Raw genomic sequence first — 56653 nt, forward strand, 5'->3', positions numbered from 1 at the left:
GGCGGCGCCGCCGGCCCCGGGTGAGCGGTGCGGGAACGCCACCGGCGGTACCCGTACCCGCGATCCGTGAAACCGCCCGCCGGGCGGGGCGGACCGGGCGTCGGGACCGGCTGGTATGAAGAAGCGATGACGAGCGACCCCGCCTCCGCCCGACCCGACCCCTGTGACGAGGTCGTGGACCTCTGCCGCGACCTGCTGCGCATCGACACCACCAACACCGGCGACAACGACACCAGCGTCGGGGAACGCCGCGCCGCGGAGTACGTCGCCGAGAAGCTCGCCGAGGTCGGCGTCGACGCGGAGCTGCACGAGTCCGCGCCGGGCCGGGCCAATCTGGTCGCCCGGATTCTCGGCACCGACCCGGGCCGGGACGCGCTGCTGGTGCACGGCCACCTCGACGTGGTGCCCGCCGACCCCGACGAGTGGTCGGTGCATCCGTTCTCCGGCGAGCTCCGTGACGGCTACCTGTGGGGCCGCGGCGCGATCGACATGAAGGACTTCGACGCCATGGTGCTCGCCGTGGTCCGCGGCTGGCAGCGCGCCGGGGTGCGTCCTTCGCGGGACATCGTGCTCGCCTTCACCGCCGACGAGGAGGCCGGCAGCGACTACGGCGCGCACTTCCTCGCCCAGCGGCACCGCCACCTCTTCGACGGCTGCACCGAGGCGATCGGCGAGGTCGGCGGCTTCTCCTACTCGGTTGACGAGCAGCGCCGGCTCTACCTCATCGAGACCGCCGAGAAGGGCATCGACTGGCTGCGCCTGCACGCCAAGGGCCGCCCCGGCCACAGCTCGATGGTGCACGACGACAACGCGGTCACCGCGCTCGCCGAGGCGGTCGCCCGGGTCGGCCGGCACCGCTTCCCGGTGGTCGTCACCGACACCGTGCGGGCGTTCCTCGAAGAGGTCTCCGACGTGCTCGGCATCGAGATCGACCCGGAGGACCCGGAGACCGCGATCGCCAAGCTCGGCCCGATCGCCAACATCATCGGCGCCACCATCCGCAACACCGCCAACCCGACCCGGCTGGCCGCCGGCTACAAGGACAACGTCATCCCCGGCCGGGCCACCGCCACCATCGACTGCCGCAGCCTGCCCGGCCAGTCGGAGCTGCTGGAGCGGCAGCTGCGCGAGCTGATCGGCCCGGACATCGCCATCGAGTACATCCAGCGCCAGCCGGCCCTGGAGACCACCTTCGACGGCGACCTGGTCGACGCCATGTCCGCCGCGCTGCGCGCCGAGGACCCGGGCGCCCGCCCGGTGCCGTACATGCTCTCCGGTGGCACCGACGCCAAGGCGTTCTCGCAGCTCGGCATCCGCTGCTTCGGCTTCGCGCCGCTGCGGCTGCCCGCCGACCTCAATTTCTCCGGGCTGTTCCATGGCATCGACGAGCGGGTTCCGGTGGACGGGCTACAGTTCGGCGTGCGGGTTCTCGACCGGTTTCTCCGCAGCTGCTAGCCGTGTCCGTCACGTCACCGTCGGCGCGGAATCTCCCCCCATCCGAAGGGACTGCCACACATGACCGACCAGCACGGTGAGCTGGACGCCGCCCTGGAGCGGGTGATCGACGCGGCGCGTGCCCACCTGGCCGCCGTCCGCGCCGCCCACGGCCGGATCGACGACGACAACGTCTGGCAGGCGTACGTCGCCCTGAACAATGCCTCGTTCGCCTACGACGAGCAGTTGCTCGACGCGTTCGGCGAGGTGACCCCGTGGGACGTGGAGTCGATCGACCCGAACGAGGCCGACGAGCGCTTCGGCGGCGTCGAGGGGGTCGAGGCCACCGACCCGCACCCGCGCGTCATCTCGGTCCGGCAGCGCCGGGACTACCGGGTGCCGAGCGTGTCCGCCCTGATCCGGGCGGCCGAGGCGGCCCGCCGCGAGGGCACCCCCGAGGAGGACGAGCCGGCCCCGGTCGAGGGGGTCGGCGAGGCCGTGCTGGAGCTGCTGCAGAGCGGTGACGGCTCGCTCAGCGCGCTGGACGTCCCCGAGCTGGAGCCGCTTGACGGCCTGGTCATGGTCAGCGAGGTCAGCAGCCCGGTCGACCTGGAGTCGTTCGACGACGACGACTCGCTCGGCCCGTTCCAGCCGGCCGCCGACGACCGTCTCGTGGGCCGCCTCGACGAGCACCCGTTCCTCGAGCTCGACGAGGAACACGACCACGCCCACTAGGCCACGCCGCCCCCGGGGCCTGACCGTCCGGTCCGGGCCCCGGGGGCGTACCGCGTCGGCCCGGTCCGGCCGTCCTCAGTACGACAGGCCCGGCTGCGGCTGGTTGACCCGGCGGCGGCGCAGCATCACCTGCCGCGTCCCGTCCCGGTACAGCCGCACCCGGGCCAGCTCCCATCCGGAGAACTCCGCCTGGATCGCCAGCTGCGCCGCGGCGGTCAACCGGTCGACATTCGCAGGCAACCGCAGCGGCGCGTATTCGTAGTCCATGCCCTCTATGCTGCCCAGCCCGGTGGTCCACCGCCACCCCCGGACGGTGACCCGGATCGCCGTCCGTCGGCCGGCATCCAGACGACGGGCCTCAGCCGTCCCGTTCCGGGTAGCCCACCGGCACCGCCGAGACGTCGTCGAGCGCGGTGACGATCTCCTCCGGCAGGGTCATCCGCTCCACCTGCAGCGCGCCGAGGAGCTGCCCCACGGTGCGGGCGCCGAGGATCGGCGCGGTGACCCCCGGCCGGTCCCGGATCCAGGCCAGCGCCACCTCCAGCGGCGACACGCCCAGCCCCCCGGCCGCGGTGGCGACCGCCTCCACGATGCTGGAGCAGCGCGGCTCCAGGTAGGTGGCGACGAAGCGCTCGAAGTGCGGCGACGCGGCCCGGGAGTCGGCTGGACGGCCGTGCCGGTACTTGCCGGTGAGCACCCCGCGCCCCAGCGGCGACCAGGGCAGCACGCCCAGCCCCAGCGCCGCGCAGGCGGGCAGCACCTCGCGCTCCACGCCCCGCTCCAGCAGCGAGTACTCCACCTGCGCGGCGACCACCGGGGCGCGCCCCGGCCAGGCGGCCTGCCAGGCGGCGGCCCGGGCGGTCTGCCAGCCGGAGAAGTTCGACACCCCCACATACCGGGCCTTGCCGGTGGACACGGCGTGGTCCAGGGCGGAGAGGGTCTCCTCCAGCGGGGTGTCCGGGTCGTATCCGTGCACCTGCCACAGGTCGACGTGGTCGGTGCCGAGCCGGCGCAGCGACGCCTCCAGGGTCCGCAGCAGGTGCCCGCGGGAGTTGTCCCGCCGGCGGCCGCTGCCCGGCCGCAGCCCCGCCTTGGTGGCGATGAGCAGCTCGTCCCGATCGACCAGGCTGCCCAGCAGCGAGCCGATCACCGACTCGGCGTCGCCGTCGGCGTACACGTCGGCGGTGTCGACGAGGTTGCCGCCCGCGTCGAGGTAGCTCTTCAGCTGGGCGGCCGCGTCGTCGGCGTCGGTGTCCCGTCCCCAGGTCATGGTGCCGAGCGCGAGCCGCGAAACCGCCAGCCCGCTTCGGCCGAGCGGTCGCTGTTGCATGGGTGAACCTTATTTCGAACCTCGCGTCACGGATATCCTCGCCCGGAGTCAAGTTCCTGCTCCACCCAGCCCGGCGAGCTGTGACGCGGTCGGGGGTGAGCCGGTGACCGGCTCGGCCACCGGCATTGCGTAACCTGATGCGACCTGTGGTGCGGACGGTGGGAGGACCAGTGCGACTCGGGCTCAGCCTCGGATACCAGACGGCGTGGAGCGCGCCGGCCGATCATCTGGCCCTGGCTCAGGAGGCCGACCGGCTCGGCTACTCGGTGGTGTGGGCGGCGGAGGCCTACGGCTCCGACTCGCCGAGCATGCTGGCGTGGATCGCCGGCCAGACCGAGCGGATCGACGTGGGCAGCGCGGTGATGCAGATCCCCGCCCGTACCCCGGCGATGACCGCGATGACCGCCGCCACCATCGACACGCTCTCCGGCGGCCGGTTCCGGCTCGGCCTGGGCGTCTCCGGCCCGCAGGTCTCCGAGGGCTGGCACGGCGTCCGCTTCGCCAAGCCCCTGGCCCGCACCCGGGAGTACGTCGACATCGTCAAGCTGGCGATCGCCCGCAAGGAGGTCGCGTACGACGGCGAGCACTACACGCTGCCGCTGCCGGACGGCCCGGGCAAGGCGCTCCGGTTGGGTTTCCACCCACCGCGCGAGCACATCCCGATCTACCTGGCCGCTGTCGGCCCGAAGAACCTGGAGCTGGCCGGCGAGATCGCGGACGGCTGGCTCGCCATCTTCTACGCGCCCGAGTTCGCCGAGGAGCAGCTCGCCGCGGTCCGCGCCGGCCGGGCCAGGATCGGCGAGGAGCTGAGCGGCTTCGACGTGGTGCCGTCCGTCCCGGTGGTGGTCGGCGACGACGTCGCCTCCTGCGCCGAGCTGGTCCGCTGGTACGCCGCCCTCTACGTCGGCGGCATGGGCAGCCGGGAGCAGAACTTCTACAACCAGCTCGCCATCCGGATGGGCTACGGCGACGCGGCCCGCGAGGTGCAGGACCTCTACCTCGCCAAGCGGCAGCGCGACGCGGCGGCCGCGGTGCCGACCGAGTTCATCGACCGCACCTCGCTGCTCGGTCCGAAGGAGCGCATCGCCGAGCGGATGCAGGAGTACGCGGAGGCCGGCGTCACCACCCTGTCGGTGACCCTCTTCGTCGCTGACCGGGAGAGCGGCGTGCAGACCCTGCGCACCGTCGCCGAGGCCCTCGAGCTGTCCGGAGTCGGCGAGTGACCTGGGTCGAGGCCATCGTCCTGGGCATCGTCCAGGGGCTCACGGAATTCCTGCCCGTCTCGTCCTCCGGGCACCTGCGGATCACCTCCGCGATCTTCTTCGGCCGGGATGCCGGCGCGTCGTTCACCGCGGTGACCCAGTTGGGCACCGAGGCGGCGGTGCTCATCTACTTCTTCAAGGACATCTGGCGGATCGTCCGTACCTGGGTGATCGGCATGTGGGACCGCTCGGTCCGGTCCAGCCTCGACTACCGGATGGGCTGGTACGTCATCGTCGGCACCATCCCGATCGGCGTCTTCGGCCTGCTGTTCAAGGACGCGATCCGCGACACGGCCCGGAACCTGTACCTGATCTCCTTCACGCTGATCTTCTTCGCGCTGGTGCTGGCCTTCGCCGAGTACTGGGGGCGGCAGACCCGCACCCTGGAGAACTTCCGGATGCGCGACGGCATCGTCATGGGCTTCGCCCAGGCGATGGCGCTCATCCCCGGCGTCTCCCGGTCCGGCGGCACGCTCACCTTCGGCCTGTTCCTGAACCTGACCCGGGAGACCGCGGCGCGGTACTCGTTCCTGCTGGCCATCCCCGCCGTGGTGCTGTCCGGCGTGTTCAGCCTCGGCGACGTCTTCGAGCCCGCCGAACCGGGCACTGCCGCACCCAGCGTGGCCCAGATGGTGGTCGCCACGGTGATCGCCTTCGCCATCGGCTACGCGGCCATCGCCTGGCTGCTGCGCTACGTCGCCCACCACACCCTGTACCTCTTCGTGCTGTACCGGGTGGCGCTCGGCACCCTCGTTCTGTGCCTACTCCTCACCGGGACGATCCAGGCCACGTAGCCCCTCTTCCTCGGCTGGCTCTCGCTTTTCGGGGGTCTGGGGGCGACCGTGCCCGGCTCCGGGCGGTCAGGCTTGATCCCTGCGCCGGTCACGGTCGCCCCCAGCCCCGTCGTGCGCCTTCGCCGCCCGTGCGTTGCGGTCTTCCTCTGGTACGTACCGCAGTGAGCTGCTGATCTTGGGCGGTGTTCTTCTGTTCTGCTGCTGACGGGAGCTGTCCAAGATCTGGAGACGCCAGCGTTCAGAGACACTGCTGGCCGGCACCCGTCTTGGGGTGCCGGCCAGCAGCTTGTACGCGTTTTCAGTTGGTCAGCTGATCAGGTGGGTCAGCTGTTCCAGTGCTGGGCGACGAGGTCGGCGGCCTGCTGTTCCCACTGGGCGTAGGCGTCCGGGTAGGCCGACACCTGCACGGTCTGGGCGGCCTTGGTCAGCGGCATGTCCTGCCAGCCGTCGATCTGCTTCAGACCCTTCAGGAACGCGGTGGTGGCGTACTCCGGGTTCGTGATCTGCTCCGGCGTGCCCCAACCACTGGAGGGGCGCTGCTGGAACAGGCCCAGCGAGTCGTGGTCATTGGCGTCGCCGAGGTGGCCCAGGTTCTCCAGCTTCGACTCCTGCAGACTCGTGGCGATCGAGATCACCGCGGCCCGCTCCGGCAGGCCCGCCTTCTTGGTGGCGGCGATGATCGCCTTCGCGTTCGCGGTCTGCTCGTCGTTCAGGGTGATCTTCGACTGGGCGCCCTGCACACCATGCGGCACCAGCTTGCCCATGTCCGGCTTGTCGGCCTGCACCGCCGCCACCGGGTTGGCGTGCACCGGCTCAGCAGCGTGGGCGGCGATCGGACCGGCGAACACACCACCGGTGAAAGCCAGACCAGCAACACCAAGAATGCTCTTACGCAGCATCGAGTTCATGACCAAAGCTCCATTCGGGGGTCGGCGCACACACCGCCCACGGGGGTGGGCAGGGCGCGCAAGCACCGTCAGGCGCTCAAAGGGGAAAGTCTTCGACCAGCGGCTCGCGGGGCGAGGGGTTCGCCTCTTCGCGGCGCCGGGACCATATCCAACGACCGGCGGCCCGCCAACATTCCGGGCCCGACCACCCCGGCACACGGGGCGGCTTCCTCGGTCGCGAGTCATGTGCAACGACCGCCGGCCTACCATCATTCCGACCTGGGCCGGCCAGCAAGCCTGCCTCGCGGGGCGCCTACCTCGGCCGTGCACCCGTGTTTCAACGACCCCCGGCCGCCCATCATTCCGGGCCCGGGATGCCGCCGACCACACCCACAAACCGGACATCGCCCACCACCACAGCCCGCCAAGTGGGCCCGAACCGCCCTTGATCCACTCCAGGTCGCGGAAACGGCGGTAACCGACACCCGCCTACACCGCCACATCCCCGACAGGGAGTCGATCACGGGCGGGCCAGGACGGGAGGCCACACTTTCGGCGAAACCGACGGCCGAGCCGGTACCCCCGCCGAGGCGCGGACCGTGTGCAGGTACGCACGCCGTACCCGGGGCGCGAACCACGCACGCCGGACAGCCGGACGGCGCAGGACCACGACGCGGGGTGTGGCCCGCCGTGACCGGCGTAGGGGTCAAGCCTGACCGCCCGGAGCCGGGCACGGCGGGCCACACCCCCAACCGCGACCAAAGCCGGCAGCGGCCCACGACGGGCGCGCGCGGCGGGCCACACCCGAACCGCAGCCGGAAGACAGACGCCGTACCGCCTAGGGTGGTCAGGGTGGCGACCCTTCTGCTTCTGCGACACGGCCGGACCACCGCGAACGCCGACGGCGGCCTGGCCGGCCGGCAGCCGGTCGAGCTGGACGAGACCGGTCGCGCCCAGGCCACGGCGGTCGGCGAGCGGCTGAAGGGGCTCCCCCTGGCGGCGGTGGTGACCAGCCCGCTGGTCCGCTGCCGGCAGACCCTGGAGCTGGCCCTGCCGCAGGCCGAGCCGGTGGTGGAGGAGGGGCTGATCGAGTGCGGCTACGGCAGCTGGGAGGGGCAGCCGCTGAAGAAGCTGGCGAAGGAGCCGCTCTGGCCGGTGGTCCAGCAGCACCCGAGCGCGGCCGTCTTCCCGGAGGGGGAGTCGATGTCGGCGATGTCGGCGCGGGCGGTCGCGGCGGTGCGTTCCTGGGACGCCCGGATCACCGCCGAGCACGGGCCGGAGGCGGTCTGGCTGGCCTGCAGCCACGGCGATGTGATCAAGGCGATCGTGGCCGACGCGCTCGGCGTACACCTGGATCTTTTCCAGCGGATCGTCGCGGACCCGGCGTCGGTGACGGCGATCCGCTACACGGCGCTGCGGCCGTTCCTGGTCCGGCTCAACGACACGGGCGGTGATCTGAGCGGGCTGGTGCCGCCGCCGCGGAAGCGCCGGCGGCGCGCGGCGCGGGCCACGGACTCGGACGCGGCGGTGGGCGGCGGCGCGGGGGCGGCCCCGTGAGCGCGAGGAGTGAACCGATGAGCCGGTCCGCCACGCCCGGGAACGGCCCCCGTGGGCGCCGGTGTTTCGCCCTGGGCGGATTCAGCGTCGGTGCGCTGCACGGCGGTTCCACCCGCCGGATAGGGTCGTGGGTATGACCCACCAGGTGCACGCCTTCGAGCCGCCGGAGCGGTTCGTCGCCGGAACCGTCGGCCCGCCGGGGGAACGTACGTTCTTCCTGCAGGCGCGCGGCGGTGGCCGGCTGGTCAGCGTCGCGCTGGAGAAGGTCCAGGTGTCCCTGCTCGCCGAGAAGCTGGAGGAGTTGCTCGCCGAGGCGCAGCGCCGGTTCGGCGTCCAGTTGCCGGAGGCGGCCCCCGTCGTCGGCGACAACGACCCGCTGGACACCCCGGTCGACGAGGAGTTCCGGGTCGGCACGCTGGGGCTGGCCTTCGACGTGGACAGCGCCACCGTGGTGATCGAGGCGATCGCCGCCGGTGAGACCGAGGTCGAGGTCGCGCTAGGCGAGGCCGACGACGACGAGGACGAGGACCCGGACGAGCCGGACGACGACCTCGACCGGCTGCGGGTGCGGTTGACCCCCGAGGCGACCCGCGCGTTCATCGAGCGGGCCCGTCGCGTGGTCAACGCCGGCCGTCCGCCCTGCCCGCTCTGCGGCCAACCCCTGGACCCCGCCGGGCATCTCTGCCCGCGGCACAACGGTTATCACCGGTGACCTCGTCGGAACTCCAGCCCCGACAGGACGGAGCCGCTGCGCTGCGGCTGCTCACCGATGGTGAGCTCACCCTGGAGGGGCGGCTGGTCGACGCCTCGAACACCACCCTGCGCGGGATCCTCACCCGCGACGGGGTGGCCGCGCGCTGCGTCTACAAGCCGGTCCGCGGCGAGCGTCCGCTCTGGGACTTCCCGGACGGGACGCTCGCCGGCCGGGAGGTGTCGGCCTATCTCGTCTCCCGGGCGAGCGGTTGGGATCTGGTGCCGCCCACCGTGCTGCGGGACGGACCGTTCGGCCCCGGCTCCTGCCAGCTCTGGATCGACGAGCCCGAGGACGCCGAGTCGCTCGTCGGTTTCGTTCCCGCCGACGCCCTGCCGCCACGCTGGTTCCTGGTCGCCGCGGCCCGGGACGACGACGGGGCCGCGTACGCCCTGGCGCACGCCGACGACCCGCGCCTGGCCCGCCTCGCCGTCCTCGACGCGGTGATCAACAACGCCGACCGCAAGGGCGGTCACGTCATCGTGGGCCCCGACGACCGGATCTACGGGGTCGACCACGGCGTCTGCTTCCACGTCGAGGAGAAGCTGCGTACGGTGCTGTGGGGCTGGGCGGGCCGGCAGCTGCCGCCGGACGCGGTGGAGATGCTGGACGGGCTGGCCGGGCAGCTCACCGGTACGCTCGGCGACGAGCTGGCCGAGCACCTCACCATCGGTGAGGTCGCCGAGTTGGCGGCCCGGGTGGACCGGCTGCGGGAGAGCGGGCGGTTCCCGTTGCCCCCGCAGGAGTGGCCGGCAATGCCCTGGCCGCCCATGTGAGCCGTTGTCGCGTTGATCACTTGAGGCGCGGCACCCGAGCGCCTGACGGATCGTTAGGCTGACGGTCATGGAGTCTTGGGTGGGACACGAGGTGCCACGGCTGCCGGGCAAGGGCCAGCCACTGGGGTTGTACGACTCGGCGCGGCAAGGTGTCCACTCCAGTGAGCCCGACGGGGTCGCCTCGATGTACGTCTGCGGCATCACCCCGTACGACGCCACCCACCTCGGGCACGCGGCCACCATGATCGCCTTCGACCTGGTGCAGCGGATGTGGCGGGACGCCGGCCTGTCCGTGCGGTACGTGCAGAACGTCACCGACATCGACGACCCGCTGCTGGAGCGGGCCGAGCGCGACGGCGAGGACTGGAAGGTCCTGGCCATGCGGGAGACCGCCCTGTTCCGGGAGGACATGGAGGCGCTGCGGATCATCCCGCCGGAGCACTACGTCGGCGCGGTCGAGTCGATCCCGGACATCGCCGAGAAGGTCCTGGTGCTGCTCAAGGACGGCGCGGCCTACCGGCTCGACGACGGCACCGGCGACGTCTACTTCGACCTCAGCGCGGCCCCCGAGTTCGGCTACGAGTCGAACCTCTCCCGGGAGCAGATGCTGGAGATCTTCCCGGAGCGTGGCGGCGACCCGGACCGGGCCGGTAAGCGGGACCCGCTGGACCCGCTGCTGTGGCGCGGGGCCCGGGAGGGCGAACCGTCCTGGCCGGGCGGCGAGCTCGGCGCCGGGCGCCCCGGCTGGCACATCGAGTGCACGGTGATCGCGCTGAACCTGCTCGGTGACCGGATCGCCGTGCAGGGCGGCGGCAACGACCTGCTCTTCCCGCATCACGAGTGCTCGGCGGCGCACGCCGAGCGGTTGACCGGCCAGGCGCCGTTCGCCGACCACTACGTGCACGCCGGCATGATCGGCCTAAACGGGGAGAAGATGTCGAAGTCCCAGGGCAACCTGGTCTTCGTGTCCCGGCTGCGGGCGGACCGGGTCGACCCGATGGCCGTCCGGCTGGCCCTGATGAGCGGGCACTACCGCACCGACCGTTCGTGGACCGACGAGCTGCTCGCCGCGGCGCAGGAGCGGCTGGCCCGCTGGCGGCGGGCCGCCGCCTTGCCGGCCGGGCCGGCTGGGGACGAGCTGCTGGCCGGGGTGCGCGCCCGCCTCGCCGACGACCTGGACACGCCCGGCGCCCTGGCCGTGGCGGACGCCTGGGCCGCGCAGGCCCTGGCCGGGGTCGCCGACGACGCAGCCGCCCCGAAGCTCTTCGCGGACACCGTCGACGCCCTCCTGGGTATCCGCCTCTAGGTGCACTGATCGGGGACGTTGGTCAATCGCGTGAAGTAGGCGGACCCGTGAAGGCGTAGCCCGCGGCCTGACGTTTCGCTTCGTCGTGATGGGTTGTTTCGGCGTCACGGAGGGCTTGGGTGGTGACCCGGGAGGCGAGCAGGAGCGCGGCGAGCACGAGTCCGAGGGCTGCGGCGATGAAGGGGGCGCGGATCCCCAGGCTGCGTCCGAGCAAGCCGCCGGCGAGGGCTCCGAGGGGGACGACACCCAGGACGATCAGGCGGTAGGCGGCGGTGACGCGGCCGAGGAGTTCGTCGGGGACTGCTGCTTGGCGCAGGGTGCTGACGACGATCTGGTTCAGCGAGGTGGCAATGGCGGCGCAGAACATGCCGGCAAGGGCGAGGGGTGTGTGGTGACCCAGGCCGAGGATGGCGTAGCTGGCGGCCGGGGTGAGGGCGGCGAGCCAGGTGGTGGGGCCGCCGCCGATGCGGGGCACGACGTGTCCGGCGAGTAGCGAGCCGACGATCGCACCGGCGGCGGGAACGGCGACGAACAGGCCGTAGCGCGACATGGGCATTTGGTACGGACCGGTGATCAGCAGAACGAGCACCCCGCCGGTGGCCGAGCTGAAGAAGTTGATTGCCGCCGAGATGAACGCGACTCGGCGCAGCAGGTCGTGGCGCCAGAAGTGGGCCCATCCGGAGCGGATGTCCTGGGTGATTGTGGTCGGGGTCGAGCGGCGGCCCTCCTGTTCCTCGCTGGTGGGGCGCAGCGCGGGCAGCAGCAGAGCTGCCAGGCCGGCGAGCGCGAACGCGGCCGCGCCGGTGTAGAAGGCCGCTGATGCTGCCAGCGCGAACAACGCCGCTCCGGCAGGCGGACCGATGAAGGTGTTGATGACGGACTGGGTCGCGAACAACCGGCCGTTGGCGCGCTCGAGCTGCTCGCGTGGCACGAGACGGGGTGGGATGGTCAGTGCGGCGTTGTCGACCATCGTCTCGGCGCAACCAGCCAGGAACACTGCGGCGTAGAGCAGTGCGACGTGGCGCCATCCGTTCGCCAAGGCCACGGCGAGCAGCGCGAACGCGGCCGCGCGCAGCCAGTTACCAGCGGTAAGTATCCGGCGTCTGTCCATCCGGTCGGCGATCGCGCCGGCGGGGAGGGTGGCGACCAGCCAAGGCAGGAACTGCACCACCGTCATGCCCGCCACCACGAGCGGGTCACGGGTCAGCGTGGCGACGAGCAGCGGTGCCGCGGCCTGCAGCAGCCCGTCGGCGAGGTTTGAGGAGGCTTGGGACGCCCACAGCGCAGTGAACGGTGTGCGTGGGGCGGCGGCAGGCACGATCAGTCTCCTGGTGGTTTCTCATGGGTGATTGGCCGATTGGGAATGAGCATGCCAGGAGGCTGTCTCACATGCAATAATGCTTTTGGCCATGAGAGGAGCTGGTGGTGAGGTTCGGTCACATCGCGGGCGACCGCATGCTCGACCTGGTGAACACCGTTGACTGGCGCCTCGGCGGGTGCGACCGCACCGAGAAGCTGAAGACCTTCTCCGACGTCGTCGACTGGTGCGTCGAGTCCGACCTGATCAGCGGAGACGAGGCCGTGGCCCTGCGCGACCTCGCCGGCCGGGACGACGTCTGGGCCGAGCGGGAACGACAACAGGTCATCGAAGCGCGCGAGAAGGTCTACGCAGCTCTCTTCGATGATGACCCCGAAGCCGCCGCAGACCTCGCGGGCATGTACCGGGCGGCGATCGCCGCAGCCGACCTGGTCCGCACGGGCGACCGCTGGCAATGGCGAGACCGGGAAATCGACCTCCGCCTGCCCAGCAATCGCATCGTCCGCGGGCTCGTGGCTCTCACCCAGCGCGACGACCTCGACCGCCTTCACCAGTGCGAAGACGCCAAGTGCGGCTGGGTTTACCTCGACACATCACCGCGGCGGAACCGCCGCTGGTGCAACACGAAGGACTGTGGCGACCGCAACCGCGCCCGCGCCTACTATGCCCGACAGAAGGCGAAGAGCCAGCCCTAGGCCTTCGCGTCCGCGTGGCGGACCCAGCCGCCACCGGCGGCCCCTCTTTCCCGCCGGAACGTGTGGCTGTTTCGCCGCGGACAACCACTCGTTCCGTGCATCTCCCAGCAGGACTGCGGGGGGCCGGCGGGCGGTCAGCCGAGGACGAGCCCAGGGTCCGGGTCGGGTTGCTCGGCCGGGGCCGGGATCTTGTACTCCTCGGTGAGGGTGGTCATCGGGCCGGGCCACGTCGCCTGTGCCACCTCGATCGGCTTGCGCCGCTCGTCGTAGGCGACGTGCAGCAGGTGCAGCACGGGGGTGTCCGGGCGGATCTGCAGGGTCTCCGCCTCCTCCCGGCTGGGCTGCCGGGCGCTGATCGTATCGGTCGCGGTGACGTACCTGCGGCCGGTGGCATCCTCGGCCTCCTGGTAGAGCGGGCGGCCGAACGCCTCGGCCCGCTCCAGCGAGGTGCCCGCGGTGTCGGTCGGCAGAAACCAGGAGGCACCCACCTCGACCGGCGACTCGTCGGTGCGGACCAGGTGCCGCCGGCAGAGCAGTTCGGTGCCGTCGGGCACCCCGAACGCGTCGGCCACCTCGGGCGGGGCGGGGGCCGGGCCGACCGAGACGAGCTGCTGCCGGTATCGGGCGGCGAGGTCGGTGTGGTAGCCGCGGAAGCCGCCGTACCGGCCGCGGGAGAGCCGGTTGAGCCGGCGCCGGGTGCCCCGGACGTACGTACCGGAGCCGGGTTTGGTGATCAGGATGCCCTCGACCCGCAGCTGGTCGACGGCGCGCTGCACCGTCTGTTTCGCGACGCCGAACATCTCGGCGATGGCCGGGATGGACGGCAGCCGCTCACCGGGCCCCCAGTCGCCGCGGCGGACCTGGGCCTTGAGCTGCGCGGCGATCTGCCGGTGCGGGAACTCGGCCGCTCCCGGGTTGATCTGCATGCCCGCCTCCTCATCACAGCTAGGTTCCTAGGTTGTCCTAGCGGAGGTGACCACGCCACCCCGGACACGCGGAAAAACCGGCCCCGGACGTGGTGTCCGGGGCCCGGCGGGCTTGATCAGGGAGCGGCTACCAGGAGCCGGCGGTCGGGCCGGCGGAGCCGCCGCGGCGGCGCAGGTACTTCTCGAACTCCTGGGCGATCTCGTCACCGGTGAGCGGGGTGATGCCGGCGTCGCCGACCCGTTCCTCCAACTCGCGGACGTACTCGCCCAGCTCCGCGTCCTGCTCGGCGGCGCTGCGCACCCGCTGCTCCCACTCGGCGGCCTCCTCGGCCAGGTCGGCCATCGGCACCGGCAGGTCGAGCACCTCCTCGACCCGGTGCAGCAGCGCGAGGGTGGCCTTGGGGCAGGGCGGGTTGTTGGCGTAGTGGGGGACGTGCACCCAGAACGACACCGCATCGACCTCGGCCCGGGTGCAGGCATCGTGCAGCACCCCGACGATGCCGGTCGGCCCGTCGTAGCGGGTGGGGGTCAACTGGTAGCGCTTGGCGGCGTCCGCGTCCGACGCGCTGCCGCTGATCGGCAGCGGCCGGGTGTACGGCACGTCGGCCAGCAGCGCGCCGAGCAGCACCACGCGCTCGACCTCCAGGCTGTGGCAGATCTCGAGGACCTGCTCGCAGAAGGTACGCCAGCGCATGCTCGGCTCGATGCCACGGACCAGCACCACGTCCCGCTCGGTGCCGGGCGGGCTGGCCACCATGAAGCGCGTGGTGGGCCACTCCACCCGGCGCGTCTCCCCGTCGGCCATGGTGATGGTCGGCCGGCTCACCTGGAAGTCGTAGAAGTCCTCCGGGTCCAGCTCGGCCACCTGCCGGGCCTGCCAGACCTGCTCCAGGTGCTCCACGGCGGCGGTCGAGGCGTCCGCGGCGTCGTTCCATCCCTCGAAGGCCGCGATGGCGACCGGGGACCGCAGCACGGGCAGTCCGTCGAACTCGGTCACGCCGCCACCTCACCCTGCTCGCCGGGAGCGGTGTCGGGCCGTCGCCCGGACGTCCGCCCGCCTGCGACAACTCCAGCTCGGCGCGTCTGACGCCGCGCCGCGACCTGGAGCCGTCGCACGGTCGCGTCCCTGTTGTCCTTCACGTCCGCCAGCCTACGTGTCGGCGCGGGTTGCGGCCCGTCGGCCGCGCCGGTCCGCCGGGGTGACCAACCCGGCCGAAGCGGATTAAAGGGACGGGTGATCCCGCTGACAGTATGTGGGAAGGCACGGTTGCGATATCCCCGTGCCGACATAGCGCACTAACCTGGCTCTGTGCGGACTTCGTTGCTCGATGTGCTGGCGGACCGGATCCTCATCGCCGACGGGGCGATGGGGACCATGCTCCAGGCGGCCGACCTGACCCTGGACGACTTCGACGGCCTCGAGGGCTGCAACGAAATCCTCAACGTCACCCGGCCGGACGTCGTCCGCGGCGTGCACGAGGCGTACCTGGCGGCCGGCGCGGACTGCGTCGAGACGAACACCTTCGGCGCCAACCTGCCGAACCTCGCCGAGTACGGCATCGCCGGCCGGATCCGGGAGCTGTCCGAGGCGGGGGCGCGGCTGGCCCGGGAGGCCGCCGACGCGTACGCGACGCCGGACCAGCCCCGCTTCGTGCTCGGCTCGATCGGCCCCGGCACCAAGCTGCCCACCCTCGGCCACGCCGCGTACGCGTCGCTGCGGGACGCGTACCAGGAAAACGCGGCCGGCCTGATCGTCGGCGGGGCGGACGCGCTCATCGTGGAGACCTGCCAGGACCTGCTCCAGGTCAAGGCCGCGGTGATCGGGTCGAAGCGGGCGATGGCCGAGCTCGGGCGACAGGTGCCGATCATCTGCCACGTCGCCGTCGAGACCACCGGCACGATGCTGCTGGGCAGCGAGATCGGGGCGGCGCTGACCGCGATCGAGCCGCTCGGGGTGGACCTGATCGGGCTCAACTGCTCGACCGGCCCGGCGGAGATGGGTGAGCACCTGCGCTACCTGTCCCAGCACTCGCGGATCCCGCTGTCGGTGATGCCGAACGCCGGTCTGCCCGTGCTGACCGCGGAGGGCGCGTACTTCCCGCTGACGCCGGTGGAGATGGCCGACGCCCTGGAGCAGTTCGTCGCCGAGTACGGCGTGTCCCTGGTCGGCGGCTGCTGCGGCAGCACCCCGGAGCACATCCGGGTGCTGGTGGAGCGGCTGCGCGGGAGACGGCCGGTGGCCCGGGAGCCGCGGCCGGAGGCGGGCGTCTCGTCCATCTACCACCACGTGCCGTTCGCCCAGGACGCCAGCGTCCTGATGGTGGGGGAGCGGACCAACGCCAACGGCTCCAAGGCGTTCCGGGAGGCGATGCTGGCCGGCGACTGGCAGGCATGCGTGGAGATCGCCCGCGGCCAGGCCCGGGACGGCTCGCACCTGCTGGACCTCTGCGTCGACTACGTCGGCCGGGACGGCACGCAGGACATGCGGGAGCTGGCCGGCCGGTTCGCCACCGCCTCCACGCTGCCGATCATGCTGGACTCCACCGAGCCCCCGGTGATCGAGGCCGGGCTGGAGATGCTCGGCGGGCGCTGCGTGGTCAACTCCGTCAACTTCGAGGACGGCGACGGCCCCGAGTCCCGCTACGCCCGGGTCATGCCGGTGGTCAAGGAGCACGGCGCCGCCGTCGTCGCCCTGCTCATCGACGAGGAGGGCCAGGCCCGCACCAGGGACTGGAAGGTACGCGTCGCGGTCCGGCTGATCGAGGACCTGACCGGCCGGTGGGGGCTGCGCCGGGAGGACATCCTCATCGACGCGCTGACCTTCCCGATCGCCACCGGTCAGGAGGAAACCCGCCGCGACGGCATCGAGACGATCGAGGCGATCCGGGAGATCGCCGCCCGGTATCCGGGGGTAAACTTCACCCTCGGCATCTCCAACGTCTCCTTCGGGCTGAACCCGGCCGCCCGGCAGGTGCTCAACTCGGTCTTCCTGCACCAGTGCGCGGAGGCCGGGCTGACCTCGGCGATCGTGCACGCCAGCAAGATCCTGCCGATGTCGAAGATCCCAGACGAGCAGCGCGAGGTGGCGCTCGACCTGATCTACGACCGCCGCCGGGAGGGCTACGACCCGGTGCAGCGGTTCATCGAGATCTTCGAAGGCGTCGACGCGGCGTCGGCGCGCGCCACCCGGGCCGAGGAGTTGGCCGCGCTGCCGCTGGACGAGCGGCTCAAGCGGCGGATCATCGACGGCGAGCGCAACGGCCTGGAGGCCGACCTCGACACGGCCATGGCCGAGGGGCGCTCGCCGCTGTCGATCATCAACGATCTGCTGCTCGACGGCATGAAGGTGGTCGGTGAGCTGTTCGGTTCCGGCCAGATGCAGCTGCCGTTCGTGCTCCAGTCCGCCGAGGTGATGAAGACCGCGGTGGCATACCTGGAGCCGCACATGGAGAAGACCGACGACGACGGCAAGGGGCGCATCGTGCTCGCCACCGTCAAGGGCGACGTGCACGACATCGGCAAGAACCTGGTGGACATCATCCTGTCCAACAACGGCTACGAGGTCGTCAACATCGGCATCAAGCAGCCGATCAACGCGATCCTGGACGCCGCCGAGCAGCACCGGGCCGACGCGATCGGCATGTCCGGCCTGCTGGTCAAGAGCACGGTCATCATGAAGGAGAACCTGGCCGAGATGGCCGCGCGCGGGGTGGCGGAGCGGTGGCCGGTCCTGCTCGGCGGGGCGGCGCTCACCCGCGCGTACGTGGAGGACGACCTGCGGTCGATGTTCCCGGGGCAGGTGCACTACGCCCGGGACGCCTTCGAAGGGTTGTCGCTGATGGACCGGGTGATGACGGCCAAGCGGGGCGGCGCGCCGATGGTCGACCCGGAGCGGGAGGCGGCCCTGGCGGCCCGCCGGGAGCGGCGGGAGCGGCAGCGGGCGATGGTGCGGGAGGCGCTGCCCGAGCTGGACGACGCCTCGGTCCGCTCCGACGTGGCCGTTGACGTGGAGGTGCCGAAGCCGCCCTTCTTCGGCACCCGGGTGGTCAAGGGGCTGCCGCTGGCCGACTACGCGGCACTGCTCGACGAGCGGGCCACCTTCCTCGGCCAGTGGGGGCTGCGGGGCGCCCGAGGCGGCAAGGGCCCGTCGTACGAGGAGCTGGTGGAGACGGAGGGCCGGCCGCGGCTGCGGTACTGGCTGGACCGGCTGATCGCCGACCAGGTGCTCGAGGCGGCCGTGGTGTACGGCTACTTCCCGGCGTACGCGGAGGGCAACGACCTGGTGGTGCTGGACGAGAACGGGCACAGCGAGCGGGCCCGGTTCTCGTTCCCACGGCAGCGGCAGGAGCGGCGGCTGTGCCTGGCCGACTTCTTCCGGCCGAAGGGCGAGGAGCTGGACGTGGTGGCGTTGCAGCTGGTCACCGTCGGGCAGCCGATCAGCGAGTACACGGCGAAGATGTTCGCCGGCAACGAGTACCGCGACTACCTGGAGGTGCACGGCCTGTCCGTGCAGCTCACCGAGGCCCTCGCCGAGTACTGGCACCGGCGGATCCGGTCCGAGTTGACCCTGCCGAGCGGGCGTACGGTGGCCGACGACGACCCGGCGGACCTGGCCGGCCTGCTGCGCACCGACTACCGCGGCTGCCGGTACGCGTTCGGCTACCCGGCCTGTCCGGACCTGGAGGACCGGGCGAAGATCGTGGAGCTGCTGGGCGCGGACCGGATCGGCGTGCAGTTGTCGGAGGAGTTCCAGCTGGTGCCGGAGCAGGCCACGGACGCGATCGTGGTGCACCACCCGGAGGCCAACTACTTCAACGCCAAATAGTCGAGGCAACTGGTCTGACCTGCACTTCAACCCCGTCCCTCACCAGCATCCGGTCCGGTGGCATATTGCCGTCAGGTGATCTCCGAGCACACGAGTTTGCCCTAGATCGACTCCGACTTGGTGGGCCGACGGGCATGCGTCAGCGGGGCGGCGAGGCCTGTTCCAGTGGGCGTCCGTGGGCTCGGATCATGTCCGAGACGGCGACGCCGAGCAGGACGGCGGCAGCTGCTGCGGCGACCCCGAGTGGCGGCAGGCCGACCATCACGGGCGCTACGGCCGCAAGTACGACGATCCCGATCAGTCGTGGCCGGGACACGCGGGCGAAGGCCACGTGCTCGAATACTGCGCGCCCGGCGAGGTAGAGCGCGGGCCCGCCGAGGATGGCGCCGACCCAGGCCGGTTTGGCGTGTCCGGATGGATCGTTGAGGACGAGCTCGGAACCGGCTGAGGTGGCGACGATGCCAGCCACCATGAGCAGGTGGGAGAGCTCGGCCGACCGACCGAGCCGGCCGGGATCGGCGGATGCCGCGATGGCCTCGCCCAAGATCTGGCCGGCTCGGTAGAAGTAGATCCGCCACAGCAACACCGTGGTGACGAACGACAGTACAAGGGCCGATATTCGTTCAGCCACGATCGGACCGTGCAGAAGAGTCGATCCGGTGGTCAGGATCGTCTCACCAAGCGCGACGATGACGAACAGCCAGTAGCGTTCGGCCAGGTGCTCGCCCGCGACGGCCCACGGGGACACCCGCGCACGCCCCAGCCCCGGTACCGGCCAGCCGAGTACGCCCCCCAGGTAGTCGATCGCCAAGGCCAGCAGCCACAGCAAATTGCGCGTCAGCTCCGGTGCGAAAGCTCCGGCGAGCCACGGTACGGCCGACGCGCCGAACCAGACGAGCGCCAGCATGTTGACGCGGCGCAGATCATGGCCCCGCAAGGTGAGTACGAAGAAGAGGGTGCGGCCCACCTGGATCGCCACGTACGTGCTCGCGAAGAGCAGACCGGTCTCGGCGAGAGCCCCGGATATCGCGACCGCCAGGAACAGGCTCCCGAGCATCGTCGCGAGGACAACGAACTGGATCGCCGGCTGCAACGGGTCGAACCGGCTGGTCATCCACGCCGTCTGGGTCCAGATCCACCAGATGGCCAGGAACAGCAGCAGAGTCTCGCCGTTTTCCGAAAGGGTGGTGGTCAACGTCTCGGCGACGCGGCCGGTGGTGTAGTCCAGCACCAACTCGTTCACGATCCGGGTGAGCGCGAAGACGTACACCAGATCGAAGAACAGTTCCAGGAAGGTCGGCCGCTGCGGACTCCCACGCTTGCGCAGCAGATTGGCCACTCTGTTCGTCGTCACCGGCCCGCCCGCTTCGTCGGCTTCTCGCTGAAGCAGTCGTACCACGTCGCCGTGTCGCCCACGGATCAGACGCACCTCCCGATGGCTGAAGGGCCTGACCGCCAGCGAGGTCTGCTGCCGCGCCCAGCGTCGTGTTCTCCCAACCAGGCAACGGCCTGTCCGGCCGACTGAGCCAGGGACGCGGCAGCGGTGCCCGCGGCGACTGGCAGGATCGTCGCAATGGAGAGCTTCACGTCTTGGGACGGCACGGAACTGGCGTACCGAGTTGTCGGCTCCGGGCCTCCGTTGGTGTGCATTCCGGGTGGCCCCGGCCAGACGGTGGAATACCTGGGCGAGCTGGGCGGGCTCACCCGCAGCCGTACCCTGATCCTGTTGGACAACCGGGGCACCGGCGCGTCGGGTGTTCCCGCCGATCCCACCACCTATCGGGTCGACCGCCTCGTCGATGACGTGGAAGCGCTGCGCCAGCACCTGGGCCTCGACCGGATGGACCTGTTCGGGCATTCCGCGAGCGGCGGGATCTGCCTGCTCTATGCCGCCCGGCATCCCGCGCGGCTTGATCATCTGGTGCTGGTCGCTCCGTCGTTGCGGGTGGTCGGCTTGCCGTCGGACCTCGACGTCGACCGGGTGCTCGCCGCGCGGGCGTTGGGCGCTCGCCGGGCTGCTGGTGGTCTGGGTGGTGCTCCTGGCGGTGGCGATCCGGCTGCTGCGTCGGCGGCCGGTGTTCGTGCCGTTGGTGCCGTTGGCGGCGGTGCTGATCTGGCTGGCGGTGGTCTCGGCCGGTGGCGCGTGGCTCGGTTGGACCGCCTGACGGGCCGGCCCGTGGGTGGGCCGGCCCGCAAGCGACGCGGTCAGTACGCGTAGGTGACCGAGATGGTGCTGTTGGGGCAGCTGTTCGCCCAGCTGGTCAGGGCGCTCTTCTCCGCGCTGTCGACGGTCAGCCGCCAGCGGATCTTCACGGCGACCCACTCGTTGATGTACCGGCAGCGGGCGGAGGCGTACGGAGGCATCCAGGTCGCCGGGTCCTGGTCGCCCTTGGCCTGGTTGACGTTGTCGGTCACGGCGGCCAGGGCGCGGGAGTCGCCGAGGTCGTTGGCGTACGCCTGGCGGCGGCTGGTGGTCCAGTTGCGGGCGCCGGAGTCCCAGGCCTCGGCGAGGGGGACCATGTGGTCGATGTCGAGGTCGCTGGTGAGGGTCCAGTATGCGTTGTCGTAGTAGGAGTACCAGCGGCCGCCGGACAGGGAGCAGCCTGAGCCCTTGGTGGGCTTGGTGGTGGCCTCGGCGATGAGGACCTCGTTGCGGGTGTTGCAGCCGTTGCCGTCGGCGTCGATCCAGTGGGGGAACAGGTCGCGGTTGTAGCCGGTGCGGACCTCGGTGGCGACCGGGAGGCTGGCCACCGCGGTGGTGAGCGGCGCCGAGTAGCTGGCCGCCCAGGCGGGCTGGGTGAGGCCGAGGGTGGCGGCCACGGTCGCGACGAGGCTGATGGCCGCCGCGCGCAGGGTGCGGTTCATGATGCTCCGTCCGGAGGGGAATGACTGCCTCTATATAGACACGCATGGAAGTAACGGTCTAGATCAATTTCCGTGAACGGCGGATGAGCGTCGGGCGTACCCTGCCCGCCGCGCCCATCGTGGAAGCCGCCGGGTCGACCGCGGCTCCAACCGCCCTCCACCGTCCGCGCGGAGGCTGGCCGGGGCGGCCGCCGTGTCCCGGTGTCGAACAGCCGGCCGAGGGTATGCGGACTTGAACGCTCGGACACCTGAACAGGCCGAAAGATGCGGGCGCCGGGAGGCCCTGGCGAGGATAAGGTGACGAGGGAAGGGGACGACGATGGCCGACGAAACGCCAGTCAAGGTTCGGCCGGCCACGCCCACGATCGTCGGCGTGCCAGCCGACTCTCCCGAGGAACCGCCGAGCAGCCTCGACCTGTGGGCCCAGGCCCAGGTGCTGCACCGCTGTTTCGGCGACGACGACGGAGAGCCACACATCATGCGCGGCCTCGACTGAGACCGGGCCGCACCCCAGGTCGGCGGATGACCGCCGACCTGGCGGCGCGTGATCCGCCGCCGGCCGGTCGGGTCGGACAGGTTCCCGGAGGGGTACGGCGACCTTCGGTCAGCCCAGCCGGGCGGCGCGGGCGTGCAGGTAGCGCTGCTGGGCCAGGTTCATCGAGCGGCGGGCCGCCGCCAGGTACGCCTGCCGCGCCGCGTCCGTCTCCCCGGCCAGTTCGAGCAGGTGCGCGCGGGCGGCGTACCGGCGGGGGTCCTCGGCGACCCGGCGATCGGCGTCGAGCGCGTCGAGCAGCGCCAGCCCGGCCCGGGGCCCGCGGGCCATGGCCACCGCGACCGCGTGGTTGAGCCGGACCACCGGGTTGTCGTGCAGGGCCAGCAGCATCTCGTACAGGGCGACGATCTGCGGCCAGTCGGTGGCCGCGACGCTGGGCGCCTCGTCGTGCAGGGCGGCGATCGCCGCCTGGAGTTGGTACGCCCCGACCGCGCCCCGGGGCAGCGCCGCGCCGACCAGACGGGTCCCCTCGGCGATCTGCTCACCGCGCCAGCGGCGCCGGTCCTGCTCGGCCATCGGCACCAGCGTGCCGTCCGGCCCGGTGCGCGCCGGGGTACGCGCGTCGGTGAGCAGCATCAACGCCAGCAGCCCGGTCGCCTCCGGATCGTCGGTGAGGCGGTGCAGCAGCCGGGCCAGCCGGATCGCCTCGGCGCGCAGATCGGTGCGGTGCAGCTGCTCGCCGGCCGTGCTCGCGTACCCCTCGTTGAAGATCAGGTAGAGCACGTGCAGCACGGCGTCGAGCCGGGCGGCCCGTTCCTGCCCGGCGGGCAGGGCGAACGGCAGCCCGCTGTCCCGGATGCGCTGCTTGGCCCGGGTGATCCGCCGGGTCATGGTGGCCTCCGGCACCAGGAACGCCCGGGCCACCTCGGCGGTGCTGAGCCCGCCGACCGCCCGCAGGGTGAGTGCGATCTGCCCGGCCGGCGGCAGCGACGGGTGGCAGCACAGGAAGAGCAGGATCAGCGAGTCGTCGGCGTCATCCGACGGCCGGTCGGCGGGCGGTGCCAGCCACCGGTCGGCCGGGACCTGGCGGGCGACGCTGTCCTCGCGGCGGCGCCGGGCCTGTTCGGCGCGGAGCAGGTCGGTCAGCCGGCGGGACGCGACCGTGATCAGCCACGCCTTCGGGTCGTCGGGCAGGCCGGAGCCGGGCCAGCGGGTGGCGGCGGCGAGCAGCGCCTCCTGGGTGGCGTCCTCGGCGGTGTCGAAGTGCCCGTACCGGCGTACGAGCGCGCCGAGGACCTGCGGTGCCAGGGCGCGCAGCAGGTCCTCGACGGTGTCGTCGGCCACCGGTCAGCCCTGAAGGTCCTCGAAGCCGTCCACGATCGGGCGCACGTCGACGTACTCGCCCTCGCCGTCGGGGTTGACGAACCGGGCGGCGATCTCGGTGGCCCGGTCGAAGCTGGCGCACTCGACCAGGGTGTAGCCGGCGAGGACCTCCTGCGTCTCCGCGTACGGGCCGTCGGTGACCACGGGCGCACCGCCGCGCAGCCGGACCCGGCGGGCGTGCACCGGGGCGGTCAGCCCCTGCGCGTCGACCAGTTCCCCGGACTCGGCCAGCTCCTTGTGGATGCTCACCATGTGGGCGTGCATCGCCGCGATCTGCTCGGGGCTCATCGGCGGCCGGTCGCCCGGCCGCCCGGCCAGGGTGTCGTAGTCCTGCTGGCTGCCGTAGAGCATGATCAGGTACTTCACGGTATCTCCTCTCGGGAGGCGCCTCGCGGGCGCCGGTCACCCGGGACGTCGGAGCTGGGGCGTCGCCCCGGACACCAGCCTAGGGGCGGGTGAACCCGGCCGGCCGGATCAGCAGAGCCGCCGATTGGTTCGGCCCCGCACAGGGCAGCGTTGACGGGCGCGGCCGTCCTACCGTGGCGGTCATGACGGCGGTGTTGGTGACCCTGGGGGCGGTGGCGGCATTGGTGGCGGCGTTGTTGGCGTACGTCGGCTGGCGGGACCGGCGCCGCCGCAGCGCCGACGATGACCCGGCGGTGGTGCGGGCGGCGCGGGCGGAGCGTCATCGGCGGGCGGCCGAGCGGGAGCACGCGCAGAGCGACGCGTGGAACCGGGGCGGCCACGGCTTCACCGGCTGAACGTGGTCCAGTTCGACCCGCAGCAGGCGTTGCTGGTGTACGCCGGGCTGAACGGTCGCCGGCGGGGGGCGTAGCTCACGGGGTGGGCATCATCGGCGCGCGGTCGGGGTACTGCGCGTCCCGGGACTCAGCTGGGGAGGCGAGGGTGGGGCAGCAGGCGGCAGGTCGACGTCGGGGACCGTTGGCCGGGCTTCTGGTGGCCGCGGTGGTGGCGGCCGGCTGCATGGTCGGCGGGGGCGACCAGGGGGAGCCGCGGCAGCCCGGCCCGCGGCAGAGCGGAGCGCCGGCCTCTCCGGGGGCGCAGACCACCCGGGCGGACGGCACCACCGGTGTGGCGGAGTTCGAGCAGGACTTCCGCGACGCCGTGGGCATCGCCGAGCGCTACTGGACGGCCGAGTTCAGGGCCTCCGGGCGGCGGTTCCAGCCGATTCGGCGGGTGGTGCCGTACACCAGGGCGGGCGAGGTGTCCTGCGGCGGTGCGGCGGTGCCGCGCAACAACGCGGTCTACTGCTCGGCCGGGGACTTCATCGCCTACGACGTGCAGTGGTCGGTGTCGGCGTTCCGGCAGGTCGGTGACGCGTTCCTGTTCTATCTGCTCGGCCACGAGTACGCCCACGGCGTGCAGGTCCGCCTCGGCATCCGCTACGACTTCACCATCCAGCAGGAGTTGCAGGCGGACTGCATGGCCGGGGCGTACCTTGGGGACAACGTGCGCTCCGGGACGCTGACCCTGGACGAGGGTGACCTGGACGAGTTCCGGGAGGGGCTGCTGGCGGTCGGTGACGATCCGGATCAGCCGTGGTTCGCCGAGGGCTCGCACGGCACCGCCGAGCAGCGCACCGACTCGTTCTTCCGCGGCTACGAGAACTCCCTCGACGCCTGCGGTCTCGGCTGAACGGGTTCGGCGAGGGGCACCCGGACTGTGCCGGGTTTGTCCGGGTCCGACGGGGGGTACACAGCCGGAATGAGCGCCGTCCCCGTCGCGCACCGCACGGTCGACGTCAACGGCATCCGTACCTTCTACCGGGAAGCCGGGCCGGCGGACGGTCCCGTGGTGCTGCTCCCGCACGGCTACCCGTCGTCGTCCTTCCAGTTCCGCAACCTCATGCCGGCGCTCGGCGACCGGTGGCGTCTGCTCGCCCCCGACCTGCCGGGCTTCGGATACACCCGGGCCGATGCCGACGGCTTCCCTTTCACCTTCGACGCGTACGCCAGCTTCCTGCGCCGCTTCACCGACGCGCTCGGCCTGCGGCGCTACGCGATCTATCTGCACGACTTCGGCTCACAGTTCGGGCTGCGGCTGGCCATCAGCGCGCCGGAACGGGTGGCCGCGCTGGTGATCCAGAACGGCGACATCTACGAGGACCAGCACGGGCCGAAGTACGCGCCGCTGAAGAAGATGTGGGCCGATCCCAGCCCGGCCGCCCTGGCCGAAGTGGCCGCGCACGTCTCCGAGCAGGGCTTTCGCGACGAGTTCATCGGCGAGGTGCCCGAGGAGATCGCCGAACGGATCAGTCCCGACCTGTGGACGCTGTCCTGGGCTCAGGTGGGCCGGCCGCCCGGGCCGGCGAACCTCATACGCCTGCTCGCCGACCAGCGCACCACCGTGCAGTGGTTCCCGCGCCAGCAGGCGTATCTGCGGGAGCACCAGCCACCCACCCTCGTCGTCTGGGGGCCGCACGACGGATACATGCCGGAGGGCGCCGCGCGTGCCTACCTGCGGGACCTGCCGGACGCGGAACTGCACCTGCTCGACGGTGGGCACTGGCTGCTGGAGACGCACCTCGCCGAGGTGGTGTCCCTGATGCGTGACTTTCTCGGCCGCGTGCACCCGTAGCCCGTTCGCGCTACCTCGGACAGGCCGGTGGCTCCGGCCCGCGTCATCCGGATCACCCGCGGCCGGCCCGGATCGCTGCTCCGGGCGCCGGGTTGGCAGGATCGAGGCCAGCCGCCGTCCGACCCGAGGAGGCCCCCGCTGAGCAGCAAGCACCCCGCCGCCGTGCTCTTCGACATGGACGGCACCCTGGTCGACAGCGAGAAGCTGTGGGACGTCGCGTTGCAGGAACTCGCGGCCGTGTACGGGGGGACCCTCTCCGACACCGCCCGCAAGAGCATGGTCGGCACCAGCATGGCCGCGTCGATGCGGATCCTGCACGACGACCTCGGTCAGCCGGAGCGGGACCCGCAGGCCAGCGCCGAGTGGATCAACGCGCGGATCCTGGAGCTGTTCCGCAGCGGGCTGCAGTGGCGCCCGGGTGCGCTGGCGCTGCTGCGCGCGGTCCGCGCGGCGGGGATCCCCACCGCGCTGGTCACCTCCAGCGTCCGGCCGTTGGTCGAGGTGGCCATGGACACCCTCGGCCGGGACAGCTTCGACGCGGTGGTCTGCGGTGACGAGGTGGACTCGGTCAAGCCGCACCCGGAGCCGTACCTGACCGCCGCGCGGCTGCTCGGCGTGCCGATCGCGCGGTGCGTGGCGATCGAGGACTCCGCGACCGGGGTGGCCAGCGCGCTGGCCGCCGGGGCGGCCGTGCTGGCCGTGCCGGCGGAGGTGCCGCTGCCGCAGACCGACGGCGTACACCAGTTGGAGAGCCTGACCGGGGCGGACCTGGAGCTGCTCGCGGCGCTGCTCGGCGAACCGCCGGTCTGATCCGGACCCGGCGGAGGGCCCCCTGCCGGGCAGGGGGCCCTCCGGGTGGGCTCACTCGTGGGCGATGGCGCCCAGCACGTTGATCCGGGCGGCCCGGATCGCCGGCAGGACCGCGGCGACCACCCCGATGATCGCGGCCAGGCCGAGCATCACCCCGATCTGACCCCAGGGCAGGATCAGGTCGTTGATCCCCTCGTCCTTCAGCGCCCGGACCACGGCGGCGCCGAGGCCGCTGCCGACGACGACGCCCAGCAGCGCGCCGAACACCGAGATCACCACCGCCTCTACGGTGATCATGCGCATGGTCTGCGCTCGGCGTAGCCCGATCGCCCGCAGCAGCCCCAGTTCCCGGGTGCGTTCCAGCACGGACAGCGCCAGGGTGTTCACGATGCCGAGCACCGCGATCACGATGGCCAGCGCCAGCAGGATCTGGATCATCTGGAGCAGCCCGTCGAGCGAGCCGGTCTGCTGCTTGATGAACGCGTCCCGGTCGGCCACCGACACCTCGGGGGAGTCCGCGAGCAGCCGTTCCACCTGCGGCTGGACGTCGGCCACCCGGGTGCCCGGGGCGAGTTGCAGGTAGCCCTGGATCGGCTGCGGGATGGCGAAGTCGCGGGCCGCCTGCGGCGGCAGCACCACTGGGTTGGTGAACTGTGAGCTCTGGTAGATGCCGCTGACCGTGTAGCTGCGGGCCTCGCCGCGGGACAGCTGCACGTTCACGGTCGAGCCGACCGAGACACCGCGGGACTTGGCGGTGTCGGAGCTGAACAGCATCTGGTCCGGGCCCAGCCGGCTGATGTCACCGGCGGTGGGCTTCGCCCCGAAGATGCGCTCCAGCGCGGCCACGTTGCTGGACGCGGCCACCCAGGTCCGTTGGCCGTTGACCATGGCCATGTCGCCGTACTCGCCGTCGACCAGCTGCACGCCGGGCAGCGCGGCCGCCTTGTCCAGCACCGCCGGGTCGAAGCTCGGCGGTCGTGGGCCGCTCTGCGATCCGGCGATCACCAGCTCGGCCTTGATGGTGTCCTTCGCCAGGGCGCTGATGCTGCCCTTCGCCGAGTCGAGGATCACCGTGACCCCGGTGACCAGGGCGATGCCGACCATCAGCGCGGCGGCCGTGATCGCCGTACGGCGGGGGTTGCGCCCGGAGTTGAGCCGCCCCAGCTTCCCCGGCACCGACCAGGCGAAGATCGCGCCCAGCAGGGAGACCACCGGGCGGCTGATCAACGGGGTCAGCAGCGCCACGCCGATGAAGGCGAAGAGCACGCCGCCCAGGATGGTGGCCAGGGTGTTGCCGCCGGCGTTGCCGCTGAGCCCGAGGAAGAGCAGCGCGGCGCCGACCGCGGTGACCAGCGCGCCGGCCACCGTGATCCGGGTCAGCGGCCGGTCGGGGGTGGCCACGTCCTGCATCGCCGCGATCGGCGGGATCCGGGACGCGCGCAGCGCCGGCAGCAGCGCCGCCACCACGGTGATCACCAGGCCGACGGCGAACGCGCCGATCACCGCCGCCGCCGGTACGCCGATTCCGGCCAGGGTGAGCCCGCCGGCCAGGTTGCCGAACGCCCACGCCAGCAGCGCGCCGATGCCGATGCCGGCGGCCAGGCCGAACACCGAGGCGATCAGGCCCACCGCGATGGCCTCCAGCACCACCGAGCCGATGATCTGCCGGCGGCTCGCCCCGACGGCCCGCATCAGGGCCAGCTCCCGGGTCCGCTGCGCGACGATGATCGAGAAGGTGTTGAGGATCAGGAACGTGCCGACCAGCAGCGCCACCGCCGCGAAGCCGAGCAGGATCCGGTTGAAGAAGGACAGCGCCTCCTTGAAGCCCTGCGCGGCCTCGGTGGACAGCTGCTCGCCGGTCTTGACCACGTATCCGTCACCCACGGCGGCGGCCACCGCGTCGCGCAGCGACTCGTCGGTGACCCCGCCGGCGGCCTTGACCGTCACGCTGTTGAAGGTGTTCGGCTCGCCCAGCATCAGCCGCTGTGCCGTCGGGGTGGTGAACATGATCTCGTTGCTGCCGCCGATCGAGTCGCGGCCGCCGCTGTAACCGAAGATTCCGACGATGGTGAAGTCCTGCTTCGGCTCGAGGGGGGTGAGCACCCCGACCCGGTCGCCGAGCTTCACCTTGCCCGCGGTCGCCAGGCCCTGGTTGATGACGATCTCGTCGTCGGCGCGCGGCTCGTGCCCCTCGCGCAGTCGCAGCTGCTCGGACTCGCCGGTCCAGTTCTCGCCCAGCTGCGGCGGGCCGAACGAGGCGACCGCCTTGCCGTTGCTGCCGATCAGGCGGGCCCCGTCGGCGGCGACCACGCCGGTGGCCGTGGCCACCCCGGGCACCGCGCGGACCTTGTCCACCGTCGCCGCCGGCACCGGCGCCGCCGTCTGCTCGCCCTCCATCTCCGACACCGCGATCTTCGGCTTGGCGGCGACGTTGACGTCCACCCCCTCGTACGCGTCGGCGAAGATCGCGTCGAAGGTGCGGCCGAGGGTGTCGGTCAGCACGAACGCGCCGGAGACGAACATCACCCCCAGCACGACCGCCAGGCCGGAGAGGAACAGCCGCAGCTTCCGGGCCAGCAGGCTCTTCAGTGTGGCCCGGATCATCAGCCGTTCACCTCGGCCGGGGTGTCGAGCTTCTTCATCGTGTCCAGCACGGTGTCGGCGGTCGGCTCGATCAACTCCGAGACGATCTGCCCGTCGGCGAGGAACACCACCCGGTCGGCGTACGCGGCGGCGGTCGGGTCGTGGGTCACCATCACGATGGTCTGGCCGTGCTCGCGGACCGAGTTGCGCAGGAAGTTCAGCACCTCGGCGCCCGAGCGGGAGTCCAGGTTGCCGGTCGGCTCGTCGGCGAAGATCACCTCGGGGCGGGCGACCAGCGCCCGGGCGCACGCCACCCGCTGCTGCTGGCCGCCGGAAAGCTGCGCCGGCCGGTGCCCGAGCCGGTCCCGCAGGCCGACCGTGTCGATCACCGTCTGGTACCAGGCCGGGTCCGGCTTGCGGCCGGCGATCGACAACGGCAGCAGGATGTTCTCCTGCGCGGTGAGCGTGGGCAGCAGGTTGAACTGCTGGAAGATGAAGCCCACCTTGTCGCGGCGCAGCTTCGTCAGCCCGGCGTCGTTGAGGCCGGTCACCGTCGTGTCGCCGATCGCGACCGTGCCCCTGGTCACCGAGTCCAGGCCGGCCAGGCAGTGCATCAGCGTCGACTTGCCGGAGCCGGACGGGCCCATGATCGCGGTGAACCGGCCCCGCTCGAACTCGGCGCTCACCCCCCGCAGCGCGATGACCTGCGCCTCGCCGCTGCCGTACACCTTCCACACGTCGCTGGCCCGGGCCGCGGCCTGCGCCTGCCGGCCTACCATCGCGGTCACGTCATCTACCTCTTCCGTCTGCCTGCCGATCCGCACCGCCCCCGCTGGTCAGTGCGGCAGTTCCATCCTCGGTGCCGCCGGTGGCGGATCCGTCCGACTCCGGGGGGAGCCGGCGCCGGAAATCCCGCTGAGGGTCGCCCCCGAGACCGGCTCAGGGTCACCCCTGATCCGGCGGCGCCGACGATAGGACCTGACGCCACGTCACGCTCAACCCTGCCGGCCGGACGATGGTCACGGTAGGTGACGGTCGCCACCCGGTCGGAACACTCAGCCGCCCGGGCGCACCAGCCCCGTCTCGTACGCCAGCACCACCGCCTGCACCCGGTCCCGCAGCCCCAGTTTGGTCAGCACGTGCCCGACGTGGGTCTTGATGGTGGTTTCGCTGACCGACAGGGCCCGGGCGATCTCCGCGTTGGACAGCCCGCGGGCCATCTGCACCAGCACCTCCCGCTCGCGCTCGGTCAGCGAGTTGAGGGCCTTCGGCGGGGCGGCCGCCGGGTCGGGCAGCGCGTCGGCGAAGCGGTCCAGCAGCCGCCGCAGGATCCGGGGTGCCACCACCGCCTCCCCGGCGGCCACCGTCCGGATCGCGGTGACCAGATCCTCCGCCGGTACGTCCTTGGCCAGGAAGCCGCTCGCCCCGGCCCGCAACGCGCCGACCACGTACTCGTCCAGGTCGAAGGTGGTGAGGATGAGCACGCGCACCGGCAGCCGGGCGTCCACGATCGCCCGGGTCGCCGCCACCCCGTCCATCCGCGGCATCCGGATGTCCATCAGCACCACGTCGGGCAGCAGCCGGCGGGACAGCTCCACCGCCTCCAGCCCGTCGCCGGCCTCGGCCACGATGTCCAGGTCGTCCTCGGTGCCGAGCACCATCCGGAAGCCGGTACGCAGCAGCGGCTGGTCGTCGGCGAGCAGGATCCGCACCGGTCGTGGCTGCGCCGTGCTGTCGGTCATCCGTCATCCCTCGTCGTGCCGGCCGGGCCGGGAACGGTCATGCCGGTACCGCCCCGGCGGACTCGAGCGGGATCCGCGCGTACACCCGGAAGCCGCCGCCCGGTCGCGGACCGGTCCGCAGGATCCCACCGTAGAGGGCGACCCGTTCCCGCATGCCGACCAGCCCGTGCCCGATCCGGTCGGCCGCCGGCGCCGGGCCCCGGCCGGTGTCGGTGACCTCCACCGCCAGGACGCCGTCGGCGACGGTGAGCTGGACCAGCGCGGTGGCCCGGCCGGCATGCTTGAGCGCGTTGGTCAGGGCCTCCTGCACGATCCGGTAGACGGTCAGCGCCACGCCCTCCTCCATCGGCCCCGGCGTGCCGTCGATCCGCAGCGTCACCGGCAGGCCCGCCTCCCGGACCTGCTCGACGAGGGCCTCGATGCCGGTCAGGCCCGGCTGCGGGGTCAGGTCGGCGGTCGGTTCGGCGTCGGTGCGCAGCACGTCCAGCAGCCGGCGCAGCTCGCGCAGGGTGGCCCGCCCGGTCTCCTCGACCGTGGCCATCGCCTCGTCCGCGGCGTCCGGGTCCCGGCGCAGCACCCGGCGCGCCCCGGTGGCCAGCACCCCCATCACGCTGACCTGGTGGGCGACCACGTCGTGCAGCTCCCGGGCGATCCGGCGCCGCTCGTCGGCGACGGCCTGCTCGGCGAGGGACCGCTGGTTCGCCTCGGCGATCCGGGCCCGTTCGCGCAGCATCCGGGTGGACTGCCGGCGCGCCTGCACCGCCCGGCCCACCGCGTACGCCACCGACGCGGTGAGCAGGTTGTTGAGGACCAGGTACGCAGGGCCCATGTCGAGCACGCCCTTCAGCGGCGCGGCGAGGTTGGCCAGCACCACCGGCACCCACAGCAGCAGCGCGGCCAGGGTGGCCGGGCGCGGCCGCTGGTGCGCGGCCATCGTGTAGGTGAGCACGACGAAGGTCAGGCTCTGGGTGGCCGGCGCCTGCCGCAGCAGCACCGGCACGGCCAGGGTGGCCACCGCCGCGGCCACCGCCGGCCACGGCGCGACCCGGCGCAGCGCCACCGGGACCGCACCCACCGCGTTCCAGCCCAGCGCCGTCCACAGCTGCGCGGGCCGCAGCTCGGGCGGCGCCAGCAGCAGCAACACCGTGGAGAGCAGCACCAGGGCGACCGCCGTGCCGGCGTCGACGGCCAGCGGTCGACGGCGGGCCCAGGCCCGCACCCGGTTGGTCATGCCACGACGCTAACCGCCGCCCGGCGCGCCCCCTCGTCGCCGATGCCGAACCCTGCCTCCTCCGTGAGAAGGAGGGTCACTCGTCCGCTCCGGGGGCGACCGGCCGGGACCGGGCGTCGGTCAGCGGGTCACCCGCGCCGGCGGCCGGGAACGGCGGCGGGGTCCCGCCGAAGCTGGGGCACAGCGCCTGGTGGCTGCACCAGTCGCAGAGCCGACTCGGCCGCGGGCGGAAATCCTGCCGCGCGGTGGCCTGCTCGATCGCCTGCCAGAGCGCCACCACCGTGCGCTCGAACCGGAGCAGCTCCTCCGCGTCCGGGGTGTAGTCGCACACCTCGGCGTCTCTGAGGTAGAGCAGCCGCAGCACGCGCGGCACCACGCCGCGGGTCCGCCACAGCACCAGGGCGTAGAACTTGAGCTGGAACAGCGCCCGCGCCTCGAACGCCTCCCGCGGTGCCCCGCCGGTCTTGTAGTCGACCACCCGCAACGCGCCGTCGGGAGCCACGTCGAGCCGGTCCAGGTAGCCGCGGATCAGCAGCTCATCGTCGACCACCGCGGAGATCAACGCCTCCCGCTCGGCCGGCTCCAGCCGGCGCGGGTCCTCCACCGCGAAGTAGCCCTGCAGCAGCGCCGCGGCCGAACGGAGGAATTCCGCCGCCCCCGCCGTGTCGTCCGCGGCGAACAGCGTCGCCAGCTCCGGCTGCTCGGTGACCAGCCGGTCCCACTGCGGGGCGACCAGGTCACCGGCCGATTGCGGGGTACGCGCCGCCGCCGGCAGGTCGAACAGCCGCTCCAGCACCGCGTGCACCAGCGTGCCCCGGGCCTGCTCGACGGTGGGACGCTCGGGCAGCCGGTCGATGCTGCGGAACCGGTAGAGCAGCGGGCAGGTCTTGAAATCCGCCGCCCGCGACGGCGACAGCGACGCCCGCACCGTGGATGGCGCCCCCGCCGGGGAGTCGTGCGTGTCGATCACCGGTTCCGCCGTCATGCCCGGAAGGTTAGGGCACCGGTGTGACAGGGCCGACGTCGCCGCACCGGGGCATGATCGGCGCCGCGTAGCATCGACCCGGTGGAGCACAGGTCCCGACCACCCCGCCGGCCCGGGCTGACCATCGGTCGGGTGTTCGGGGTGCCGCTGCGCGTGGACGCCTCGATGCTCCTGCTCACCCTGGTCGTCACCGTCCTGTACGCCAGCCTGGCCCGCCGGCAGCTCGAGGTGGGTCACCTCGGCGGCTGGCTGGTCGGCCTGGGCTTCGTGGTCTCCCTGCTCGGTTCGGTGCTGCTGCACGAGCTCGGGCACGCCCTGACCGCCCGCCGGTACGGCATCGGTGTGCGCGGGATCACCCTGGAACTGCTCGGCGGGTACACCGAGATGGACCGGGACGCCCCCAGCCCCCGAGTCGACCTGCTGGTCTCCCTCGCCGGCCCGGCCGTGTCCGCGGTGCTCGGCGCCGCCGCCGTGGCGGCCACCCTCGCGCTGCCCGCCGGCACCATCGCCCACCAGCTCGCCTTCCAGTTGGCGGTCAGCAACGTGATCGTCGCGGTGTTCAACAGCCTGCCCGGACTGCCGCTGGACGGCGGGCGGGCGCTGCGCGCCGCCGTCTGGGCACTCACCCAGGACCGGCACCGCGGCACCGAGGTGGCCGGCTGGGTCGGCCGGGCCGTGGCCGTCGCCACCATGGCCGTGGTCGTCCTGCTCACCCTGCGCCGGGCGATCGCGCCGCTGGCCCTGCCGCTGATGCTGCTGGTCGCCGTCACCCTGTGGCGCGGCGCCGGGCAGTCCATCCGGATGGCCCGGATCAGCCGGCGCCTGCCGCTGGTCGACCTGTCCCGGCTGGCCCGCCCGGTGCTGCCCGTGCCCCGCGGCACCCCCCTCGCGGAGGCGCAGCGCCGCCGCGCCGAGGGACCGGTTCCCGACGCGGCACTCACCGTCGTCGACTCCGCCGGCCGGCCGGTCGCCCTGGTCGACCCGGCCCGGGCCGCCGCCGTACCGCCGGAACGGCAGCCCTGGCTGGCGGTGGACGCGGTCTCCCGCGACCTGGACTCCCTGCCCGCCCTGCCGGTGGGCGCGGACGGCGAACGCGTGATGGAGATCGTGCGCACCCACCCGGGCGCACAGTACGTGGTGACGGCAGGCGAAGATGTCGTCGGCGTTCTGCACATCGCGGATCTGGCTCAGCTCCTGGAACCCAAACGGAAGACGAACACGTGACCGCACATTCCTCCGCCGTCCCGGCCGACCCCGCCGCCGCGGCGCTGCCTCCCGTGCACCGGGGGCCGTTCCGGCCCGGTGACCGGGTGCAGCTGACCGACCCGAAGGGCCGGATGCACACCGTGACGCTGGAGCCCGGCAAGGAATTCCACACCCACCGGGGGATCCTCAAGCACGACACGCTGATCGGTCTGCCCGACGGCAGTGTGGTCACCACCGCGGGCGGCGGCACCGCGTTCCTGGCCCTGCGGCCGCTGCTGTCGGACTACGTGCTGTCCATGCCGCGCGGCGCCCAGGTGATCTACCCGAAGGACGCGGCGCAGATCGTCATGATGGGCGACATCTTCCCCGGTGCGAAGGTCCTCGAGGCCGGCGCCGGCTCCGGCGCGCTGTCCTGCTCGCTGCTGCGCGCGGTCGGTACCGAGGGCGAGCTGCACTCGTTCGAGCTGCGGGAGGATTTCGCCAAGATCGCCGAGCGGAACGTCGAGGCGTTCTTCAACGGCCCGCACCCGGCCTGGCGGCTGCACGTCGGCGACGTCGCCGAGTGCCCGGAGACCGGCTTCGACCGGATCATCCTGGACATGCTCACCCCGTGGGAGATGCTCGACATGGTCGAGCGGGCGCTCGTCCCCGGCGGCGTCCTCATCGGGTACGTGGCCACCACCCCGCAGCTGTCCGAGCTGGTCGAGGCGCTGCGCGAGCGTGGCGGCTGGACCGAGCCGCGCGCCTGGGAGTCCCTGGTCCGGGACTGGCACGCCGAAGGGCTGGCCGTGCGTCCCGACCACCGCATGATCGCGCACACCGCGTTCCTGGTCTCCGCGCGCAAGCTCGCCCCCGGGGTCACCGCCCCGCCGCGGCGCCGCAAGCCCAGCAAGGGCACCGAGGCGTACGTCCAGCGCCGGCAGGCCCTGCGCGAGGCGGAGGCGGCCCGGCAGGCGGCGGCCGGGCCGGAGCAGGAGTCGGGCGAGGCGTGACCCCCCGGCGGCACGGACGGGCATGAGCGAGCGGATCATGTGTCCCGGCGGGGACGACACCGAACGGGCGGAGACGGTGGCATGAGCGAGCGAACGGCGTGCGGCGGACGCCGGGCCCGCCTGGGCGGGCGGGACCGGCGGCGGCGCGGCAGCGGGACGAGTGAGCGCAGCGAGCGGATCGTCGGGCTCGGCGCGGCCGACTCTCTCGTCGCCAGCCGGCGGGAGGCGGCGGCATGAGCAGCCCCGGCTACGGCAACGGCGACCTGCCCGCCGTTTTTCCCGACTGGTCGCCCTACGCCGATCTGGAGTCGGCCACGCGGGCGTACCTGCGCGATCCCGACATCGCCCTGGAGGCCCTCGGCGGGGTGCTGCGCGGCGCCTCCGTGCTCGGCTTCACCCTGGAACGCTTCGTCAACGAGGTCAACGGGGTGTGGCAGGAGGTGGTCGTCTGTGACGGCAGCCGCCTGGTCCTCTGGCACGGCGAGGACGTGCCGCCCGGCGAGGGGCCGCCCGGGTCGATGACCTCCTCGCTGCGGGTGGTGCCGGTCTCCACGATCACCGAGGTGGGCTGCCGGCGGCGGCTCACCCGCACCGACAGCGGCGCGATCCGGGTCGACAGCATCGACGTCTACCTGCTGCTCAGCTCCCTGGACGAGGCGCCGCCCGGCGACGAGATCACCGGCGCGCCCCGGCACGACGCGCTACGGTTCGGCAAGACCCTCGACGACGGCGGCGCCGGGCAGATCGCCCGGCTGGAGGAGTTCGCCCGGATGGTCGCCTCGGTGGTCGGCCGCCCCCTGCTGTAGAGACGGCGGCGGGCCGGGGACGTCCCCGGCCCGCACCGCCTCGAACGTCGGGGGTCAGTCCTCGGCGTCCGGCCCGGCCACCTCGACACCGTCGCCGGCGCGCACCACGTGAATGCACTCGCCCGGGCACTCCTTCGCCGAGTCGATCACCTCGAGGCGCAGGTGCTCCGGCACGTCCACCCGGGCCCCCGCGGCCAGCTGTAGCTGGCCGTCGGAGCCCTTGACGTACGCCAGGCCGTCCAGGTCGAACTCGAAGACCTCGGGCGCGTACTGCACGCACAGCCCGTCGCCCGTGCAGAGATCCTGGTCCACCCAGACCTGAAGCTGGTCCGTCGCGACCTCTGCCACCGGTGCACCCCCCATGTTCTCCCGTCCCACGGCCCGACGGTACCCGAACGGCCGTACCCGCCCGGCGACCAGCCCTTGGCGATCAAGCTTCGGTGACGGGCGCGTTGCGGAGGACCGAATCGGGCTCACAGCGGCTAGTGTTAGCTCAGAACGTTCGAGCCCCCGGGGAGGTGGGACGTGGCACGCAGCGACGACGCGGACTCGCGCGCCGCACGGTGGGAGAAGGAGGCCCACGATCTCTCCACGCAGGTCGCGTTCCTGCAAGAGGAACTCGCCCTGGTGCGGCGCAAGTTGACCGAAAGCCCCCGACACGTCCGGCAGCTCGAGGAGCGGCTGGCGGCCACCCAGGCCCAGTTGGCGCGGCTGACCGAGAACAACGAGCGGCTCGTGAGCACCCTCAAGGAGGCTCGCGCGCAGATCGTGACGCTCAAGGAGGAGATCGACCGCCTCGCACAGCCCCCGAGTGGCTACGGCGTCTTCCTGGCCAAGCACGACGACGGCACGGTGGACGTCTTCACCGGCGGGCGCAAACTTCGGGTTGCCGTCTCGCCCTCGCTGGACGTCGACGAACTGCGTCGCGGCCAGGAGGTCCTGCTCAACGACGCGCTCAACATCGTGGACGCGTTCGGCTACGAGCGGGTCGGCGAGGTGGTGATGCTCAAGGAGGTGCTCGCCGGACCCGATGGCGCTCCCGGTGACCGGGCGCTGGTGGTCTCCCACTCCGACGAGGAGCGGATCGTGCACCTCGCGGAGACCCTGATCGGCACCTCGATAAGGGCCGGCGACTCGCTGATGATCGAGCCCCGCTCGGCGTACGCCTATGAGCGGATCCCGAAGAGCGAGGTCGAGGAGCTCGTCCTGGAGGAGGTGCCCGATGTCGGCTACGAGGACATCGGTGGCCTTCAGGCGCAGATCGAGCAGATCCGCGACGCGGTGGAACTGCCGTTCCTGCACTCCGACCTGTTCCGCGAGCACCAGCTCCGGCCGCCGAAGGGCATCCTGCTCTACGGCCCGCCCGGCTGCGGCAAGACCCTGATCGCCAAGGCGGTGGCCAACTCGCTGGCCAAGAAGATCGCCGAGCGGCGCGGCGAGGAGAAGCACACCAGCTTCTTCCTCAACATCAAGGGTCCCGAACTGCTCAACAAGTACGTCGGCGAGACCGAGCGGCACATCCGGTTGATCTTCCAGCGGGCGCGGGAGAAGGCCGGCGAGGGCACCCCGGTGATCGTGTTCTTCGACGAGATGGACTCCGTGTTCCGCACCCGCGGCTCCGGCGTCTCCTCCGACGTGGAGAACACCATCGTCCCGCAGCTGCTCAGCGAGATCGACGGTGTGGAGGGCCTGGAGAACGTCATCGTCATCGGCGCCTCCAACCGGGAAGACATGATCGACCCGGCGATCCTGCGTCCCGGCCGGCTCGACGTGAAGATCAAGATCGAGCGGCCGGACGCCGAGGCGGCCAAGGACATCTTCTCCAAGTACATCCTGGCGGGTCTGCCGCTGCACGCGGACGACCTGGCCGAGCACGGTGGCGACCCGCAGGCCACCGTCGCCGCGATGATCGACGCGGTGGTGCTGCGGATGTACTCGGAGACCGAGGAGAACCGGTTCCTCGAGGTCACCTACGCCAACGGCGACAAGGAAGTCCTCTACTTCAAGGACTTCAACTCCGGCGCGATGATCCAGAACATCGTCGACCGGGGCAAGAAGATGGCCATCAAGGAGTTCCTCACCTCCGGGCGCAAGGGGCTGCGGCTGCAGCACCTGCTCGACGCCTGCGTCGACGAGTTCCGCGAGAACGAGGACCTGCCCAACACCACCAACCCGGACGACTGGGCGCGCATCTCCGGCAAGAAGGGCGAGCGGATCGTCTACATCCGCACGCTCGTCTCCGGCGGCAAGGGCGCCGAGGCCGGCAGGTCGATAGAGACCGCCAGCAACACCGGCCAGTACCTGTAGTCCGACGCACGACCGGAGGCCCGTGGCGCCCGCGCCGCGGGCCTCCGCGCGTCCGCGTCCGGCCCCGCCGTGAGCGAGCGCAGCGAGCGAACTGCTCAGCGCCGTGATGCCGCACGCGGCGCCGACCGCAGCGAGGCGGTGGCGCGAGCCGCCACACCGTACGCCCCCGGGCCGCCACGCCCCCATCCCGCGTGACGACGACTACGCTCGACGTGACGGGGGGACCGGGACGGCGAGCGGAGCGGGCAGGTCGATGAGCGTAAGACGGATCATGGGCACCGAGGTCGAGTACGGCATCTCCGTGCCCGGCCAGGCCGGGGCCAACCCGATGGTCACCTCCTCGCAGGTGGTCAACGCCTACGGGGCGCGCCCGGAACTCAACCGGGGTGGCCGGGCCCGCTGGGACTACGAGGAGGAGTCGCCGCTGCGCGACGCCCGCGGCTTCACCTACTCCGGCGCCGCGTACGACCCGGCGGAGGCGCTCGCCGACGAGGACCTGGGGCTGGCCAACGTCATACTCACCAACGGGGCCCGGCTGTACGTCGACCACGCCCACCCGGAGTACTCCACCCCCGAGGTGACCAACCCCCTGGACCTGGTCCGCTGGGACAAGGCGGGGGAGCGGGTGATGGCCGAGGCGGCCCGGCGGGCCGCCACCATCCCGGGCACCCACCCGATCCACCTCTACAAGAACAACACCGACAACAAGGGCGCCAGCTACGGCGCCCACGAGAACTACCTGATGCGGCGGCAGACCCCGTTCGCCGACATCGTGGCGTACCTGACGCCGTTCTTCGTCACCCGTCAGGTGGTCTGCGGCGCCGGCCGGGTCGGCATCGGCCAGGACGGCGGCCAGAGCGGCTTCCAGATCTCCCAACGGGCAGACTTCTTCGAGGTCGAGGTGGGGCTGGAGACCACCCTCAAACGGCCGATCATCAACACCCGCGACGAGCCGCACGCGGACGCCGACAAGTACCGCCGGCTCCACGTCATCATCGGCGACGCCAACCTGTCGGAGATCTCCACGTACCTCAAGGTCGGCACCACCGCGCTGATCCTCACCATGATCGAGGAGAAGGCGCTCGGCCCCGACCTCGGCATCGCCGACCCGGTCAGTGAGCTGCGCGCGGTCAGCCACGACCCGTCGCTCAAGCACCTCATGCGGATGCGCGATGGCCGCAGGCTGACCGCCCTGGACGTCCAGTGGGCGTACCTGGAGCGGGTTCGGTCCTTCGTGGACGACCGGTACGGCACCGACGTCGACGAGCAGACGGCGGACGTGCTCGACCGCTGGGAGAGCGTGCTCGACCGGCTCGGCCGCGACGCCTTCCTCTGCGCCGACGAGCTGGACTGGGTGGCCAAGCTGCGGCTGCTGGAGGGCTACCGGGAGCGGGAGAAGCTCGGCTGGGGCGCGCACAAGCTCCAGCTGGTCGACCTCCAGTACTCCGACGTCAGGCCCGAGAAGGGGCTCTACCACCGGCTGGTGACCCGCGGCGCGATGCGGACGCTGCTCAGCGACGAGCAGAGCCGCACCGCGATGACGGAACCGCCGGAGGACACCCGGGCCTACTTCCGCGGCCGCTGCCTGGCCCAGTACGCCTCCGAGGTGGTCGCCGCGAGCTGGGACTCGGTCATCTTCGACGTGGGCCGGGAGTCGCTGGTCCGGGTGCCGATGATGGAACCCGAGCGGGGCACCCGCAAGCACGTCGGGCAGCTGTTCGACCGGTGCGAGAGTGCCAAGGACCTGCTGGAGACGCTGACCGGCGGCTGAGCCGGATGCCGGAAAGCCCGTCCCGCGCTGGAACCCGGCGCGCGACGGGCTTTTCGTCGTCTGCGCGAGGTAAGTTGATCGCAGGGATCGTGGAGGAGGCAACGATGGCGACCCAAGAAGGCGGCCAGACCCAGTCCGGCAAGTCGCACGAGGAGGTCGAGGAGGTCACCGCGCAGGCCAACCCCGAGGTTGCTGAGCGGCACGCCGAGATCACCGAGGACGTCGACGACCTGCTCGACGAGATCGACTCCGTCCTGGAGGAGAACGCAGAAGAGTTCGTGAGGGGATACGTACAAAAAGGGGGGGAGTGATTATATCAGGGTGAAACGGACATGCCGCTTCCCTTGGATGATCGAGACGGCCGGCGCCGTTGCCGCGACTGCGGGGAATGGAAGCTGCTCGATGAATTCTGCGCGAGCAGCAAACGTCCCAGCGGTCGCGGCAGCTATTGCAAGCCCTGCTTCAACGAGCGGTCGAAGGCCAGTTACGCCAAGCGAGTGAGCGAGAGGTACGGCCGAGAGGTGAAGCCTGCCCGGGAACTCCCGGACGGCCACCGCTTCTGCGCCGACTGTGGAACCGTCAGGCCCGTGGCTGACTTCCCGCGCAATCGCTCCGACAGCACGGGTTACGCCACGTACTGCAAGCCCTGTCACAACACACGTACCAGCGAGACCAAGCAGCGGCTCTACGGCGGCAATCGCGAGTACCACCTGCGCCGGCGTTACGGGGTAGGGCAGAAGGAGTTCGACGAGCTCCTCGCCGAGCAGGGTGGAGTCTGCGCGGTCTGCGCCGCACCCGATCCGGAACATGTGGACCACGATCATCGCACCGGGTGGGTGCGCGGGATACTCTGCTTCAACTGTAATGGTGGTCTTGGCCAGTTCCGTGACAGTCCCGTGCGGCTGGCCAGGGCGATCACGTACCTGAGAGGAACCACGTGGCAGCGGGTTTTGATCCATCCGGGCGTCTACCAGATGTGTTCACCAACGCGGGGACGTCCTCCTTCACAGCGTTCCTGAGCAAGGTGGCCCCCGAGATGCTGCCCGGCCGGCGGCCGCTGCCGCCCGGCATGGCCGCCGACATGGCGCCGCACGCGACGACCATCGTGGCCATCTCGGCCGCCGGTGGCGTGGTGATGGCCGGCGACCGGCGCGCCACGATGGGCAACCTGATCGCTCAGCGGGACATCGAGAAAGTGCACCCGGCCGACGCGTACTCGCTGGTCGGCATCGCGGGCACCGCGGGCATCGGCATCGAGCTGATGCGACTGTTCCAGGTGGAACTCGAGCACTACGAGAAGATCGAGGGCGCCATGCTCTCGCTCGACGGCAAGGCCAATCGGCTGGCCGCGATGATCCGGGGCAACCTGGGCGCGGCGATGCAGGGCCTCGCGGTGATCCCGCTGTTCGCCGGGTTCGACCTGGCGGCCAGCGACCCGGCCCGGGCCGGCCGGATCTTCAGTTTCGACGTGACCGGCGGCCCGTACGAGGAGACCGGCTACGACGCGATCGGGTCCGGCTCGCTGTTCGCCAAGTCGGCGTTGAAGAAGCGGTTCCGGGCGGGCCTGTCGATCGACGACGCGGTGCGGCTCGCTGTCGAGGCGCTCTACGACGCGGCCGACGACGACACCGCGACCGGTGGCCCGGATCTGACCCGCCGGATCTACCCGGTGGTGATGACCGCGACGGCGGAGGGCACGCACCGGCTCACCGAGGCCGAGACGGCGGCGATCGCGGAGAGCGTCGTGGCCGGCCGGATGGAGAACCCGGGCGGCTGACCCCGCTCCCACCTCACCCGTCAGCAGTCCGCAGCACAGCGCCCGAAGGAGAACCGCCGCCGTGGCCATGCAGTTCTACGCCTCGCCCGAGCAGATCATGCGCGACCGTTCCGAGTTGGCCCGCAAGGGCATCGCCCGGGGCCGGAGCGCGGTGGTCCTGAGCTACGAGGGCGGGGTCCTCTTCGTCGCGGAGAACCTGTCCAGCACCCTGCACAAGGTCAGCGAGATCTACGACCGGATCGGTTTCGCGGCGGTGGGCCGCTACAACGAGTTCGAGAACCTGCGCCGGGCCGGGGTGCGGATGGCCGATCTGAACGGCCTGAGCTACGACCGGCGGGACGTCACCGGCCTGGCGCTGGCCAACGCGTACGCGCAGACGCTGGGTGCCATCTTCACCGAGCAGTCGAAGCCGTTCGAGGTGGAGGTGTGCGTGGCGGAGGTGGGTGCCACGCCGGACGACGATTCGCTCTACCGGGTGACGTACGACGGTTCGGTCAACGACGAGCCGGGCCGGATGGCGATGGGTGGCCAGGCCGAGGCGATCACCGGAGTGCTGAAGAACGAGCACCGGCCGGAGATGTCGCTGTCCGAGGCGATCCAGGCCGCGGTGAAGGCGCTCGGCAGCGTGGGCGGGGAGGGCGGGGCGGCCCGTACCATCGCCGCGAACCAGATGGAGGTGGCGGTGCTGGACCGCCGCCGGGTGGGGCGGACGTTCCGGCGGGTCACCGGGGCGGCGTTGACCGCGCTGCTGGAGGGGGACGCGAGCGCGGACACCGCGCCGGCGCCGGGGCGGGCGCAGACCCCGACGTCGCCCACCGAGGAGGCGAAGAAGCCGACCACGTCGGCTGGTTCGGCGGACCTGGAGGGCCAGCAGGGCGAGCAGTCGGGGGACTGACGGTCGGGCCCGGCGCGCGCCCGGTGCGGCGCGGCTCGCCTGGGTGACGCCGCCCGTGGCGGGCCGGGCCGGCAGACGTCGCGCGGCGAGGCGGCGGCGGATCCCGGTGGACGTGCCGGACCTGGTCGTCGCTGCCCGGCGGATCAGCGGTGCGGCTTGAGCGGCTGCCACCAGGCGCGGTTGGTCCGGTACCAGCCGACCGTCTCGGCGAGCCCGCCGTCCAGGTCGACGGTGGGCACCCAGCCGAGTTCGCGGCGGGTGATGGTGCAGTCCAGCGAGTAGCGGCGGTCGTGGCCCCGGCGGTCGGCGACCGGCCGGACGCGGTCCCAACCGGCGCCGCAGGCGGCGAGGAGGCGGCCGGTGAGGTCCCGGTTGGTCAGTTCGGTGCCGCTGCCGAGGTGGTAGACGCCGCCGGCCCGGCCGTTGAGCTGGGCCAGCGCGATGCCGTGGCAGTGGTCGTCGACGTGCAGCCAGTCGCGGACGTTGCCGCCGTCGCCGTACAGCGGCACGTCGTGCCCGTCGAGCAGGTTGGTGGCGAACAGCGGCACGATCTTCTCGGGGTACTGGTACGGGCCGTAGGTGTTGGCGCCGCGGGTGATGACGACGTCGAGGCCGTGGGTGCGATGGTAGGCGAGGGCGAGCAGGTCGGCGCCGGCCTTGCTGGCCGAGTAGGGGGAGCTGGGCCGCAGCGGCGTCTGCTCGGTCCACGAGCCGGTGTCGATGGACCCGTACACCTCGTCGGTGGAGACCTGCACGAACCGGCCGACCCCGTGGCGCAGGGCGGCGTCGAGCAGGATCTGGGTGCCCACCACGTTGGTGGTGACGAACGGGGCGGCATCGGTGATGGAGCGGTCGACGTGGGATTCGGCGGCGAGGTGCACGACGACGTCGTGACCGGGGACGGTGGCGTCGACGAGGGCGGCGTCGCGGATGTCGCCGCGGACGACCCGCAGCCGGGGGTCGGCGCGTACCGGGTCGAGGGCGGCGTCGGTGGCGGCGTAGGTCCAGGCGTCGAGCACGGTGAGGGCGTCCACCGGCACGTCCGGCTCGGCGCCGGTGAGCAGCCGCCGGACGTACGCCGATCCGATGAAGCCGGCGCCGCCGGTGACGAGGATTCTCACGGCTGGGACCGTACCCGGCGGTGGGATGCGCGGATGCGGGGAATGCCAGGCTCGGTGCGGATGAGACCACTGGGTTGAGCGCTGCCCAATTGGGGCCCCGGGCGGCTAATGTCACATCATGGAGCGGCGAATCTTCGGCCTCGAGACCGAGTACGGCGTCACCTGCACCTATCGCGGGCAGCGCCGGCTGTCCCCCGACGAGGTCGCGCGGTACCTGTTCCGGCGGGTGGTGTCGTGGGGCCGGTCGAGCAACGTGTTTCTGCGCAACGGGGCCCGGCTCTACCTGGACGTGGGCTCGCACCCGGAGTACGCGACGCCGGAATGCGACTCGGTGACCGATCTGGTGGCCCACGACCGGGCGGGGGAGCGGATCCTGGAGGGGCTGCTCGTCGACGCGGAGAAGCGGCTGCACGACGAGGGCATCGCGGGTGAGATCTACCTGTTCAAGAACAACACCGACTCGGCCGGCAACTCGTACGGCTGCCACGAGAACTATCTGGTGTCCCGGCACGGCGAGTTCGGCCGGCTCGCCGACGTGCTGATCCCGTTCCTGGTCACCCGGCAATTGATCTGCGGTGCGGGGAAGGTGCTGCAGACGCCGCGCGGGGCGGTCTACTGCCTGTCGCAGCGGGCCGAGCACATCTGGGAGGGCGTCTCCTCGGCGACCACCCGGAGCCGGCCGATCATCAACACCCGGGACGAGCCGCACGCGGACGCGGAGCGGTACCGGCGCCTGCACGTGATCGTCGGCGACTCGAACATGAACGAGGTGACCACGCTGCTGAAGGTGGGCACCGCGGACATCGTGCTGCGGATGATCGAGGCCGGGGTGGTGATGCGGGATCTGACGTTGGAGAACCCGATCCGGGCGATCCGCGAGGTGTCGCATGACATCACCGGCCGGCGCAAGGTGCGGCTGGCCTCCGGCAAGGAGGTCTCCGCGCTGGAGATCCAGCAGGAATACCTGGCGAAGGCGACGGAGTTCGTGGAGCGCCGGGGCGGGGACCAGACCGCGAAGCGGGTGGTGGATCTCTGGGCGCGGGTGCTGCGGGCGGTGGAGACCGGGGACCTGGACCCGGTGGCCCGGGAGATCGACTGGGTGACGAAGCTGCGCCTGATCGAGCGGTACCAGCGCAAGCACGACCTGCCGCTGTCGCACCCGCGGGTGGCGCAGATGGATCTGGCGTACCACGACCTGCGGCGTGGGCGGGGCCTGTACGGGCTGCTGGAGCGGCGCGGCGAGGTGGACCGGGTGGCCACCGACCCGGAGATCTTCGAGGCGAAGGAGACGCCGCCGCAGACCACCCGGGCGCGGCTGCGGGGTGAGTTCATCCGGCACGCGCAGGAGAAGCGGCGGGACTTCACCGTCGACTGGGTGCACCTGAAGCTGAACGACCAGGCGCAGCGGACGGTGCTGTGCAAGGACCCGTTCCGGGCGTACGACGAGCGGGTGGAGCGGCTGATCGCGAGCATGTGAGGCGGCGGCCGGTGCCGTGGGCACCGGCCGCCCGCTCACGGGTACGCTGGCGTCGCGATGAACACTTCCGAACCCTCCGGCCGCGACCGTGGCACCGAGAAGCTCAACTGGATCGACCGGCGCCGGGAGAAGATCCGCGCTGAGATCGAGCGGAACCGCCGTGGCGAGTACAAGGTGCCGACCTGGGTGCTGGGGGTGGTGCTGGCGCTGATCGTGGTCGGCTGGTTGGCGTTCATCTTCCTCGCCGGCTGAGTCCGGGTCCGGCCGCGCCGGCTGCGGCGGCGGGCGCCGCCCCGAGGCCGGTCAGTTGTACGGCATGCTGGGGAACCAGCCGATGCCGAAGCGGGCGGGCAGTCGCACGTCCCAGTAGACGACGGTGAAGATGCCCAGGGCGACGAGCAGCGCGCCGGTCACCACGGCGGCGCGGCGGGGGTCGGCCATCCAGCGCAGGAAGCGTCCCCGGCTGACCACGACGACGATCGCGAAGATCAGCGTGACGAGCAGGATGTTGCCCAGCGACTGCAGGGTGAAGGCGAGTGCCCCGTAGAGCGGGTTGCCGGTGTCGGCCGCCCAGTGGAACAGCTTGTTGAACATCGGGTAGGGGCGCCCGATGAGGAAGCCGCCGACCAGCGCGCCCATCGTCACCACCCGGCCGACGGGCCGGTGGGCGAAGACGTCGGGGAGCAGGCCGAGCGCGGCGAGCCCGAGGTAGGTCAGCGCCAGGCCGATCACGCCGAACACGACAGACGACTGGATGAGGCGGACCGGGACCCCGCCGACCACGTCGGTGGAGAGTTGGGGGAGCCGGTCGCCGAGCAGGACGCCGATGGCGCCGTAGCCGGCCGAGACCGTGATCATGCCGAGGGCCAGCCAGCCGACGGGACGGAGCAGGGACCGCAGCGGCGCGGCGCTGGCGTGGCGGCCGGACGCCTGGCTCATCGGGCCGACCGAGGCGGCCATGGCGATGTTGCAGGCGGTGAAGGTGCCGGCGAAGCCGGAGACGAACGCGAAGAGCAGCCCGGCGGCGGTGCCGGTGATCGCGGTGGCCTTGGCGTCGTGGCCGAGCACGGTGTTCGCGACGTTGTCGCCGATGACCTTGTCGACCAGCTCGAACGACCACAGGACGGCGAGCAGGACGCCGGCTGCCGCGCTGAGCAGGGCGACCCGGAGGCGGCGCCCGGGGCCGGGTGCCGGGGTGAGGAGTTGGCGTTCGGGGAGCTGTCGCAGGGACATGGCGCCTCGCATTCCGCTACGGGGCCGCGCCGTCCCGCGGCGGGCCCCTGCGGTGACGGGCGGGGAGGCCGGGGTCGATGCGGCCGGGGTCGGATACCTGGACAGGATGGGGGCGGCCGGGCCGGCGGGGCGTCTTCGGCCGTGCGGTCTTCGCGGCTGGTCGGCGAGTGGGCGGTCCGCGGCGGACCGGCCGGCGCCGGGGACAGCGCACGGGGGAAGTTGCCGCCCCGCCCGGGGGCCTGGCAGGTTGCCGGATGGACCGGGTTCGCAGTCGGCCACGGCTGGCTCGGGTGGGAGGCGACGTCATGGCACATATCGATCTTGACTTGGACGAGAAGGCCCACCCGGGCATCAACGGGCCGATGCGGTTCCGTCCCGAGACCGCGAAGCCGCTGAACGCGCTCGCCGAGCAGTTGCTGCGCGCCCCACACCCCACGCTGACCGCAGGCGAACGGGAGCTCATCGCCGCCTACGTGTCCGGCCTGAACGAGTGCACGTTCTGCTGCTCGTCGCACTCGGCGTTCGCGGCCGCCCAGCTGCCGTCCGGGATGCCGCTGGTGGAGCAGGTGCGCCGGGACGTGACCACCGCGCCGGTCAGCGAAAAGCTGCGGGCGCTGCTGCGGATAGCCGGCGCGGTGCAGCGCAGCGGCCGGGAGGTCACCCCCGAGCTGGTCGACGCGGCCCGCGCGGCGGGCGCCACCGACCTGGAGATCCACGACGCGGTGCTGATCGCCGCGGCGTTCTGCATGTACAACCGGTACGTCGACGGCCTGGGCACCTGGGCGCCGCAGGACCCGGCGGCGTACGAGCGGTCCGCCGCGCACATCGTCGCGCACGGCTACGGCGCGAGCTGAGCGTCGGTCCGCCGCCGGCCGGACGGCTCAGCCGAGCAGGCGGGCCGCGTGCCGGCCGGCGGCGGCCGCGGCCAGGAAGTAGGCGTGGTCGGCGTCCAGGCCGCGGCCCATGGTCGACAGGCCGACCGGGCTGGCCCGCAGCGCCGCGTCGAGCCCGTCCGTGGCCACGGTGACGATCCGGTGCCGGTCGGCGAGCGGGGCGAGGGCCTGGTCCACCTCGGCGGCCAGGGCCGGGTCGAGGCGGTCCGGCACGACCAGCTCCGCGGCGGCGAGGGCCACCCGGCCGTACGCGGTGAGGCTGTGGTGGGAGACGCCGCGGTGCCGAGAGCGCGGATCGGCGTCGGAGATGCGCAACGAGCCGACCGCCCGGCCGCCGAGGGTGGCGACCGCGTTGACCGCCTCGCCGACGGCCACCCCGGAGAAGCCCCAGCGGGTGCCGGTGCCCAGGTTGCCCGGCCCCTGGGCGACGATCGCGAGGTCGGCGTGCAGCACGTGCCGGGCGGCGAGCAGCCCGCTGTGCAGGGTGCTGGCCTCCAGGTCGCCGCCGAACGCCTGGCCGACGCTGACCGTGCCGGCGAGGTGGTCGGCGAGCCCGGCGAGGGTGCGGGAGAACCAGGCCGGCAGCGCCCCGCCGTCGGTGAGCAGGTAGGCCACCCGGGCGTGCGGGGCGTCGGCGTGGACGCCGGCGAGGATCGCCGGCAGGGCCGAGTGCAGGTCGGCGGTGACCACCGGCATCCCGTGCAGGCTGTCCGCGGCGGCCAGCACCGCGTGGTGCGGGGAGGCCTCCTCGTCGACGCCGAGCAGGATCGGTTGCAGCGGGGTGTAGCGGGCCTTGACCAGGTGGCCGGCGCCGCGGCTGTCGGCGGCCTGCGGCGGGTCGGCGGGGAGCCGGTCGGGCAGGGCCACGACCAGGGCGTATCCGCCGGTGCCGAGGCCCATCAGCAGGGCGCCGGCGTTGAGCAGCACCCAGTCGCCGGGTTCCGGGTCGCCGACCAGCGCCGGGTAGGCCAGGGCACGCATCCGGCCGCCGTCGGGCAGGTCGACGTCGAGTTCCGTCGCGCCGGCCCACCGCCGCCGTACCGCCGTGACCGTGCCGGACCGCCATCGCACCATGCCCAGGAAACTATCGGCCGTCGGCGGGCCGGGGCGCGTCCGGGTGGCCCGGCGCGCGTCAGAAGGTGTCGGTCTGCTGGTCCACGGGCCGGTCGCCCTCGTTCTGGGTACGCCGGGCCCGGCCGCGGTCGGTGCCGGGCATGGACCGGGTGGGGTCGAGGAAGACGTACCCGATCTCGGGGTAATGCTCGGTGAGCCGCCGCTCGGCCTCGTCGGCGGCGGCCTCGATGTCGGCGCCGGTGGCGTCGTTGTGGAAGTCGACCTTGGCGGCGACCAGGATGTCGTCCGGGCCGAGCACCATGGTCATCAGCGTGTGGACCCGGTCCACGGTGGGCAGCGAGGCCAGCTCGTGCTCGATCTTCCGGTGCACGCGCTCGGAGACGGCCCGGCCCACCAGCAGCGAGATGTTGCTCCGGGCCAGGATGGCGGCGACCACCAGCAGCAGCACGCCGATCAGGATCGAGGCGATCCCGTCGTAGAGTTCCTCGCCGGTGAGTTCGGACAGCCCGAGGCCGACGCCGGCGATGAGCAGGCCGATGAGGGCGGCGGTGTCCTCCAGGAAGACGGCCTTGACGGTGGTGTCGGCGGTCAGGCGCAGGTAGCGGCGGGGGGTGGCCCGCCAGCGGCGGGACTCGCGACGGATCTGCCGGACCGCCCGGGTCAGGGACACCGACTCCACCACGAAGGAGACCACCAGCACGACGTACGACGCCAGGTAGTTGCCGCTGTGTTGGTGCACGAGGATGGTGGTGACGCCGTGGGTGATGGCGAAGCCGGCGCCCACCACGAAGGTGAACAACGCGGCGAGGAACGCCCAGACGTAGCTCTCCTTGCCGTACCCGAACGGATGCCGGGTGTCGGCGGGCCGAGCCCCGCGGCGCAGCGCCAGGTAGAGCAGCACCTCGGTGGTGGTGTCGGCGACCGAGTGGGCGGCCTCGGAGAGCATCGCCGCCGACCCGGAGAGCAGGCCGGCGATGGCCTTGGCGACCGCGATGGCGAGGTTCGCCGAGCCGGCCAGGATGACCGTGCCGACGCTCTCGCGCTTGACTTCCGCTTCCGCCATGCGCTCACCATATGGCCGGTGTCGGCGCTGCGCCGGTCGAGCGGGACGGCCCGCGTTGGGCGGGGCCCGGCCGCCTCGGGTGCGGCGTTCCGCGCGGCGCGCCCGCGTGGGTGCACGCCCAGGACGCGCGGGCTGCTAGCGTTCACACGTGTCCCGGACCCGTACCGAACGCCTGGTCAACCTGGTGATCTGCCTGTTGTCGACGCGACGGTTCCTCACCGCCGCCCAGATCGCCGCGACCGTGCCCGGCTACGAGCACGACCCGGACGACGCCAAGGACCACGAGGCGTTCCAGCGCAAGTTCGAACGGGACAAGGCTGAGCTGCGCGAGCTGGGGGTGCCGCTGGAGACGGGCACGGCCAGCGTCTTCGACGCCGAGCCCGGCTACCGGATCGCCCCCCGCGAGTACGCCCTGCCCGACATTCCACTCGAACCGGACGAGGCCGCCGCCGTCGGCATCGCCGCGCGGCTGTGGCAGCACGCCGGCCTGGCCGCCGCCGCCTCGTCGGGGCTGGCGAAGCTGCGCGCCGCCGGCATCGACGTGGACCCGCAGGCCACCCTGGGCCTGGAGCCGATGGTCACGGTCGACCCGGCGTTCGCCCCGCTGACCGCCGCCGCCCGGGACCGGCGGGAGGTCAACTTCGACTACCGGGTGCCGGACCGGGACGCCCCGACCCGCCGCCGGCTGCAGCCATGGGGCGTGGTCTGCTGGCGCGGCCGGTGGTATGTGGTCGGCCACGACCTGGACCGCGAGGCGGCCCGCTGCTTCCGGCTGTCCCGGGTGGTGGGCACGGTCCGGGTGACCGGCCAGCCCGGGGCGTACGAGCCGCCCGCCGGGGTGGACCTGATCAGCCACGTGGCCCGCTGGTCCGGGCCGGTGGAGCGGACCGGCCGGGCCACCGTGCTGGTCGCCCCCGGCCGGGCGGCCGGGCTGCGCCGCTGGGCGGTGGAGATCAGCTGCGGGCCGGACGGCGACCGCCTGGTCCTGCCGTACGCCGACGCGGACTACCTGGCCGGCCAGGTGGTCGGCTACGGCCCGGACGCCCGGGTGCTGGAGCCGCCGGAGGTCCGCGAGGCGGTCATCCAGCGGTTGAAGGAGATCGCCGCCCGGCACGACGAGCTGGCGGTGGCTGGGGGTGCCCGGTGACCCGCCCGGCGGCCCGCGGTGGCCGCGCCTCGGCGGACCGGCTCGCCCGGCTGCTCAACCTGGTGCCCTACCTGCTCGCCCGCCCCGGCATCGAGATCGCCGAGGCGGCCGGCGATCTGGGGGTGACCGAGCGGCAGCTCCGCGAGGACCTGGAGCTGCTCTGGGTGTGCGGGCTGCCCGGTTACGGCCCGGGCGACCTGATCGACATGGCGTTCGACGGCGACCGGGTGACCATCACCTACGACGCCGGCATCGACCGGCCGCTGCGGCTCACCCCGGACGAGGCGCTCGCCCTGGTGGTGGCGCTGCGGATGCTGGCCGAGACACCCGGGGTGGCCAACCGGGAGGCGGTGGAGCGGGCCCTCGCCAAGATCGAGAGCGCGGCCGGAGACCTCGCCGGCGCCCCGGTGGAGGTGCGGCTGCCCGGCGACACCGCCCGGGTGCGTGAGCTGCGGGCGGCCGTGGAGCGGGGCCGGGCGCTGCGGATCACCTACTACACCGCGGCCCGGGACGAGACCACCGAGCGCACCATCGACCCGCTGCGGATGCTGATGGTCGGCGGCCGGGCGTACGTGGAGGCGTGGTGCCGCCGCGCCGAGGCGGTCCGGCTGTTCCGGGCCGACCGGATCGACGCGGTCACCGAGCTGGACGAGGCGGCCGTGGTGCCGCCGCAGGCCCGCCCGCACGACCTCAGCGACGGGGTGTTCCGGCCCTCGGCCGACCTGCCGCTGATCACCCTGCGGGTCGGCCGGGGCGAGCGGTGGATCACCGAGTACTACCCGTGCGAGCGGGTGGAGGCCGACGGTGAGCAGTGGCTGGTGTCGCTGCGGGTCACCGACCTGGGCTGGGCGCGGCGGTTCGTGCTCGGGCTCGGCCCGGACGTCACCGTGGTCGCCCCGGCCGAGCTGGCCGAGCAGGTCCGCGCCCAGGCGGCCGCCGCGCTCGACGCGTACGCGACGCCGGTGGATCGCGCCAACCCGGCGGTGGCCGGCCGCACCCAGTAGGCTGACCGCCGTGGTGACGTGGATCGTGCTCGGGGTCGTGCTGTTCCCGCTCCTCGTGCTGGCCCTGGCGGTCCGGCCGGTGCTGGCGCGGCTGCCCCGGCTGCGCCGGGCGGCGGTGGCCCTGCAGCGCCGCCAGGCCGAGGCGGAGGCGATGCGGTCGGTCGCCGAGGAACTCCAGAGCCGCGCCGAGGGCCTCCAGGAGCGGCTGACCGTCACCCAGGAACGGCTGGCGTTGATCAAGGCCAGGCGCGGAAAGTGATCGACGGCGGTCGGTCCGGCGGGCGCTAGCTGCGCGGTCCCGGGCGGTTCCGCGCACGATCGCGCCGCCGCAGGTGGTTGACGGGACACTTCGGGTTGGTCGAGACTTCACCGACCGGGCCCGCACCGGCAGGCCCGTCAGGGTGGCAAGGCCCTTCGACCCACGTACGATGGGCTGCGACCACCCCTGACCGACATTTGAACGACTGGAGCTTCCCATGGGTGCCCTCAAGCCGTGGCACATCGCCGTACTCGTGGTCGTGCTGATCCTGCTGTTCGGCGCGAAGCGGCTCCCCGACGCGGCCCGTTCGCTGGGCCGCTCGCTGCGGATCATCAAGGCGGAGACCAAGAGCCTGCACGACGATGACCGCGACCTGGCGGAGAAGGCCGACGCGCAGGCCGGCTACCAGCCGCTCCCGCCGAACCCGGCCCAGCAGCAGCAGTACGCGCCGCAGCAGCCCCCGCAGCAGCAGTACGCGCCGCAGCCGCAGCAGCCGGTCGACCCGGTGCAGCGCGTCCGCGAGAACTGATCCGGAGGGCCCACCACCGTGGCCTTCGCGTTGAAGAAGCGCGGCCCGAGCAACTTCGAGCGGGCCTCCGACGGCTCGATGACGCTCATGGAGCACATCCGTGAGCTGCGGAACCGGCTGTTCCGGGCGTCGTTGGCGATCGTCGCCGGCCTGGCCGCCGGCTTCTGGCTCGCCGACCCGGTGTTTCTGGTGCTCAAGCGGCCGTACTGCCGGCTGCCCGGCACAACGGACGCGCTGGGGCACTGCCAGGACCTGCTGGCGCTGGCGCCGACGACCGGTTTCCTCCTGAAGCTGAAGCTGGCGCTCTGGCTCGGCCTGATCATCGGCGGGCCGGTCTGGCTCTATCAGCTCTGGGCCTTCATCGCCCCGGGTCTACACCGTCACGAACGCAAGTGGGCGTACGTCTTCGTGGCGATCGCCGCGCCGCTGTTCGCCGCCGGCGCCGTGCTGGCCTACTTCGTGGTCGACAAGGGCCTCGGGTTCCTGATGGAGTCCGGGGTGGGCGGGCTGTCCAACCAGTTCGAGGTCAGCGCGTACATTTCGTTCGTCACGAACATGATCCTGCTGTTCGGGGTGGCGTTCGAGTTCCCGCTGATCCTGCTCATGCTCAACTTCACCGGGGTGGCCAGCGCCCGGCGGCTGCTGAGCTGGTGGCGCGTGGTGATCTTCGTGTCGTTCGCGTTCGCGGCGATCGCCACCCCGGACCCGGGTCCGTTCGGCATGACGCTGCTGGCGGCCGCGCTCTCCCTGCTCTACTTCGTCGCGGTCGGCGTGGCCTTCCTCAACGACAAGCGGCGTGGCCGGGGCCGGGAGATGTACGCGGGCGTCGCCGACGACGAGGTGTCGCCGCTGGACCTGTCCACCGAACCGATCGAGGCCGGAACGCGCGTCGACGCCTCCGCCCCGATCGGAACGCCCGAACCGATCGACGCGCCGGCGCCGATCGAGCGCCGCTACGACGACATGACCTGACCTGACCGGATCGCTTGCCGCAGGTACACCGGAACGCCGTCCCTGGCCGGGGACGGCGTTCCGCGTATCGGGGCTGTGTCGCAGGTCCACCCTGCCCGCCCGCGCCGACGACGGCAACCGGGTATCCGGGGCGGCCCGGGTGGGCGGATACTGGCCGCCGTGATCGACGACCGCCCGCCGCGCCGCCCCGACCTCGCCTCGGCGCTGCGTTTCCTCATCGAACTGGTCGCCTGGGTCGCCACGCCGTGGGCGCTCGCCCCACACTCGGTGGCACTGGCGGTCGCCTCGGTGCTGGTACTGATCGGCCTGCCCACTGTCCTGGCCACCCCGGGGGACAAGAAGCATGCGATCGTGCCGGTGCCCGGGGTGGTCACCGTCGCGCTGGTGGTTTTGCAACTGGTCGCCGCCGCGGTCTCGGCGTGGTTCGCCTGGCCGCGGCCGGTCGCCGTGGCGGTGGCCGCGCTGGCTCTTGCGACCGTGGTCACCGAACTGCCCCGCTGGCGCCGGCTTGCCCCGCTCGGCCGCGACGGCCGCCCGTCGGGCCGATCCGCGTAGCGGGCGGCATCAGGCCACCCGCCGGACGGCTCCTTCCGGTGGCGGCGGCACGGCGTCCGGGTGCAGGATCGCGGCGATCGCCTCGGCGCCGTCGACCAGGCGCGGGCCGGCCCGCACGATCAGCCCGTCCGCGTCGAGCGCCCAGACCTCCGCGCCGGGAAAGTGCGGAACCACCGTCGCGGCCTGCGCGACCGCCCCGTCCAGGTGGTATCCGCACGGCGCGACCAGCACCACCTCCGGGCGGGCCGCCTGGAGCGCCGGCCAGGTGGTCGGCGTCGACCGGGTGCCCGGGTGGGCGGCCACCGGTTCCCCGCCGGCCACCCGGACCAGGTCCGGGATCCAGTGCCCGGCGCCGAACGGCGGATCCACCCACTCCACCACCGTCACCCGCCGCCGGGGCCGGCCGGCCACCGCCGCGCCGACCGCCGCGAGCCGCGTGCGCAGGCCGTCCACCAGCGCCTCCGCCCGGTCGGGCACCCGGGCCGCCGCGCCGACGGCCCGGATCGTGCCGAGCACGTCCGGCAGCGTGTACGGGTCGAGCGACAGCACCTCCGCCCGGCAGCCCAGGTGGGCCACGGCGTCCGCCACCCGCCCGGAGGGCAGCGCGCAGACCCGGCACAGGTCCTGCGTGAGGATCAGGTCGGGGTCCAGCCCGGCCAGGGCGCCCGCGTGCAGGGTGTAGAGGTCCGCGCCGGCGGCGAGCTGCGCCCGCACGTACGTGTCGATCTCGCCGGGGCTCATGCCGCGGGTGTCCCGGCCGCCCACCACCACCGTCGTGCCGGCCCGGTACGCGGCCGGCACCGCGCACTCGAAGGTGACCCCGACCAGTTCGTCCCCGAGGCCGAGCGCGTAGCCGATCTCGGTGGCGGAAGGTAGCAGGGACACGATGCGCATCCCGCCATCCTGCCCGCCCGCACCACGCCGGCGGCACCGCCCCGCAGTTCCGACGATCCGGGCGTCCGGCCCGGACCTCGGCGATAGTCTGAGGCGGCGCCGGAGCAGGATCCGGTCGCGTCCGTCGTCGCCGCCGCTGGGCCGCACCACCCGCCGGGCCGCCCGGTGCGACGGCCCTCTCCTGGGAGGCGTGCGGTGTCCGATCCGATCGAGGCGTACTTCGCGCGGCTCGCCCGTCGGCCTCCGGAACGGCTGCACCGCCGCACCGCCGGCACGGTCCGGTTCGAGCTGGACGGGCCCGACGGCGTCGACGTCTGGCATCTGACCATCGCCGACGGCCGGGTCACGGTGTGCCGCGAGCGGCGCGACGCCGACACGGTCTTCCGCACCGACCGGGACTTCTTCGCCCGGATGGCCCGCGGCGAGGCGAAGCCCCTCCCGGCATGGCTGCGCAACGACATCACCGCCGAGGGGCGGTTCCGTTTCGTGATCCTGCTGGAGCGCCTCTTCCCCGCGCCGGCCGGGGGACGCCACCCGCGGGCCGTGGCGGGCGGACGTGGGGAGCGCGGATGACGTCGAACCTGGTCCGCGTGATGGACGGCAACATCTTCGTGCTCAGCGAGGACAACGGCGACATCGAGGCGACGCCCAGCAACCCCAGCGGCTTCTTCGACTTCGACACCCGGTTCCTGTCGCTGTGGCGACTCACCCTGGACGGCGACCGCCTGCACCCGCTGTCCCTCGCCGAACGGGACCATGTCACGCTGCGCTTCTTCCTCGTGCCGGGCGCCCCGACCCACTACGTGGACGCCAAGTCCTCGGTGATCCGGGAACGCTCCATCACCGGTGGCGTGTTCGAGGAGCGGCTGACCGTGCTCAACCACGACCGGGTGCCGGTGGACTTCACCGTACGGCTGGACGTGGCGAACGACTTCGCGCCGATTCGCGCCATCGATCAGGAGCGCATTCCGCCGGGGCGGTTCTACCAACGGATCGAGGAACGCCGCCTGCGCCTCGGCTACCGGCGGGAACGGTTTCAACGCGAGACGGTGGTCTCGAGCAGCGAGCCGGCGCGGATCGATGAGCGCGGGCTGACGTACGCGGTGCGGGTGGCTCCCAAGCAGGGCTGGACGACCACGCTGCGGGTGCGGTCGCTGGTGCCACGCCCCGACGGCCGGGACGTCCGGGAGGTGTTCGAGGGGCGACCCCGGCGCAGCGCCGCCGAGCGGCACCAGGACCTGACGGCGTGGGTGGACCGGGCGCCCCAGCTCTGCTGCGACTGGGACGCGCTGACCGACGCCTATCGGCGCAGCCTGGTGGACCTGGCGTCGCTGCGGTATTCGCCGCTGACCCTGCCGGACGAGGCGATGCCCGCCGCCGGCCTACCGTGGG

General features: G+C 72.3%; 56 protein-coding genes and 2 pseudogenes (1 of these 58 cut by a window edge). 37 read left to right on the top strand and 21 right to left on the bottom strand.

The genetic code is table 11. The annotated features are described in order from the left end of the window. The first annotated feature begins 126 nt into the window (after positions 1-126). Both ABZ783_RS26090 and ABZ783_RS26095 read left to right on the top strand, forming a co-directional pair. Positions 127-1455 (top strand): M20/M25/M40 family metallo-hydrolase, encoded by a 1329-nt coding sequence (locus ABZ783_RS26090; protein WP_357442410.1) that lies wholly within the window; start codon positions 127-129, stop codon positions 1453-1455. A gap of 60 nt (positions 1456-1515) precedes the next feature. Beyond that, positions 1516-2169 carry a hypothetical protein gene (locus tag ABZ783_RS26095; RefSeq protein ID WP_357442412.1) on the top strand — a complete coding sequence of 218 codons (654 nt, stop codon included), beginning with the start codon at positions 1516-1518 and terminating at the stop codon, positions 2167-2169. A gap of 75 nt (positions 2170-2244) precedes the next feature. Here the strand turns inward: ABZ783_RS26095 and ABZ783_RS26100 are convergent, their stop codons facing one another. Continuing rightward, a complete protein-coding gene (locus tag ABZ783_RS26100) occupies positions 2245-2436 on the bottom strand; it encodes a DUF5703 family protein (protein ID WP_073838148.1) in 192 nt (63 codons plus the stop codon). Positions 2437-2527: 91 nt separating this feature from the next. Further along, positions 2528-3499 carry an aldo/keto reductase gene (locus ABZ783_RS26105; protein WP_357442414.1) on the bottom strand — a complete coding sequence of 324 codons (972 nt, stop codon included), beginning with the start codon at positions 3497-3499 and terminating at the stop codon, positions 2528-2530. A gap of 170 nt (positions 3500-3669) precedes the next feature. Between ABZ783_RS26105 and ABZ783_RS26110 the strand changes: the two genes are divergently transcribed. Together ABZ783_RS26110 and ABZ783_RS26115 are read left to right on the top strand one after the other, a co-directional pair. Beyond that, entirely contained in the window at positions 3670-4722 is a 1053-nt protein-coding gene (locus ABZ783_RS26110) for an LLM class F420-dependent oxidoreductase (protein WP_357442416.1), read from the top strand. Beyond that, complete coding sequence (locus tag ABZ783_RS26115; protein ID WP_357442418.1) at positions 4719-5555, top strand: undecaprenyl-diphosphate phosphatase; 837 nt, start codon at positions 4719-4721, stop codon at positions 5553-5555. The genes ABZ783_RS26110 and ABZ783_RS26115 overlap by 4 nt, the downstream gene beginning before the upstream one ends. Before the next feature lie 323 nt (positions 5556-5878). Here ABZ783_RS26115 and ABZ783_RS26120 read toward each other — a convergent pair whose 3' ends face one another. Beyond that, entirely contained in the window at positions 5879-6463 is a 585-nt protein-coding gene (locus ABZ783_RS26120; RefSeq protein ID WP_357442420.1) for a hypothetical protein, read from the bottom strand. Between the two features lie 822 nt (positions 6464-7285). On the opposite strand from ABZ783_RS26120, the gene ABZ783_RS26125 reads away from it, so the two are divergent. The 4 genes from ABZ783_RS26125 (at position 7286) to mshC (ending at position 10832) form a co-directional block, all read left to right on the top strand. Next, complete coding sequence (locus tag ABZ783_RS26125) at positions 7286-7999, top strand: histidine phosphatase family protein (protein ID WP_357442422.1); 714 nt, start codon at positions 7286-7288, stop codon at positions 7997-7999. Positions 8000-8132: 133 nt separating this feature from the next. Next, a complete protein-coding gene (locus ABZ783_RS26130) occupies positions 8133-8711 on the top strand; it encodes a DUF3090 domain-containing protein (RefSeq protein WP_073840130.1) in 579 nt (192 codons plus the stop codon). Further along, entirely contained in the window at positions 8708-9526 is an 819-nt protein-coding gene (locus tag ABZ783_RS26135) for an SCO1664 family protein (protein WP_357442424.1), read from the top strand. The genes ABZ783_RS26130 and ABZ783_RS26135 overlap by 4 nt, the downstream gene beginning before the upstream one ends. 67 nt (positions 9527-9593) lie before the next feature. Further along, entirely contained in the window at positions 9594-10832 is a 1239-nt protein-coding gene (gene mshC, locus ABZ783_RS26140; RefSeq protein ID WP_357442426.1) for a cysteine--1-D-myo-inosityl 2-amino-2-deoxy-alpha-D-glucopyranoside ligase, read from the top strand. A 22-nt stretch (positions 10833-10854) separates the two neighbouring features. Here mshC and ABZ783_RS26145 read toward each other — a convergent pair whose 3' ends face one another. Then, on the bottom strand, positions 10855-12150 hold the full coding sequence (locus tag ABZ783_RS26145) for an MFS transporter (protein ID WP_357442428.1): 1296 nt from the start codon (positions 12148-12150) through the stop codon (positions 10855-10857). Between the two features lie 107 nt (positions 12151-12257). On the opposite strand from ABZ783_RS26145, the gene ABZ783_RS26150 reads away from it, so the two are divergent. Then, positions 12258-12845, top strand: coding sequence for a CGNR zinc finger domain-containing protein (locus ABZ783_RS26150; RefSeq protein WP_357442430.1), 588 nt, complete (start codon positions 12258-12260; stop codon positions 12843-12845). Positions 12846-12979: 134 nt separating this feature from the next. Here the strand turns inward: ABZ783_RS26150 and ABZ783_RS26155 are convergent, their stop codons facing one another. After that, positions 12980-13771: a GntR family transcriptional regulator gene (locus ABZ783_RS26155; protein WP_357442432.1), complete on the bottom strand. Its 792-nt coding sequence runs from the start codon at positions 13769-13771 to the stop codon at positions 12980-12982. A 127-nt stretch (positions 13772-13898) separates the two neighbouring features. Further along, positions 13899-14768 carry a PAC2 family protein gene (locus ABZ783_RS26160; protein ID WP_357442434.1) on the bottom strand — a complete coding sequence of 290 codons (870 nt, stop codon included), beginning with the start codon at positions 14766-14768 and terminating at the stop codon, positions 13899-13901. A gap of 312 nt (positions 14769-15080) precedes the next feature. Between ABZ783_RS26160 and metH the strand changes: the two genes are divergently transcribed. Next, positions 15081-18596, top strand: coding sequence for a methionine synthase (gene metH / locus ABZ783_RS26165; protein WP_357442436.1), 3516 nt, complete (start codon positions 15081-15083; stop codon positions 18594-18596). A 139-nt stretch (positions 18597-18735) separates the two neighbouring features. Here metH and ABZ783_RS26170 read toward each other — a convergent pair whose 3' ends face one another. Continuing rightward, on the bottom strand, positions 18736-20025 hold the full coding sequence (locus ABZ783_RS26170) for a low temperature requirement protein A (protein ID WP_357442438.1): 1290 nt from the start codon (positions 20023-20025) through the stop codon (positions 18736-18738). A gap of 144 nt (positions 20026-20169) precedes the next feature. Here ABZ783_RS26170 and ABZ783_RS26175 point away from each other — a divergent pair. Then, positions 20170-20586 (top strand): annotated as a pseudogene (locus tag ABZ783_RS26175) (alpha/beta fold hydrolase); the annotation flags it as partial. A gap of 215 nt (positions 20587-20801) precedes the next feature. Here ABZ783_RS26175 and ABZ783_RS26180 read toward each other — a convergent pair. Further along, positions 20802-21461 carry an HNH endonuclease family protein gene (locus ABZ783_RS26180; RefSeq protein WP_357442440.1) on the bottom strand — a complete coding sequence of 220 codons (660 nt, stop codon included), beginning with the start codon at positions 21459-21461 and terminating at the stop codon, positions 20802-20804. A 319-nt stretch (positions 21462-21780) separates the two neighbouring features. On the opposite strand from ABZ783_RS26180, the gene ABZ783_RS26185 reads away from it, so the two are divergent. Continuing rightward, a complete protein-coding gene (locus tag ABZ783_RS26185; protein WP_357442442.1) occupies positions 21781-21957 on the top strand; it encodes a hypothetical protein in 177 nt (58 codons plus the stop codon). A 108-nt stretch (positions 21958-22065) separates the two neighbouring features. Here the strand turns inward: ABZ783_RS26185 and ABZ783_RS26190 are convergent, their stop codons facing one another. Then, positions 22066-23298 (bottom strand): sigma-70 family RNA polymerase sigma factor, encoded by a 1233-nt coding sequence (locus ABZ783_RS26190; RefSeq protein ID WP_357442444.1) that lies wholly within the window; start codon positions 23296-23298, stop codon positions 22066-22068. Between the two features lie 3 nt (positions 23299-23301). Further along, entirely contained in the window at positions 23302-23703 is a 402-nt protein-coding gene (locus ABZ783_RS26195; RefSeq protein ID WP_357442446.1) for a YciI family protein, read from the bottom strand. Positions 23704-23885: 182 nt separating this feature from the next. Here ABZ783_RS26195 and ABZ783_RS26200 point away from each other — a divergent pair, with 182 nt between their 5' ends. The 4 genes from ABZ783_RS26200 (at position 23886) to ABZ783_RS26215 (ending at position 26745) form a co-directional block, all read left to right on the top strand. Beyond that, the gene (locus tag ABZ783_RS26200; RefSeq protein WP_357442448.1) at positions 23886-24098 is read left to right on the top strand and encodes a hypothetical protein; all 213 of its coding nucleotides are present in this window, start codon (positions 23886-23888) and stop codon (positions 24096-24098) included. An 82-nt stretch (positions 24099-24180) separates the two neighbouring features. Beyond that, positions 24181-24993, top strand: coding sequence for a neutral zinc metallopeptidase (locus tag ABZ783_RS26205; protein WP_357442450.1), 813 nt, complete (start codon positions 24181-24183; stop codon positions 24991-24993). Positions 24994-25062: 69 nt separating this feature from the next. Then, positions 25063-25935 carry an alpha/beta hydrolase gene (locus ABZ783_RS26210; protein WP_357442452.1) on the top strand — a complete coding sequence of 291 codons (873 nt, stop codon included), beginning with the start codon at positions 25063-25065 and terminating at the stop codon, positions 25933-25935. A gap of 162 nt (positions 25936-26097) precedes the next feature. Then, positions 26098-26745: an HAD family phosphatase gene (locus tag ABZ783_RS26215; RefSeq protein WP_357442561.1), complete on the top strand. Its 648-nt coding sequence runs from the start codon at positions 26098-26100 to the stop codon at positions 26743-26745. 51 nt (positions 26746-26796) lie between these two features. On the opposite strand, the gene ABZ783_RS26220 is transcribed toward ABZ783_RS26215, so the two are convergent. The 5 genes from ABZ783_RS26220 to ABZ783_RS26240 all read right to left on the bottom strand — a co-directional run bounded on the left by ABZ783_RS26220 (position 26797) and on the right by ABZ783_RS26240 (position 33286). Further along, positions 26797-29349 carry an FtsX-like permease family protein gene (locus tag ABZ783_RS26220; protein ID WP_357442454.1) on the bottom strand — a complete coding sequence of 851 codons (2553 nt, stop codon included), beginning with the start codon at positions 29347-29349 and terminating at the stop codon, positions 26797-26799. Next, positions 29349-30116 (bottom strand): ABC transporter ATP-binding protein, encoded by a 768-nt coding sequence (locus ABZ783_RS26225; protein ID WP_357442457.1) that lies wholly within the window; start codon positions 30114-30116, stop codon positions 29349-29351. The genes ABZ783_RS26220 and ABZ783_RS26225 overlap by 1 nt, the downstream gene beginning before the upstream one ends. Before the next feature lie 267 nt (positions 30117-30383). Then, on the bottom strand, positions 30384-31070 hold the full coding sequence (locus ABZ783_RS26230; protein WP_357442459.1) for a response regulator transcription factor: 687 nt from the start codon (positions 31068-31070) through the stop codon (positions 30384-30386). A 37-nt stretch (positions 31071-31107) separates the two neighbouring features. Beyond that, positions 31108-32301, bottom strand: a complete 1194-nt coding sequence (locus ABZ783_RS26235; protein ID WP_357442460.1) for a sensor histidine kinase — start codon at positions 32299-32301, stop codon at positions 31108-31110. A 76-nt stretch (positions 32302-32377) separates the two neighbouring features. Next, positions 32378-33286, bottom strand: coding sequence for a PD-(D/E)XK nuclease family protein (locus tag ABZ783_RS26240; RefSeq protein WP_357442462.1), 909 nt, complete (start codon positions 33284-33286; stop codon positions 32378-32380). Between the two features lie 132 nt (positions 33287-33418). On the opposite strand from ABZ783_RS26240, the gene ABZ783_RS26245 reads away from it, so the two are divergent. From ABZ783_RS26245 to ABZ783_RS26260, 4 genes are all read left to right on the top strand, one after another. Then, positions 33419-34510 carry a M50 family metallopeptidase gene (locus tag ABZ783_RS26245; RefSeq protein ID WP_357442563.1) on the top strand — a complete coding sequence of 364 codons (1092 nt, stop codon included), beginning with the start codon at positions 33419-33421 and terminating at the stop codon, positions 34508-34510. A gap of 44 nt (positions 34511-34554) precedes the next feature. Continuing rightward, entirely contained in the window at positions 34555-35484 is a 930-nt protein-coding gene (locus tag ABZ783_RS26250; RefSeq protein ID WP_357442566.1) for a tRNA (adenine-N1)-methyltransferase, read from the top strand. An 81-nt stretch (positions 35485-35565) separates the two neighbouring features. Beyond that, positions 35566-35721 (top strand): hypothetical protein, encoded by a 156-nt coding sequence (locus ABZ783_RS26255; RefSeq protein ID WP_357442464.1) that lies wholly within the window; start codon positions 35566-35568, stop codon positions 35719-35721. Then, entirely contained in the window at positions 35718-36290 is a 573-nt protein-coding gene (locus tag ABZ783_RS26260) for a hypothetical protein (protein WP_357442466.1), read from the top strand. Before ABZ783_RS26255 ends, ABZ783_RS26260 begins: the two co-directional genes overlap by 4 nt. A gap of 54 nt (positions 36291-36344) precedes the next feature. Here ABZ783_RS26260 and ABZ783_RS26265 read toward each other — a convergent pair whose 3' ends face one another. Continuing rightward, positions 36345-36638 (bottom strand): ferredoxin, encoded by a 294-nt coding sequence (locus ABZ783_RS26265; RefSeq protein ID WP_357442468.1) that lies wholly within the window; start codon positions 36636-36638, stop codon positions 36345-36347. 177 nt (positions 36639-36815) lie between these two features. On the opposite strand from ABZ783_RS26265, the gene arc reads away from it, so the two are divergent. The 6 genes and pseudogenes from arc to prcA all read left to right on the top strand — a co-directional run. Further along, positions 36816-38597 (top strand): proteasome ATPase, encoded by a 1782-nt coding sequence (arc, locus tag ABZ783_RS26270; RefSeq protein WP_073836755.1) that lies wholly within the window; start codon positions 36816-36818, stop codon positions 38595-38597. Positions 38598-38850: 253 nt separating this feature from the next. Then, positions 38851-40368, top strand: coding sequence for a depupylase/deamidase Dop (gene dop, locus ABZ783_RS26275; protein ID WP_073836756.1), 1518 nt, complete (start codon positions 38851-38853; stop codon positions 40366-40368). Positions 40369-40472: 104 nt separating this feature from the next. Next, on the top strand, positions 40473-40679 hold the full coding sequence (locus tag ABZ783_RS26280) for a ubiquitin-like protein Pup (protein ID WP_046562769.1): 207 nt from the start codon (positions 40473-40475) through the stop codon (positions 40677-40679). A gap of 21 nt (positions 40680-40700) precedes the next feature. Next, positions 40701-41387 carry an endonuclease VII domain-containing protein gene (locus ABZ783_RS26285; RefSeq protein WP_357442471.1) on the top strand — a complete coding sequence of 229 codons (687 nt, stop codon included), beginning with the start codon at positions 40701-40703 and terminating at the stop codon, positions 41385-41387. Beyond that, entirely contained in the window at positions 41306-42145 is an 840-nt protein-coding gene (gene prcB, locus ABZ783_RS26290; RefSeq protein WP_357442473.1) for a proteasome subunit beta, read from the top strand. The genes ABZ783_RS26285 and prcB overlap by 82 nt, the downstream gene beginning before the upstream one ends. A 61-nt stretch (positions 42146-42206) precedes the next feature. Further along, positions 42207-42914: pseudogene (prcA, locus tag ABZ783_RS26295) on the top strand (proteasome subunit alpha); the annotation flags it as partial. Positions 42915-43183: 269 nt separating this feature from the next. Here the strand turns inward: prcA and rfbB are convergent. Further along, on the bottom strand, positions 43184-44161 hold the full coding sequence (rfbB, locus tag ABZ783_RS26300; RefSeq protein WP_357442475.1) for a dTDP-glucose 4,6-dehydratase: 978 nt from the start codon (positions 44159-44161) through the stop codon (positions 43184-43186). Positions 44162-44279: 118 nt separating this feature from the next. Between rfbB and pafA the strand changes: the two genes are divergently transcribed. Beyond that, entirely contained in the window at positions 44280-45638 is a 1359-nt protein-coding gene (gene pafA, locus ABZ783_RS26305; protein WP_073836760.1) for a Pup--protein ligase, read from the top strand. Between the two features lie 57 nt (positions 45639-45695). Further along, positions 45696-45890, top strand: coding sequence for a hypothetical protein (locus ABZ783_RS26310; protein WP_357442477.1), 195 nt, complete (start codon positions 45696-45698; stop codon positions 45888-45890). Between the two features lie 51 nt (positions 45891-45941). Here the strand turns inward: ABZ783_RS26310 and ABZ783_RS26315 are convergent, their stop codons facing one another. Further along, positions 45942-46871, bottom strand: coding sequence for a hypothetical protein (locus ABZ783_RS26315; RefSeq protein WP_357442479.1), 930 nt, complete (start codon positions 46869-46871; stop codon positions 45942-45944). A 305-nt stretch (positions 46872-47176) separates the two neighbouring features. On the opposite strand from ABZ783_RS26315, the gene ABZ783_RS26320 reads away from it, so the two are divergent. Then, positions 47177-47725, top strand: coding sequence for a carboxymuconolactone decarboxylase family protein (locus ABZ783_RS26320; protein ID WP_357442481.1), 549 nt, complete (start codon positions 47177-47179; stop codon positions 47723-47725). Positions 47726-47752: 27 nt separating this feature from the next. Here the strand turns inward: ABZ783_RS26320 and ABZ783_RS26325 are convergent, their stop codons facing one another. Continuing rightward, positions 47753-48838, bottom strand: a complete 1086-nt coding sequence (locus ABZ783_RS26325; protein WP_357442483.1) for a DUF3866 family protein — start codon at positions 48836-48838, stop codon at positions 47753-47755. Between the two features lie 58 nt (positions 48839-48896). Further along, a complete protein-coding gene (locus ABZ783_RS26330; RefSeq protein ID WP_357442485.1) occupies positions 48897-49901 on the bottom strand; it encodes a cation diffusion facilitator family transporter in 1005 nt (334 codons plus the stop codon). A 148-nt stretch (positions 49902-50049) separates the two neighbouring features. Here ABZ783_RS26330 and ABZ783_RS26335 point away from each other — a divergent pair, with 148 nt between their 5' ends. The 6 genes from ABZ783_RS26335 to ABZ783_RS26360 all read left to right on the top strand — a co-directional run bounded on the left by ABZ783_RS26335 (position 50050) and on the right by ABZ783_RS26360 (position 54367). Continuing rightward, on the top strand, positions 50050-51048 hold the full coding sequence (locus ABZ783_RS26335) for a WYL domain-containing protein (RefSeq protein ID WP_357442487.1): 999 nt from the start codon (positions 50050-50052) through the stop codon (positions 51046-51048). Beyond that, complete coding sequence (locus ABZ783_RS26340; protein WP_357442489.1) at positions 51045-52052, top strand: YafY family protein; 1008 nt, start codon at positions 51045-51047, stop codon at positions 52050-52052. Before ABZ783_RS26335 ends, ABZ783_RS26340 begins: the two co-directional genes overlap by 4 nt. A gap of 10 nt (positions 52053-52062) precedes the next feature. Further along, positions 52063-52311: a hypothetical protein gene (locus ABZ783_RS26345; RefSeq protein WP_073836767.1), complete on the top strand. Its 249-nt coding sequence runs from the start codon at positions 52063-52065 to the stop codon at positions 52309-52311. A 217-nt stretch (positions 52312-52528) separates the two neighbouring features. Continuing rightward, on the top strand, positions 52529-52840 hold the full coding sequence (tatA, locus tag ABZ783_RS26350) for a Sec-independent protein translocase subunit TatA (protein ID WP_357442491.1): 312 nt from the start codon (positions 52529-52531) through the stop codon (positions 52838-52840). 18 nt (positions 52841-52858) lie between these two features. Further along, positions 52859-53812 (top strand): twin-arginine translocase subunit TatC, encoded by a 954-nt coding sequence (gene tatC / locus ABZ783_RS26355; RefSeq protein WP_357442493.1) that lies wholly within the window; start codon positions 52859-52861, stop codon positions 53810-53812. 159 nt (positions 53813-53971) lie between these two features. Further along, the gene (locus tag ABZ783_RS26360) at positions 53972-54367 is read left to right on the top strand and encodes a hypothetical protein (RefSeq protein WP_357442495.1); all 396 of its coding nucleotides are present in this window, start codon (positions 53972-53974) and stop codon (positions 54365-54367) included. A 9-nt stretch (positions 54368-54376) separates the two neighbouring features. On the opposite strand, the gene ABZ783_RS26365 is transcribed toward ABZ783_RS26360, so the two are convergent. Further along, entirely contained in the window at positions 54377-55261 is an 885-nt protein-coding gene (locus tag ABZ783_RS26365; RefSeq protein WP_357442497.1) for an ABC transporter substrate-binding protein, read from the bottom strand. Positions 55262-55456: 195 nt separating this feature from the next. Here ABZ783_RS26365 and ABZ783_RS26370 point away from each other — a divergent pair, with 195 nt between their 5' ends. Together ABZ783_RS26370 and ABZ783_RS26375 are read left to right on the top strand one after the other, a co-directional pair. After that, the gene (locus ABZ783_RS26370) at positions 55457-55834 is read left to right on the top strand and encodes an SCP2 sterol-binding domain-containing protein (RefSeq protein ID WP_357442499.1); all 378 of its coding nucleotides are present in this window, start codon (positions 55457-55459) and stop codon (positions 55832-55834) included. Beyond that, positions 55831-56653 carry the 5' portion of a glycogen debranching N-terminal domain-containing protein gene (locus tag ABZ783_RS26375; RefSeq protein ID WP_357442501.1) on the top strand. The gene runs 1229 nt beyond the window's last position, so only the first 823 of its 2052 coding nucleotides appear in the window; its start codon is at positions 55831-55833; the stop codon falls past the right edge of the window. The genes ABZ783_RS26370 and ABZ783_RS26375 overlap by 4 nt, the downstream gene beginning before the upstream one ends.

Source organism: Micromonospora sp. NPDC047738 (genome assembly GCF_040642675.1).
GTDB lineage: Bacteria > Actinomycetota > Actinomycetes > Mycobacteriales > Micromonosporaceae > Micromonospora.

Coding starts and splice junctions, on each gene's coding strand:
- ABZ783_RS26090 (WP_357442410.1), top strand. CDS start 127: ATGACGAGCGACCCCGCCTCCGCCCGACCCGACCCCTGTGACGAGGTC.
- ABZ783_RS26095 (WP_357442412.1), top strand. CDS start 1,516: ATGACCGACCAGCACGGTGAGCTGGACGCCGCCCTGGAGCGGGTGATC.
- ABZ783_RS26100 (WP_073838148.1), bottom strand. CDS start 2,436: ATGGACTACGAATACGCGCCGCTGCGGTTGCCTGCGAATGTCGACCGG.
- ABZ783_RS26105 (WP_357442414.1), bottom strand. CDS start 3,499: ATGCAACAGCGACCGCTCGGCCGAAGCGGGCTGGCGGTTTCGCGGCTC.
- ABZ783_RS26120 (WP_357442420.1), bottom strand. CDS start 6,463: ATGAACTCGATGCTGCGTAAGAGCATTCTTGGTGTTGCTGGTCTGGCT.
- ABZ783_RS26130 (WP_073840130.1), top strand. CDS start 8,133: ATGACCCACCAGGTGCACGCCTTCGAGCCGCCGGAGCGGTTCGTCGCC.
- mshC (WP_357442426.1), top strand. CDS start 9,594: ATGGAGTCTTGGGTGGGACACGAGGTGCCACGGCTGCCGGGCAAGGGC.
- ABZ783_RS26155 (WP_357442432.1), bottom strand. CDS start 13,771: ATGCAGATCAACCCGGGAGCGGCCGAGTTCCCGCACCGGCAGATCGCC.
- ABZ783_RS26180 (WP_357442440.1), bottom strand. CDS start 21,461: ATGAACCGCACCCTGCGCGCGGCGGCCATCAGCCTCGTCGCGACCGTG.
- ABZ783_RS26185 (WP_357442442.1), top strand. CDS start 21,781: ATGGCCGACGAAACGCCAGTCAAGGTTCGGCCGGCCACGCCCACGATC.
- ABZ783_RS26200 (WP_357442448.1), top strand. CDS start 23,886: ATGACGGCGGTGTTGGTGACCCTGGGGGCGGTGGCGGCATTGGTGGCG.
- ABZ783_RS26210 (WP_357442452.1), top strand. CDS start 25,063: ATGAGCGCCGTCCCCGTCGCGCACCGCACGGTCGACGTCAACGGCATC.
- ABZ783_RS26220 (WP_357442454.1), bottom strand. CDS start 29,349: ATGATCCGGGCCACACTGAAGAGCCTGCTGGCCCGGAAGCTGCGGCTG.
- ABZ783_RS26230 (WP_357442459.1), bottom strand. CDS start 31,070: ATGACCGACAGCACGGCGCAGCCACGACCGGTGCGGATCCTGCTCGCC.
- ABZ783_RS26235 (WP_357442460.1), bottom strand. CDS start 32,301: ATGACCAACCGGGTGCGGGCCTGGGCCCGCCGTCGACCGCTGGCCGTC.
- ABZ783_RS26240 (WP_357442462.1), bottom strand. CDS start 33,286: ATGACGGCGGAACCGGTGATCGACACGCACGACTCCCCGGCGGGGGCG.
- ABZ783_RS26255 (WP_357442464.1), top strand. CDS start 35,566: ATGAGCGAGCGAACGGCGTGCGGCGGACGCCGGGCCCGCCTGGGCGGG.
- ABZ783_RS26260 (WP_357442466.1), top strand. CDS start 35,718: ATGAGCAGCCCCGGCTACGGCAACGGCGACCTGCCCGCCGTTTTTCCC.
- dop (WP_073836756.1), top strand. CDS start 38,851: ATGAGCGTAAGACGGATCATGGGCACCGAGGTCGAGTACGGCATCTCC.
- ABZ783_RS26280 (WP_046562769.1), top strand. CDS start 40,473: ATGGCGACCCAAGAAGGCGGCCAGACCCAGTCCGGCAAGTCGCACGAG.
- ABZ783_RS26285 (WP_357442471.1), top strand. CDS start 40,701: ATGCCGCTTCCCTTGGATGATCGAGACGGCCGGCGCCGTTGCCGCGAC.
- pafA (WP_073836760.1), top strand. CDS start 44,280: ATGGAGCGGCGAATCTTCGGCCTCGAGACCGAGTACGGCGTCACCTGC.
- ABZ783_RS26310 (WP_357442477.1), top strand. CDS start 45,696: ATGAACACTTCCGAACCCTCCGGCCGCGACCGTGGCACCGAGAAGCTC.
- ABZ783_RS26315 (WP_357442479.1), bottom strand. CDS start 46,871: ATGTCCCTGCGACAGCTCCCCGAACGCCAACTCCTCACCCCGGCACCC.
- ABZ783_RS26320 (WP_357442481.1), top strand. CDS start 47,177: ATGGCACATATCGATCTTGACTTGGACGAGAAGGCCCACCCGGGCATC.
- ABZ783_RS26325 (WP_357442483.1), bottom strand. CDS start 48,838: ATGGTGCGATGGCGGTCCGGCACGGTCACGGCGGTACGGCGGCGGTGG.
- ABZ783_RS26330 (WP_357442485.1), bottom strand. CDS start 49,901: ATGGCGGAAGCGGAAGTCAAGCGCGAGAGCGTCGGCACGGTCATCCTG.
- tatA (WP_357442491.1), top strand. CDS start 52,529: ATGGGTGCCCTCAAGCCGTGGCACATCGCCGTACTCGTGGTCGTGCTG.
- ABZ783_RS26365 (WP_357442497.1), bottom strand. CDS start 55,261: ATGCGCATCGTGTCCCTGCTACCTTCCGCCACCGAGATCGGCTACGCG.